The organism is Paraburkholderia sp. SIMBA_054 (assembly GCF_046534875.1).
In the GTDB taxonomy this organism is placed as follows: domain Bacteria; phylum Pseudomonadota; class Gammaproteobacteria; order Burkholderiales; family Burkholderiaceae; genus Paraburkholderia; species Paraburkholderia hospita.
Map to the genome: position 1 here is coordinate 1 of NZ_JAWRXV010000035.1, position 57671 is coordinate 57671.

Annotated in this window: 44 protein-coding genes and 4 pseudogenes (1 of these 48 running past the window's edge); 27 read left to right on the top strand and 21 right to left on the bottom strand. The window is 59.3% G+C overall.

The window, feature by feature from the left end; genetic code table 11:
• Window positions 1–62 precede the first annotated feature (62 nt).
• From SB822_RS33935 to SB822_RS33960, 6 genes and pseudogenes are all read right to left on the bottom strand, one after another.
• Window positions 63–2749, bottom strand: a pseudogene (locus SB822_RS33935) (CoA-binding protein).
• Between the two features lie 69 nt (window positions 2750–2818).
• Window positions 2819–4111 carry an ATP citrate lyase citrate-binding domain-containing protein gene (locus tag SB822_RS33940; RefSeq protein ID WP_410856604.1) on the bottom strand — a complete coding sequence of 431 codons (1293 nt, stop codon included), beginning with the start codon at window positions 4109–4111 and terminating at the stop codon, window positions 2819–2821.
• 430 nt (window positions 4112–4541) lie between these two features.
• Window positions 4542–5840, bottom strand: a complete 1299-nt coding sequence (locus tag SB822_RS33945; RefSeq protein WP_410856605.1) for an MFS transporter — start codon at window positions 5838–5840, stop codon at window positions 4542–4544.
• 215 nt (window positions 5841–6055) lie between these two features.
• Complete coding sequence (locus SB822_RS33950) at window positions 6056–6370, bottom strand: DUF4148 domain-containing protein (RefSeq protein ID WP_410856606.1); 315 nt, start codon at window positions 6368–6370, stop codon at window positions 6056–6058.
• A gap of 137 nt (window positions 6371–6507) precedes the next feature.
• Window positions 6508–7839 carry a sensor histidine kinase gene (locus tag SB822_RS33955; protein ID WP_410856679.1) on the bottom strand — a complete coding sequence of 444 codons (1332 nt, stop codon included), beginning with the start codon at window positions 7837–7839 and terminating at the stop codon, window positions 6508–6510.
• 34 nt (window positions 7840–7873) lie between these two features.
• Window positions 7874–8557 carry a response regulator transcription factor gene (locus SB822_RS33960; protein ID WP_410856607.1) on the bottom strand — a complete coding sequence of 228 codons (684 nt, stop codon included), beginning with the start codon at window positions 8555–8557 and terminating at the stop codon, window positions 7874–7876.
• Between the two features lie 114 nt (window positions 8558–8671).
• Here SB822_RS33960 and SB822_RS33965 point away from each other — a divergent pair, with 114 nt between their 5' ends.
• The 8 genes from SB822_RS33965 to SB822_RS34000 all read left to right on the top strand — a co-directional run bounded on the left by SB822_RS33965 (window position 8672) and on the right by SB822_RS34000 (window position 18888).
• Window positions 8672–9364 carry a response regulator transcription factor gene (locus SB822_RS33965; RefSeq protein WP_410856608.1) on the top strand — a complete coding sequence of 231 codons (693 nt, stop codon included), beginning with the start codon at window positions 8672–8674 and terminating at the stop codon, window positions 9362–9364.
• 96 nt (window positions 9365–9460) lie between these two features.
• Entirely contained in the window at window positions 9461–10948 is a 1488-nt protein-coding gene (locus tag SB822_RS33970) for an efflux transporter outer membrane subunit (RefSeq protein ID WP_410856609.1), read from the top strand.
• On the top strand, window positions 10945–12156 hold the full coding sequence (locus SB822_RS33975) for an efflux RND transporter periplasmic adaptor subunit (RefSeq protein ID WP_410856610.1): 1212 nt from the start codon (window positions 10945–10947) through the stop codon (window positions 12154–12156). The genes SB822_RS33970 and SB822_RS33975 overlap by 4 nt, the downstream gene beginning before the upstream one ends.
• Window positions 12153–15260, top strand: a complete 3108-nt coding sequence (locus SB822_RS33980; protein ID WP_410856611.1) for an efflux RND transporter permease subunit — start codon at window positions 12153–12155, stop codon at window positions 15258–15260. Before SB822_RS33975 ends, SB822_RS33980 begins: the two co-directional genes overlap by 4 nt.
• A gap of 122 nt (window positions 15261–15382) precedes the next feature.
• Window positions 15383–15757, top strand: a complete 375-nt coding sequence (locus tag SB822_RS33985; protein ID WP_410856612.1) for a hypothetical protein — start codon at window positions 15383–15385, stop codon at window positions 15755–15757.
• Between the two features lie 309 nt (window positions 15758–16066).
• Window positions 16067–16744, top strand: coding sequence for a response regulator transcription factor (locus tag SB822_RS33990; RefSeq protein WP_410856613.1), 678 nt, complete (start codon window positions 16067–16069; stop codon window positions 16742–16744).
• Between the two features lie 112 nt (window positions 16745–16856).
• The gene (locus SB822_RS33995; protein ID WP_410856680.1) at window positions 16857–18152 is read left to right on the top strand and encodes a sensor histidine kinase; all 1296 of its coding nucleotides are present in this window, start codon (window positions 16857–16859) and stop codon (window positions 18150–18152) included.
• A 34-nt stretch (window positions 18153–18186) separates the two neighbouring features.
• Window positions 18187–18888, top strand: coding sequence for a winged-helix domain-containing protein (locus SB822_RS34000; RefSeq protein WP_410856614.1), 702 nt, complete (start codon window positions 18187–18189; stop codon window positions 18886–18888).
• 10 nt (window positions 18889–18898) lie between these two features.
• On the opposite strand, the pseudogene SB822_RS34005 reads toward SB822_RS34000, so the two are convergent.
• Window positions 18899–19586 (bottom strand): annotated as a pseudogene (locus SB822_RS34005) (transposase).
• A 207-nt stretch (window positions 19587–19793) separates the two neighbouring features.
• On the opposite strand from SB822_RS34005, the pseudogene SB822_RS34010 reads away from it, so the two are divergent.
• Window positions 19794–20266: pseudogene (locus SB822_RS34010) on the top strand (transposase); the annotation flags it as partial.
• A 13-nt stretch (window positions 20267–20279) separates the two neighbouring features.
• Here SB822_RS34010 and SB822_RS34015 read toward each other — a convergent pair.
• A protein-coding gene (locus SB822_RS34015) for an IS5 family transposase (protein WP_410856615.1) occupies window positions 20280–21097 on the bottom strand; the annotation gives its coding sequence in 2 pieces (ribosomal slippage) (window positions 20280–20749 and window positions 20749–21097; 819 coding nt in all).
• Between the two features lie 87 nt (window positions 21098–21184).
• Here SB822_RS34015 and SB822_RS34020 point away from each other — a divergent pair.
• Window positions 21185–21275: pseudogene (locus SB822_RS34020) on the top strand (IS5/IS1182 family transposase); the annotation flags it as partial.
• A gap of 548 nt (window positions 21276–21823) precedes the next feature.
• Here SB822_RS34020 and SB822_RS34025 read toward each other — a convergent pair.
• Window positions 21824–22114 carry a DUF4148 domain-containing protein gene (locus SB822_RS34025; RefSeq protein ID WP_410856616.1) on the bottom strand — a complete coding sequence of 97 codons (291 nt, stop codon included), beginning with the start codon at window positions 22112–22114 and terminating at the stop codon, window positions 21824–21826.
• 441 nt (window positions 22115–22555) lie between these two features.
• On the opposite strand from SB822_RS34025, the gene SB822_RS34030 reads away from it, so the two are divergent.
• Complete coding sequence (locus SB822_RS34030) at window positions 22556–23704, top strand: porin (RefSeq protein ID WP_410856617.1); 1149 nt, start codon at window positions 22556–22558, stop codon at window positions 23702–23704.
• Window positions 23705–23812: 108 nt separating this feature from the next.
• Here SB822_RS34030 and SB822_RS34035 read toward each other — a convergent pair whose 3' ends face one another.
• From SB822_RS34035 to SB822_RS34055, 5 genes are all read right to left on the bottom strand, one after another.
• Window positions 23813–25300, bottom strand: a complete 1488-nt coding sequence (locus tag SB822_RS34035) for an efflux transporter outer membrane subunit (RefSeq protein WP_410856618.1) — start codon at window positions 25298–25300, stop codon at window positions 23813–23815.
• Entirely contained in the window at window positions 25293–26504 is a 1212-nt protein-coding gene (locus SB822_RS34040; RefSeq protein WP_410856619.1) for an efflux RND transporter periplasmic adaptor subunit, read from the bottom strand. The genes SB822_RS34035 and SB822_RS34040 overlap by 8 nt, the downstream gene beginning before the upstream one ends.
• Window positions 26494–29751, bottom strand: coding sequence for an efflux RND transporter permease subunit (locus SB822_RS34045; RefSeq protein WP_410856620.1), 3258 nt, complete (start codon window positions 29749–29751; stop codon window positions 26494–26496). The genes SB822_RS34040 and SB822_RS34045 overlap by 11 nt, the downstream gene beginning before the upstream one ends.
• Window positions 29752–30003: 252 nt before the next feature.
• The gene (locus SB822_RS34050; RefSeq protein WP_410856621.1) at window positions 30004–30678 is read right to left on the bottom strand and encodes a response regulator transcription factor; all 675 of its coding nucleotides are present in this window, start codon (window positions 30676–30678) and stop codon (window positions 30004–30006) included.
• A 22-nt stretch (window positions 30679–30700) separates the two neighbouring features.
• The gene (locus tag SB822_RS34055; protein WP_410856622.1) at window positions 30701–31624 is read right to left on the bottom strand and encodes a LysR family transcriptional regulator; all 924 of its coding nucleotides are present in this window, start codon (window positions 31622–31624) and stop codon (window positions 30701–30703) included.
• Window positions 31625–32012: 388 nt separating this feature from the next.
• On the opposite strand from SB822_RS34055, the gene SB822_RS34060 reads away from it, so the two are divergent.
• Window positions 32013–33164 carry a porin gene (locus tag SB822_RS34060; protein ID WP_410856681.1) on the top strand — a complete coding sequence of 384 codons (1152 nt, stop codon included), beginning with the start codon at window positions 32013–32015 and terminating at the stop codon, window positions 33162–33164.
• Between the two features lie 123 nt (window positions 33165–33287).
• Here the strand turns inward: SB822_RS34060 and SB822_RS34065 are convergent, their stop codons facing one another.
• From SB822_RS34065 to SB822_RS34080, 4 genes are all read right to left on the bottom strand, one after another.
• Window positions 33288–33539: a hypothetical protein gene (locus tag SB822_RS34065; RefSeq protein ID WP_410856623.1), complete on the bottom strand. Its 252-nt coding sequence runs from the start codon at window positions 33537–33539 to the stop codon at window positions 33288–33290.
• Between the two features lie 1031 nt (window positions 33540–34570).
• Window positions 34571–34942 (bottom strand): amidase family protein, encoded by a 372-nt coding sequence (locus SB822_RS34070; RefSeq protein ID WP_410856624.1) that lies wholly within the window; start codon window positions 34940–34942, stop codon window positions 34571–34573.
• A 397-nt stretch (window positions 34943–35339) separates the two neighbouring features.
• On the bottom strand, window positions 35340–35645 hold the full coding sequence (locus SB822_RS34075) for a disulfide bond formation protein B (protein WP_410856625.1): 306 nt from the start codon (window positions 35643–35645) through the stop codon (window positions 35340–35342).
• A gap of 33 nt (window positions 35646–35678) precedes the next feature.
• A complete protein-coding gene (locus tag SB822_RS34080; protein WP_410856626.1) occupies window positions 35679–36830 on the bottom strand; it encodes an aminotransferase class V-fold PLP-dependent enzyme in 1152 nt (383 codons plus the stop codon).
• 980 nt (window positions 36831–37810) lie between these two features.
• On the opposite strand from SB822_RS34080, the gene SB822_RS34085 reads away from it, so the two are divergent.
• The 3 genes from SB822_RS34085 (at window position 37811) to SB822_RS34095 (ending at window position 39387) form a co-directional block, all read left to right on the top strand.
• Window positions 37811–38233: an NUDIX hydrolase gene (locus SB822_RS34085; protein WP_408318604.1), complete on the top strand. Its 423-nt coding sequence runs from the start codon at window positions 37811–37813 to the stop codon at window positions 38231–38233.
• A complete protein-coding gene (locus tag SB822_RS34090) occupies window positions 38230–38493 on the top strand; it encodes a hypothetical protein (RefSeq protein WP_408318606.1) in 264 nt (87 codons plus the stop codon). The genes SB822_RS34085 and SB822_RS34090 overlap by 4 nt, the downstream gene beginning before the upstream one ends.
• 459 nt (window positions 38494–38952) lie before the next feature.
• Complete coding sequence (locus SB822_RS34095) at window positions 38953–39387, top strand: YybH family protein (protein ID WP_410856627.1); 435 nt, start codon at window positions 38953–38955, stop codon at window positions 39385–39387.
• A gap of 347 nt (window positions 39388–39734) precedes the next feature.
• Here SB822_RS34095 and SB822_RS34100 read toward each other — a convergent pair whose 3' ends face one another.
• Window positions 39735–40208, bottom strand: a complete 474-nt coding sequence (locus SB822_RS34100; protein WP_410856682.1) for a YbhB/YbcL family Raf kinase inhibitor-like protein — start codon at window positions 40206–40208, stop codon at window positions 39735–39737.
• Window positions 40209–40787: 579 nt separating this feature from the next.
• On the opposite strand from SB822_RS34100, the gene SB822_RS34105 reads away from it, so the two are divergent.
• The 5 genes from SB822_RS34105 to SB822_RS34125 all read left to right on the top strand — a co-directional run bounded on the left by SB822_RS34105 (window position 40788) and on the right by SB822_RS34125 (window position 46564).
• Complete coding sequence (locus SB822_RS34105; protein WP_410856628.1) at window positions 40788–41522, top strand: hypothetical protein; 735 nt, start codon at window positions 40788–40790, stop codon at window positions 41520–41522.
• Window positions 41523–42367: 845 nt separating this feature from the next.
• Window positions 42368–42865, top strand: a complete 498-nt coding sequence (locus tag SB822_RS34110) for a hypothetical protein (protein ID WP_318271128.1) — start codon at window positions 42368–42370, stop codon at window positions 42863–42865.
• Window positions 42862–44838: an integrase gene (locus SB822_RS34115; RefSeq protein WP_410856629.1), complete on the top strand. Its 1977-nt coding sequence runs from the start codon at window positions 42862–42864 to the stop codon at window positions 44836–44838. Before SB822_RS34110 ends, SB822_RS34115 begins: the two co-directional genes overlap by 4 nt.
• A 27-nt stretch (window positions 44839–44865) precedes the next feature.
• A complete protein-coding gene (locus SB822_RS34120; RefSeq protein ID WP_410856630.1) occupies window positions 44866–45843 on the top strand; it encodes an AAA family ATPase in 978 nt (325 codons plus the stop codon).
• Window positions 45844–45847: 4 nt separating this feature from the next.
• Entirely contained in the window at window positions 45848–46564 is a 717-nt protein-coding gene (locus tag SB822_RS34125; protein WP_410856631.1) for a hypothetical protein, read from the top strand.
• A gap of 402 nt (window positions 46565–46966) precedes the next feature.
• Here SB822_RS34125 and SB822_RS34130 read toward each other — a convergent pair whose 3' ends face one another.
• Window positions 46967–47278, bottom strand: coding sequence for a DUF4148 domain-containing protein (locus SB822_RS34130; protein WP_410856632.1), 312 nt, complete (start codon window positions 47276–47278; stop codon window positions 46967–46969).
• Window positions 47279–47602: 324 nt separating this feature from the next.
• Here SB822_RS34130 and SB822_RS34135 point away from each other — a divergent pair, with 324 nt between their 5' ends.
• The gene (locus SB822_RS34135) at window positions 47603–48508 is read left to right on the top strand and encodes a LysR substrate-binding domain-containing protein (RefSeq protein ID WP_410856633.1); all 906 of its coding nucleotides are present in this window, start codon (window positions 47603–47605) and stop codon (window positions 48506–48508) included.
• Between the two features lie 35 nt (window positions 48509–48543).
• On the opposite strand, the gene SB822_RS34140 is transcribed toward SB822_RS34135, so the two are convergent.
• The gene (locus SB822_RS34140) at window positions 48544–49434 is read right to left on the bottom strand and encodes an AraC family transcriptional regulator N-terminal domain-containing protein (RefSeq protein ID WP_410856683.1); all 891 of its coding nucleotides are present in this window, start codon (window positions 49432–49434) and stop codon (window positions 48544–48546) included.
• A 495-nt stretch (window positions 49435–49929) separates the two neighbouring features.
• Here SB822_RS34140 and SB822_RS34145 point away from each other — a divergent pair, with 495 nt between their 5' ends.
• The 6 genes from SB822_RS34145 to SB822_RS34170 form a co-directional block, all read left to right on the top strand.
• The gene (locus SB822_RS34145; protein WP_410856634.1) at window positions 49930–50955 is read left to right on the top strand and encodes an alpha/beta hydrolase; all 1026 of its coding nucleotides are present in this window, start codon (window positions 49930–49932) and stop codon (window positions 50953–50955) included.
• Window positions 50956–51333: 378 nt separating this feature from the next.
• Entirely contained in the window at window positions 51334–51945 is a 612-nt protein-coding gene (locus tag SB822_RS34150; protein ID WP_410856635.1) for a (2Fe-2S)-binding protein, read from the top strand.
• Complete coding sequence (locus tag SB822_RS34155; protein WP_410856636.1) at window positions 51945–54206, top strand: molybdopterin cofactor-binding domain-containing protein; 2262 nt, start codon at window positions 51945–51947, stop codon at window positions 54204–54206. Before SB822_RS34150 ends, SB822_RS34155 begins: the two co-directional genes overlap by 1 nt.
• A 47-nt stretch (window positions 54207–54253) precedes the next feature.
• Window positions 54254–55609, top strand: coding sequence for a c-type cytochrome (locus SB822_RS34160; protein WP_410856637.1), 1356 nt, complete (start codon window positions 54254–54256; stop codon window positions 55607–55609).
• A 315-nt stretch (window positions 55610–55924) separates the two neighbouring features.
• Complete coding sequence (locus SB822_RS34165; protein ID WP_410856638.1) at window positions 55925–56974, top strand: NAD(P)-dependent alcohol dehydrogenase; 1050 nt, start codon at window positions 55925–55927, stop codon at window positions 56972–56974.
• A gap of 168 nt (window positions 56975–57142) precedes the next feature.
• A protein-coding gene (locus tag SB822_RS34170) for an MFS transporter (protein WP_410856639.1) crosses the window boundary here: on the top strand, window positions 57143–57671 show its 5' portion. It continues 710 nt past the right edge of the window; the window shows 529 of its 1239 coding nt (coding positions 1–529); its start codon is at window positions 57143–57145; its stop codon lies off the right edge, out of view.

Here is a 57671-nt window from a genome sequence, read left to right on the forward strand (position 1 = left end):
TTAACAGGGGTGCCGTCACTACCGTTGCGCGTAAACGTCAGATCGGCGCGCGGTACACCGATTTATGCAACAACGCCAGTGCGCGTGTCGAGGTTGCGGCCGCGATTCAGATGGTCGTCGATTTCGGCCGCACAGCCGATCATCCGGCCATACAGGAACACGGTGAACGCAGCCGTTTCGAGGGCCTTTTCCGGGAGCGCACCCGCCCGATAGCGGGCCCACAACATCTTCAGCAACACCGAGGCGATGACCGCGTCGACGTTGACGGCGAACACGTTACGCGTGACCTGTTCGTCGTAAAGCGCCTGGACCAGCGCGCGATAGTAGTTGTGGAACACGTTGTATTCGCCGCGCGCCTCGAACCGCTGCCGCACGAATGCCTCGCGCGGATCGATGTTGACGGGCTTACCCTTGAACACAGGATGGTTGATGCACGGGAGCGCTGCCAGGGGCACGCCCAGTTCCTTGCGTTGCGCCCGCACGTCGCCGTAGGCGCGCGCGAAATCCGACGCCATCGCCTTCAGGTCGAGACCGTGCGACGGGTCACCCGGATCGATGATGGGTGCATCGCGGAAACGCTCCAACAGGAACGACACGCCCTCGAAGCCGTTGCCGCCATGCGCGTAGCCGGCATGAGTCAGGAACCCGACCATCGCCTTGTTCAACTGCACGCGTTCCGGCGTCTCTGGACCGTCCGCGGACACCGCGCCCTTCGCTCCTTGCGCGGATATCGCGCCCGGCCCGTTCGTGAGCAGCAGGCCCACAAGTGTCTGGAAACCAAACAGGTCCGTGTCATCGGGCATGTCTCCGAGCAAAGCGGTACAAGCGACCTCCGTCAGCGAGCGCTGTCCGAGAATCTGTTCCATTGGAACGCCGCAAAAACGCTCCGCTTCGTGCCGACTCGCCTCAACCGATGCGCCAATCAACGTGCCGAACAGATGCATCCACCACGGCAGCGCTTCGACCGTGAGCCGTGACACGCGCTTGCGCATGAGCGGCCCCCACGCAAGCGTCGCGGCGATCGCGGCGAGCACCGCGTCGGCTGTCGGCGGTCTGTCGAGCGATTGCAGATAACGGATGAAGACGGACTTCGCGCCTCTTTGGACAAGACCGGCCAACATCGCCTCGGCCTGTGCATCTGGTTCCGCGCAGGTGAGCGACGCCCGCATCCCGTAATCGGCGCACAGCGTGGCAGGGTCGAACGCTTCGTCGAGCGCGTCGCGCAGTTCTGCAGACGTGCCGAGATCGACGAGCATTCGCAAGGCGACGCACGCACCCGCCACACGACGCGGCCCGACGATGCTCGCGGCAGCAGCAAGCACGCTGTTCGGCGCGTTGCCTGCTTCGCGCGCCGCCTGCGCAGCGGTGAGCGTCGCGTCGCCATGCAGATTGACGAGGGCGCCGACCGCGACGCTGACAAGCTTCGCGTCGTTTTCGCCGCCGGGCTCGTGAAGCAGCGCGAGGCACAGGTTCGACTCCAGCGAGTTCTGCGCGGCCTGCAGTACCGGCAGGCCATGCAGGCTCGTCACCTGGCTGCCAGGGTCCATCGGGAGGCGCCTGACGCGTCCTTCATGTTCTGACGCGGCAGCACGATACCGACTTGCTGGTTCAGCGCGGCAATCTGCGTGTCATACGGCGGCATCGCCGTGACCACCGGCAAGTCGAGTGTCACGGGCAACGCAAGTCCCCGCGACGAGCGGAACCACGGTTTCAGCGCGAGATCACCCTCGGGTGCGAAGTCGGGCCGGGTGCCGTTCTCGCGCATCACTGCCGTGAGCGCCGCTGGAATGTGGGCGATGTTCGTCACAAGCGCACCCTTTGCGCTGCATACAGGATCATCCGGCATGAACGGGCGATCGACGCCGAACTTGTCGAGGAACCAGCGCTCCTTGCCGGCGGCATCGTCATGCCCGCCGGCCAGTGCACCCGCGTGGCCGACCGCGCGCGTCAGCTTCTGCTTCCAGCGGCCGACGACGCACGCCACCACCGGCTTGCCGAACTGCGCATCGAGTTCGTAGTAGCCACCCGGTTCCGAATACAGCACGGCCGCCTTGCTGCGCGCGTCGTTGGCCAGCGCGAACGCAAACTCCGGCGCTGCGAAGTGGATGTAGACGTCCTTGCCACTCGACATCAGCGTGGTCGTGCCCCAGCCGGCCATACGCAGGTAGGTGGCAATCGTCGTCGTGAAGTTGCCCGAATTTGAGAAGATGGCTATCGAGCCTTTCTTCAGTGCCTCGTCGGGACTGTCGCCGCCAAGCGCGCCGCCAATGCGCACGCGATTCCACGAATCGGCGACACCCAGGCTATTGCCGCCGAAGATGTCGATCCCGTTCTGCTGCCCCATCGCGCGAATTTCGCGCGAATCGTGCACGGACAGCTTCTCCGTGACGATGAAGATCTTCTTGAGGTCCGGGTTGACGCGAATCAGTTCCGCGACACCATCGCGTGCCGCAGACGGAGGCAGATACACGACGCCGCAGTTGAAGCGGTGCCCGTCCTGCAGACCCTCCAGTACATTGTTGTACACGGGAATATCGCCAACCCGCGTCTCTAGCACCTGCCCGCGGCGTCCAGGCGACGTGCCGAACACCACGTTCCCGCCGGAATACGCGTGGCCGACGGGCGTCACCTGCCGCGATTCGCCGCCGAGTATGTTCAGTACGCAAACCCGATCCTCGCGGCTCGCCGCCTGCGCGAGCGAACTGATGCCGACGTAGTAGCGGAAATCGCCTACACCCTGATTGAACATGTTTGCCTCCAGATTTGTCTGTGCGTCCAGACGTGTTGTGATGTGTCGAGACGCGTTGCGCTCGCCGCGTCAAGCCGGCGCGCTTTCGTCCCGCACCGCATTCAACGTCGCAGCGATCTGCTCGCGGCCGCCCGCTTTCATCCATGCGTCCGCCGCTCTCGCGTACTGGATCACCTCGCTGATGTCCGAGTCGAAGCCGAAAATGCTGTACGGCAAGCCCAGCGCATCGCAGGTATCGCGCATCGCGCCCATGCCACGCACGAGGTTCGGGCCGCCGCGTCCGATCACCACGTACAGCGGCGTCGGCCCGTTCTGGCTGAAGTGCTCGCGCAATGCGTCGGCCATGGCGCGCAAGGTCTCGAAGATGTCGGTGTTGTTCGACTTGCCGCCAACGATGAAAAGCACGTTGGTCTGCTTCAGCCAATGCCGAAAGCAGATTCGCGCTACTTCCTTCATCTTTTCGTACGGCGGATTGCCGCCGAAGTCAGATGAAATGATCGCGTCGTCGCCGAGCATTTCCGACACCAGCGAATTGGCGCCGCCGCCGAAGGTCGGCGCGAGGATCGTGCCGCGCTCGTTGATCACGTAGACGTCGCTTTGCCCCTGGTAAGTCCGCAACTGGTTGATCTCCGATTCGAAATCCGAGTAATCAACCGAGAACAGATGCGCGGGCAGGTTAAGCCGTTGCCAGCGGACGTCGTCGCGATCGAAACCGCATTTGAAATCGCATGCGACCGGCATGACGCGGCCATCGCGGCCGGGCTGCATGCGGATCGGGTTGAGTTCGAGCGTAGTCATGCCGAAGTTGTGATACAGCTCCCACAGCTTCGGCAGGTGTTGAATCAGAGGCGAAATAATTTCCCTCGGTGCATTGAGACGCGACAGCGCGTTGGCAACCACGAACGCCTTGAGACCCGTCAGCGGATCGAAGGGCACATGCGCGATCATGTCCGCGTCGAGTTCTTCGATGTCAACACCGCCGTGATGCGTAAGCGTCATTGTCGGAGCACGGAAGTGGGTCGAATCCGTGATCGAGAAGTACACTTCGTGCTCTGCCGGAACCGCGCCCTCAAAGGTCACGCCATTCGCTTTGGCTGTCTGGTGGCCATGCGTGTGTTCGACGAAATAGAGCCGCTCCTTTTCCTTGAGCGCCGTTCGCAGGTCACTGGCGCGCCCGACCAGTCCAGCCTTCCCTTTCTTGCCCACGCCGCCCTTGAATACCGGCTTGACGAACACCGAGCCGTGACGATCGATCAACGCCTTGATTTGCTCTTCGCTGGCGTCGGGCCCCAGCACCTCCGAAGCGGGAAAACCGCCGAACTCCAACAACTGTGAGCCATACAACATACCGGTGACTTGCATGTCGTCTCCTTGCGAGTTGTTTCGTGGATGGCTTGCGAGCCAATATTGCCCAGGCAGTACTGCACGTTCGATGCGGCCATCAAAGGGCCTACGCGTCCAGGCCCGCGCAACACGGTCACGGGAGTGACCAAAGGCTGGGGGCTAGAGGTGTCTGTTAACTACGAGGCGGAAAGGCAAACATCATCAGGTGTCGTCTCCGAAGTGGCGGCTTCGTGGCCGCTTGAAGGAAGGCCGGTAAGCGTGTATAGGGCAAGTCCTATGCCATTGCGCCGTCTGCCAATGAATTTCTCAAGCGATTGATTTAATGAGTTGTTTCTCTCGAGACAGAGTCGCGATATGCCGCTGGATTCGGAAAACTCAGAAAACAGTCGTCTGCGCAGGCTGAGATTTCAGTCATGCGTGTGCGATGAAAACGCAAACCCTGCCGAGCTTATGGGCCGAGCCCGAACGGTTCGCGCAGGGCGTTTCTGCGATAAAGCACAAGTGTCGCGACCAGTCCGCACGCGGCGGCGGCGGATAGCCACAGACCCGGCGCCGCTTTGTTGCCCGTAGCGTCGACCAGATAGGTCGAAATCGCCGGCGTAAAGCCGCCGATGGTCGTTGCAAGACTGTAGGCGAACGAGAAGCCTGCGGTACGCGCGGCCGGCGGCATCAGTTCGGTCAGCGCCGCCACCATCGCGCCGTTGTAGGACGCGTAGATGAACGACAGCGACAATTCGACCGCAAGCAGCCGGCTGAACGCCGTTGCGTGGGTCAGCCATTGCATGGCCGGATAGACGGTTATGATCGCCAGCGCAGTGGATGCGATCAGCACCGGGCGCCGCCCTATTCGATCGGACAATGCGCCGCTAAGTGGCAGCCAGAATAGATTTGAGACGCCGACGCAAAGCGTGACAACAAAGGTATCCGCCGACGAAAGTCCGAGCACGTCCTTGCCGAAAGTCGGCGTATAGGCGGTGATGAGATAAAACGCGACGGTCGTCATCATGACGAGGCCCATGCCGGCAATCAGCACACGCCAGTTGCTGAACATCGACGTAACGATGGTCGTCATCGGCGGGTGGCTTTTACGCGCAAGGAAGTCGTCGGTCTCGTGGATGGAGCGGCGGATGATAACCAGAAAGGGCACGAAAGCGCAGCCGATCAGGAATGGCACGCGCCAGCCCCACGCGCTCATCTGGTCGGGGAGCAGGAGGCGCGGCAGCAACACGCCGATCAGCGAGGCAACGACGACAGCAAGTTGCTGACTACCCGATTGCCACGAACAGTAGAAACCTTTATGCCCGGCAGGCGCGATCTCCGACAGGTACACCGAAACACCACCGGGCTCCGCACCAGCCGAAAAACCTTGCAGCAGCCGGCCGAACAATACCAGCATGGGAGCGGTGAGACCGATTTGCGCGTAGCCCGGCGTGAATGCAACCGTTGCCGTCCCGACCGCCATCATGAGAACCGTGAGGATAAGCCCCTCGCGTCTTCCGTAACGATCGATGTACGCGCCGAGCACGATAGCGCCGACTGGCCGCATAAGGAAACCGGCGCCGAAAACCGATAACGAAAGCATCAACGACGCAAAATCGCTGTCTGCTGGGAAATACGTTCTGGCGATGGCCGACGCGTAGTAGCCATAGACCATGAAATCGTACATCTCAAGAAAGTTGCCACTGGTGACCCGCAAGACGGAGCGGAGTCTTGACTCTCGAGGCGAAGCTGACATTAATACACTCATGTGAATGACGTGACCGTGCGAGGCGAGCGCGGCGCACAGCGTGTCCGTGCCGGCGCTTCAGCCGGACATCGACGGGCAGATACTCGCGCCGTTCCTGAATCGGCGCAAAGAACGCACATGAGCCTCGCGACGCCGGCGCCTGCACTGCCTCGTCCGATATCTGGCCGTTTGCGATAACCTGGCCAATGGACCCTCTTTGTGGCAGACAGGACCGCTTACGAACCACCGCCGACAGATTGTGTCCCCGCTGTTTGCGTCGTCGCGCCGCAATCGGCGACAAATTTCGCATGCAGTGCTTTCTCCGCGCGCGTAATATCCCGCGGATATTCTTGATCGTTTCTCGCCGGCTGATAACCGACCGATTCAAGTTCAGATAGCTCTCGCATCAGATCGCGATGAGTGACCTCGCCTGTGACAGGCGCGAACGGGTATGCGTGACATTCCGCTGCCGAAAGTTTTCCCATTGCGCTTGCGGACGCACTTATCAGCATCAATGCAACAATTGAGGCGAGTTTCAACTTGCTATTCATTCCAGACTCCCGTTCGTGACAAATGGCGCAGTCCCATCGTCATCGAGCGCATGCAAATGAACGCTTGACGACGTGAGTGCGCAATCACGATAGCGCTTCACTTCGTGCGATCGGAGGTCTTAAAGATGAAAGTTAATTCACGCTAGCCGCTCGCGATCCGCGGTCCGGCGTATCAATTGAACGGTGCAACCCAGGGGAACATCGAGGATATCGACGGACATGTCGTGCATGGCGGCAATCGCGTAGGTAAGGCTCAATCCCAAGCCACTGCCTGGCTTGTTCCGGCTCTCTTCCGCGCGATAGAAGCGACGGAAGACAGATTGCCGGTCCGCGGCAGGAATGCCCGGTCCCGTATCGGCAATGCGAATGCCGAAAGCGGCTCCTTCGCGAAACGGCTCGATCCGTACATGACCGCCGTGCGGCGTAAACTTGATCGCGTTCTCCAACAGGTTGCCAAGCGCCTCGAACAGGAGGTTCGGTTCACCACGCATCGAAAGCCGTCCGCAATCTCCACGGCGATAGTCGAACGTCACGGACTTTTCGTCGGCCATCGGTTCGTACAATTCGACCACGTCGTCCATGACCGCCGCGAGGTCGATATCGACGAACGACGCAGCGCGAGCGCCGCTTTCGATCTCCGAGATACGCAGCAACGCGTTGAAGGTGCGCAAGAGTCCGTGCAGTTCGTCGATCGCATCGTCGATCACCGCGCGGTAGTCCGCCGGATCGTGCGCGCGGCGCTGCGCCCGCTCGAGGCTCGCCAGCAGTCTTGTCAACGGCGTGCGAAGGTCGTGCGCGATGGCATCGCAAACGCCTTTGACTTCGTGCATGAGTCGCTCGATATCGTCGAGCATCCGGTTGACGACCATCACGAGCCGGCCCACTTCGTCGCTCTCGGTGGCAAGCGGAAGCCGCCCCGTCAAGTCGCCTTCCATCACTATCTTGATCGACGCCGTCAGCTTGTCGAGCCGGCGCACGGCAGCCGTACCGAACGCGATCGCGCTCGCCATGCCGATCGCAAGCATCGCGACTCCAGCGATTACCAGGGCGTGCAGCAATTCTTCATCGAAGTGGTCAATATCGCGCGTCACCTGGCATTGCAGCGCGACACGGCCGGCATCCAGGCGTTCGGCGATGCAGCGCGCAGGCGATCCGCTCACGCTCTCCGTGGACAGGATACGCATCGAGAAAGGCTTGCCGAACTGGGGAATCGGCGGCCGATCACCGGTGTAGGCACCGGCGATGCGCCGGCCTTGCGCGTCGAAAAGCGCGAATGGAAACTGGCCGCGCGGATCGATAGTGGTATGGTGCTCAATGGCTGCGGCGACGTTTTGCGGCGGCTGGCGCAGCAATGCTGCGTGCTCGCGCATGAGCCAGTCGTCAACGCGCTCCAGGTCGAAGCCTGTGATCTGGATGTAAAGGTAGCCGAACAGCAGCACCTGGACGACGCCAAAGGCGGTCACGAACATTGCCGCAAGACGAAAACCGGTCGTGCGGCTAAGCTCAATCAGGCGCACGGAACCGGTATCCCGAACCGCGAACGGTTTCAATCAGATTCATCGTACCTTCCGGGTCCAGCTTTTTTCTAAGCCGGCTGATATGCACATCGATGACGTTGGTTCTTTCTTCCAGCCGGTAATCCCAGACCGCTTCAAAGAGCATCGTGCGGCTAACGATCTGCCCGGCGTGCCGCATCATGAATTCGAGCAGCCGGTATTCGCGCGGCAGGAGGCTTACCTGGCGCCCTGCGCAGGTCACCTCACGTGCGAGCAAATCGACATTCAGTGCGCCCACGCGGTAATGGTGGACCGCCTTAGGCGCATCGTGGCGTCGTGTCAACGCATCGAGCCGCGCCGTGAGTTCGATGAATTCGAACGGCTTGGTCAGGTAGTCGTCGCCGCCCGAGCGCAGTCCGCGCACGCGCTCGTCCACTGCCGACAGCGCGCTTAGTATCAGCACAGGCGTCCTGATGCCAGCGCCGCGTAAGACCTTCAGGACCGCCAGCCCGTCAAGATCGCCGCCGAGCATCCGGTCGAGCACGATCGCATCGAACCGCTCGGCGGCCGCGAGCAGCAGTCCTTCGTTGCCCGTTTGCGCGGTGCGGATTGAATAGCCGTGATCTGACAGCGCGCCGACAATTTCGTCGAGCGTCTGCCGGTCATCCTCGACAATGAGTATGTTTGTCATGTAGCAGATCAGGAAACGTTGCCGTGGAAGCGCCGCCGGCAACATGCACGCGCCGCGGCCAGCAATTGTCAGCCAGTAGAATAACGCGCTGTCGACAGAGTCTATATTTGAGCCATGCGCATACTTATCGCCGAAGACGACGCGCGCACGAGCCGCATTCTCGCGCGCGGCCTCACAGAAAGCGGTCATATCGTCGATACGACGGGTGACGGCGCGACCGCCCTCGCCCTCGTGCTCGAAGGCATTTATACGGTAGTGGTGACGGATCGGCGTCTTCCATCGCTTGACGGCCTCGAATGGGTTCGCCGCCTGCGCGCCGAACGCAACGCGACACCCGTACTGATGCTGTCGGCCCTCGCGAGCGCAAACGATCACACTGATGGCCTGCGCGCCGGCTGCGATGATTACCTTGCGAAGCCCTATGTGTTTGCCGAGCTGCTCGCTCGCGTCGAGGCGCTGGCCCGGCGACGCGACGCGTTGTATGCCCACGACACGCTGCGCATCGGCGATCTGACAATCGCGGTCCAGGAACGCACCGCAACGCGCGGCGGGCGCGATCTGAACTTGCAGCGTCGCGAATTCCTGTTGCTCGAATGCCTTGCGCGCAATGCGAGGCACGTCGTAACCCGCAGCATGTTGCTCGAAGCGGCCTGGCCATACGAATTCGAGCCGCGTGCGAATGTGATCGACATGCACATCAATCGTCTGCGTAACAAAGTCGATAAAGGCTTTCCGGTCGCGCTGATTCATACCGTCGTCGGGGCGGGCTACGTACTCAAACCCGATAATGGTACGCGCGCCCCTTGATCCGATGCCACATTAAATTTATTTAATGTTCGGGCGACATTGTCGAAAGCAGGTCGCCATTAGGCTAGCGAAGTTTCTGTCTCCTAGAGCATTCAGATGCTTCGTTTCCGGCTTGCCATCGCATGGCTGCTTCTCCTGACTGCGTTGGCCGGGTGCTCACTCGTTCCCGCATACCATCGTCCCGCGACGCCTACGCCCACGCAATGGGACGGAGCGGACGCGTCGTCGCTCGCTGGCACGCTGCCCGTCGAAAGCGGCTGGTGGCGCGCGTATGACGACACGACGCTCGATGCACTCGTCGGGCGCTGCCTCGCGCATAACTTCACGCTGGCCAATGCCGTCGCGACGGTGGACGAGGCTCGCGCGAACGCCGAGCGCGCGGGCGCCCCACTCTTCCCCGCACTGACGCTGAATGGCACATTCCAGCGTGGCCATAACCCCACTAGCAATTCGAGTGCGGGAAAGCAGAATCTCTTTGCGCAAGCAAGCTACGAAGTGGACTTCTGGGGCCTGAATCGTGCGAATGCGAGTGCCGCGGACATGATTGCGCGTGCGTCCGGCTTCGACCGCGACACCGTCGCGCTGACGTTAACTGCATCGGTCGCCGACACGTATTTTCAGGTGCAATCGTTGCGGCGGCGCGTTGCACTCGCGCAAGCGGTAGCCGACGACGCCAGCAAACTGCTCACACTCGTGCTCGCGCAGCAAGCGGTGGGCGTCGCTACGGAGCTGCAGGTCCAACAGCAGCGCAATGCGCTTTCAACATTCAACGCAGCCGTACCGGTTCTTCAACAACAGCTCGAACAGAACATGCATCTGCTTGCGACGCTTGTGGGTGAAGCGCCAGAGCAATTCAAGGTCCCGGACGTTGCACTCGGAGGGATCACGATTCCCGAACCGCGCCCAAACCTGCCCGCGACGCTGCTCGAAATTCGCCCCGACATCCGCGCGCAAGAAGCGAGGCTCGAGGCCGCCAACTTCGATGTCGGCGCCGCGCGTGCCGCCTTCTTTCCGAATCTCGTCCTGACAGCCGCGGGCGGCTTCGGTACGAACTCGCTATCGAACTTTCTCTCGAACCCGCTCGGCGCTGTGGGCGCATCGCTCATTGCACCGTTGTTCGAGGGCGGTGCATTGACCGGACAGCTTCACATGAATCAGGCCGCCGTACGGCAGGCCGTGGCCAACTACCGGCAGACGGTCATCGCGGCTTTCCAGGACGTCGAGGATTCGCTCTCCGCAGCGGCGGGCCAACGCCAGGCAGAAGGCGCAGATACCGATGCTGCCGACGCCGCGCGCAAGGCCGCGTTGCTCGCACGACAGCAATACACGGCGGGCACCGTCGATTTCCTCACCGTGCTCGATGCCGAGCGCACCCGCTACCAGTCCGAAGACACGCTTGCGCAAGCGCGGCTCGCGCGGCTGCAAGCGTCGGTGAGCCTGTTTCGCGCGTTCGGCGGCGGCTATGGTGCGAGCGAGACCGAGCCGCTTAACGCGAACACCGGCGGCAGTCCTCAACACCCGCAAACACCCGAACTGGCGGCACGCACACCGCCTGGTCCGTTGATGGAGCCCAGTGCACAATGAATGAAGTCGTCGATGAGATTTGTCTGGAACGAGATACGCGCAAGCGCCGGCGTGCCGCTATTATCGCCCTGCTGCTTCTTGGCCTCGTCATCGCACTTGCCTGGCGGCTCTGGCCGCGGCATCCGGTGGCTGCCCCAGTGGCCGCGATCCCCGTCGATGCCGGCACGGCGATCGTCGCCGATTTTCCAATCCGCGTGGTCGCCGTCGGCACCGTCGTGCCACTGAATATGACCGATGTGAAAGTGCGTGTCGATGGCCAGTTGCAACGCATTGCGTTTCGCGAGGGTCAGGATGTGAAGGCCGGCGAGTTACTCGCGCAACTCGATCAAGGCCCGCTCACAGCGCAACTGGAGCAGGCGGAAGCCACGCTTCGCAAGGACAGCGCGACGCTCGACAATGCGCGGCTCGATTACCAGCGCTATACGAAGCTCGCGCCGATCGGCGCTGCGACGACGCAAATGGTGGATAGCGCGAAGGCGAAAGTCGATGAGTTGCAAGCGACCGTTGCCGCCGATGCGGCCATCGTGCGCAACGACCGCCTGCAACTCGGCTTCACGAAGCTCGTTGCCCCGTTCGACGGACGCGTCGGCGCACGGGAGGCGGACGTGGGCGCAATCGTGCATACGACCGACACGACAGGGATCGTCGCGGTTACGCAGATGGCGCCGATCCAGGTGCAGTTCTCGGTTCCCCAGGACGTGCTGCCGCAATTAGTCTCGAGAGACAAGAGGGGCGCGCTGCCCGTCACAGTCACCGCGCGTTCGGGCGGCCCCGCGCTCGCCCAGGGCTCGCTTGTTTTCATCGATAGCCGCGTCGATCCCGCCAGCGGGCAGGTCATGCTGAAAGCCTCATTCCCGAATGCCGACCGCACGCTGTGGCCCGGCCAGTTCGTCGATGCGCGCCTTCTGCTGCGGACCGAAACAAACCGCATCGCCTTGCCGAGCCGCGCAATTATGAACACGCAAGACGGATCACAGGTTTATGTGGTGGCGGCGAACGGCACGGCGCAGCTTCGTCCCGTCAAGACGGGCGTTACTGTCGACGGCATGACGGAAGTGACGCATGGCGTGCAGGCCGGCGACACGGTCGTGTTCGACGGACAGAGCCGGCTGAACCCGGGTGTGCATGTTATGGTCAAGACCGTCGATGCGAAAGCCGCCGCCGGAACCGGCGCAAGCGCACCGGCGAATACGGAACTGCCTTCATGAAGCTGCTCGAGTTGCTCATTCAACGGCGTGTCGCCACGTCCTTTCTCGCCATCGCCGTGGTGCTGGTCGGTCTAGTCGCGTATTTTCAGCTGCCGGTCGCGCCTTTGCCGCAGGTCGATTTTCCGACCATTCAGGTAACGGCGCAGTTGCCCGGCGCCAGCGCGGAAACGATGGCGACCGCGGTAGCGACGCCGCTCGAGCGGCAACTGTCGAACATCTCGGGCGTCACGCAGATGACCTCGTCCAGTTCGCTCGGCACGACGAGTATCGTCATTCAGTTCGATCTGTCGCGCGATATCAACGGCGCGGCGCAAGACGTGCAGACTGCGATCAACGCGGCTGGCGGCATGCTGCCCAAGGACTTGCCGAATCCGCCTACCTACCAGAAAGTCAATCCCGCCGACTTCACGATCATGTCGATCGCGCTGACGTCGCCTACCCTGCCCTTGACGCAGCTCGACAGCTACGCCGAAGATTTCCTCGCGCAGCAGATTTCCCAGATGCCTGGTGTCGGCCTAGTCGATTACCACGGGCAGCAGCGTCCGGCGCTGCGCATCCGGCTCGACCCCGACAGGCTTGCTGCGCGCGGGCTCACACTCGAAGACGTGCGCTCGTTGGTCGGCGTCGAAACCGTCAATGCGCCCAAAGGCACGCTGAACGGACCGGACCGCTCGGTCGTGCTCAATGCGACCGACCAGTTGATGGCGGCAAAACAATACGCTGCGATGGTCGTCGCATACAAGAACGGCGCAGCGATACGCGTCAGCGATCTTGGGGACGTCATCGACGGCCCGGAAGACATGCACCAGGCCGCGTGGCTGCAGCGCGAGCCGGCTATCGTTCTGGATATCCACAAGCAACCGGGCTTCAACGTCGTGCAGACGATCCGCAATATCGAGGCGCGCCTGCCCGCGCTCGAAGCGGGGCTGCCTGCGGCGGCCCACGTGCATGTCGTCGGTGACCGCACGCAGACGATCGATGCCTCCGTCCATGACGTGCAATTCACGCTGATGCTGACCATCGCGCTCGTCGTGATGGTGATCTTCGTCTTTCTGCGCAACGTGTGGGCGACCGTCATTCCGAGCCTGACGATCCCGCTGTCGATCATTGCGACATTCGGCGCAATGCATCTTCTCGGCTACAGCCTCGACAATCTGTCGCTGATGGGGCTAACCATTGCGGTGGGGTTCGTCGTCGACGATGCCATCGTCGTTATCGAAAACGTGATGCGCCATGTGGAGGAAGGCGTCCCGCCGATGCGCGCAGCGCTCCTGGGCGTGATGGAAGTGCGCTTTACGATCGTCTCGATGACGATCTCGCTGATCGCGGTGTTCATCCCGATCCTGCTGATGGGCGGCATCGTCGGCCGGCTGTTTCGCGAGTTCGCCGTGACGATCAGCGTGGCGATAGTGATGTCGGCTTTCGTGTCGCTGATGGTCACACCGATGCTGTGCGGCTGGCTGGTTCGCGCGCCCGCCGAGGGCAACCCGAATGGCCGCATGCGATGCCTCGAAAGATGGCTCGAGGCCGGTTTTCGCCGGACCGAACAGCGCTATGAGCGCGCGCTAGACTGGGTGCTCAGGCGCCAACGCCTGATGCTCGTGGTGATGATCGTGACGGTCGCTGCGACGGGCGTGCTGTTCGTCCAGATCCCAAAGGGCTTCTTTCCGCAGGAGGACTCGGGGCTGATCATGGGCATCGCTCAGGCGACGCCCGATATTTCTCCCACCGCAATGTCGGCAAAAATGCGGCGGCTCGGCGACATCATCATGACCGATCCCGCAGTGGACAACGTGTACTACTGGATCGGGCCGACACCGACGATCAGCCAGGGTCGCCTGATGATCAACCTGAAGCCGTTCGGCCAGCGCACCGCGAACGCGACACAGGTTCTTGCGCGTCTGAAGCGGCAGACGACGGGTGTGCAAGGCATCGCCTTGTCGATGCAGGTGCGCCAGGACATCCAGGTAGGCGGCCGGATGAGCGCCGCACAATACCAGTACACGTTGCAGGATTCGAACCTCGCTGAACTCGCGCATTGGTCGCAGGTGCTGACGAAACGCTTCGCGACGCTGCCGCAACTCACCGATGTGTCGTCTGACCTGCAGGCCTCGGCGACCAGCGCAACGCTCGTCATCGATCGCGATACGGCATCACGTCTCGGCATCACCGCGCAGATGATCGACGACACGCTCTATGACGCTTTCGGCCAGCGGCAGGTCGCAACGATGTTCACGCAGCTGAACCAGTATCACGTCGTCGAGGAAGTGGACCCGAAGTTTCAGCTCACGACTGACGCGCTCTCGCGACTCTATATCCGCTCGCCCACGACGCAAGGGCTTGTGCCGCTTAACCTGATTGCGCGGGTTTCGAATGAGGTCGCGCCGATTTCCGTCAACCACCAGGGGCTGTTTCCGTCCGTGACGATCACCTACAACCTCGCTCCGGGTGAGTCGCTCGGCAACGCCGTCGCGGCCATCCGCCAAGCCGAGGCAGCGGCCGGCGCACCCGATACACTGACGGGGACGTTCCAGGGCACCGCGCAAGCATTCCAGGCTTCGCTCGCCAGCGAGCCATATCTGATCGCCGCCGCGCTTGTGGTCGTGTATCTGATTCTGGGCGTGCTTTATGAAAGCCCGATCCATCCGCTGACCATCATTTCGACGCTGCCGTCGGCTGGACTCGGCGCACTGCTCGCACTGATGCTGTGCGGGCAGGACCTGTCGATCATGGGACTCATAGGCATCATCCTGCTGATCGGTATCGTGAAGAAGAACGCCATCATGATGATCGACTTCGCCGTCGTTGCCGAGCGCGAGCAGGGCCTGTCACCGTTAAAGGCCATCCGGCAGGCGTGCGTCCTGCGTTTCAGGCCGATCATGATGACCACGCTGGCCGCGCTGTTCGGCGCGGTGCCGCTTGCACTCGGCCATGGCGCGGGCGCCGAACTGCGCGTGCCGCTTGGCATCTCAATCGTCGGCGGGCTGATTGTTTCGCAGATGCTGACGCTCTTCACCACCCCCGTCATCTATCTCTGCTTCCATCGTCTGACGGGTCGCTGGCGGACCGCGCGCAATGCGCGCTTCTCACCGTCGGCGGAATGAGCTTATGGCGGAACTGGCGCCTGTATTTGTAAAGAAAGTTTCATCGGCGCATCGCGCTATTTCAGAATGCGACGGATCGTGCAGTCCATAATCTTCTTGTCCTAACGTTCGAGGAGCCCACGATGCAGCGCCCAATGAGCGTCGAAGTCATCGACGAGTATGGAGAACAGGCGGTCCGAATTGCGATCGATGATGCCGTGGCATTGCTCGGCGCTGAAGACATCGATGCACTGATCCAGCATTTGAGCTACATTCGCGCCGGGATGCAGCCCGAAGTGCAGAAAGTGCCCTCTCGCGCGCAGCAATACGTGCTCGAGATGGACCCATGCTGGCACTCCGAAAAGCATCCGTTGTATGACGGCGCTGTAGTGATGCTTCGGCATAGCGGACTAGGGTGGTCAGCCTTCGCATTGCCCACGCACAGCCTGCAGAAGCTGCGCGACACTTTGACGCAGCACCTCGCCGCCCTCGAAGCAGAGCATTGCATGCCAAATTAGTCGCGTCTACAGCAGGCGCGCTGCGTACGGCCATTCGCATCTAACCTAGCGCTCGCGCGGGAACGCCCACGCGGCAGCGACTCATGAAAATTAAAATAATTTTCATGAAACTGATATCCGATCGAGATGACGGTTCCGTTAAGCTTTTATCATGGTCCCAACTCCACCCTGGCTTCAGCATTAAAAGGCCTCTGGCCATGCTTCGAGTGGGGACCGATAAATCTGAGTATGGCATCATGTAACCTCCTCGCTAACCTGCCGCGTCACGCGTCCACCCTGGCCGGGTCGCTGCGGCGTACGGAACGACCAATGTCGCGCGTGCTGACTATCGAAGATGACGAAATCACCGCTAAAGAAATTGTCGGTGAGCTTAAAGAGCGTGGCTTCGCCGTCGATTGGGTTGCCAACGGCCGTGAAGGGATGGCGCGCGCGTTCAGTGAAGACTACGACGTGATTACGTTGGACCGGATGCTGCCCGGGGTTGACGGCCTCACCATACTCACGACCATGCGCAGCATCGGGGTTCAAACGCCCGTGCTGATGCTGAGTGCGCTCGGCGACGTCGACGAACGCATTCGCGGCTTGCGCGCCGGCGGCGACGACTATCTGACGAAGCCTTTTGACCCCGATGAAATGACCGCGCGCATCGAGGTACTGCTGCGTCGCCGGCAGGCGCGGCCGCCACAATCGGAACCGACGCTGACAGTCGGACCTCTCGAACTCGATCTGATCGCACGCACCGTCAAACGCGACGGCGAAGAGATTCCGCTGCTGCCTACGGAATATCGCGTGCTCGAATACATGATGCGCCACGCTGGTCAGACGATTACACGGACTATGCTGTTCGAAGCGGTGTGGGGGTACCATTTCGATCCCGGCACGAACCTCATCGACGTCCATATGGGCCGCCTGCGCAAGAAAATCGACCCGCCGGGCGTTAAACTGATGATTCAGACGGTGCGGGGATCGGGTTACCTGTTAGGATAGCGAGACTTTGACGGACGTTTCTTCCTCCGCCCAGCCGGCGATCGGCGGCCGCTGGCATTCCAGCATCGTTCGCCTGCTCACGATCTACGCGGTGATCTTTTCCATCCTGGTAATGCTGCTGCTCGGTCTGGTTGGCCGCGCGGTCACTTCTGCGATGGAGCGTGACATCGATGCCGTGCTGCACTGGCAGTTGATCTATTTCGACTCCTTTCCAGTCAGCGAACTGGCCGAAGCAGTTCGTCGGCGCAGCGAGCATGAGCGCATGCATCCGAACTACTACGGGTTGTTCGCCGCGGACGGCCGAACGCTCGCTGGCGACATACTCGTGCGCCCGCAATCCGTCCCCGTGAGTCGCGACGGCGTGACGCTCACATTGAGACTGGATGCGTCGGGTAGCGACTCCAGTCCCATGGTGCGCGCGATGGCCGAGCGCCGCGCCAACGGCGAGACACTCGTAGTGGCGCGCGACCTCACGAGCATCTTGCGCATGCGCCACACGATCATCAACGCGCTGATTGCCGGCGGCATCCTGTGCATGACCGCGGGCGTGCTAGGTGCGTTTGCCCTGAGCGTCAAACAGGTCAGGCGGCTTAAGGCTGTCCGGCGCGTGACGCAACGGATCGCACAAGGCGATCTTGGACAACGTCTGCCTATCGGCGGGCGCGATGAGATCGACATGCTCGCGCATCTTGTCAACCACATGCTCGCCGAAGTCGAGCGGCTGATGAACGAGGTGAAAGGCGCGTGCGATGGCATCGCGCATGACCTGCGCACACCGCTTGCGCGTGTGCGCACTTTGTTGATACGAATCGACGAGCGCACTCACAGCGTGCAAGACGAAGCGCTTGAACAATTGATCGACAAGGCGCGCCGTGAAACGGACGCCCTGCTGGAGCGCTTTCGCGCGATGCTGCGCATTTCCGAAATCGGCACACTGCAACGGCGCGGCGGCTTCGGCGAAATGCAACTCGATACGCTGGTGCAGGAAGTTGGTGAACTGTTCGAGCCGCTTGCCGAAAGCAGGTCCATTGGATTCGTCGTAAAAACTGCGCCTGTCGGCCCCACGCATGCCGATCGTGCGCTCATGTTCGAGGCGCTGAGCAATCTGCTGGACAATGCGATCAAGTTCACACCTGATGGCGGCACGGTAAGGCTCCAGCTCATCCACACTGCATCAGGGCCGCAGATCGACGTTATCGACAATGGCCCGGGCATTCCCGATGATGAAAGGGACGCCGTCCTGCAACGTTTTTATCGCGGTGAACAAACGCGTCACCTGGCGGGCTCTGGCCTCGGACTGAGCATCGTGTCCGCGGTCGTCAACGTACACGACTTTGCAATGCACATTCGCAACGCAAATCCCGGTACGTGCGTGTCGATCGAATGCTGGACCAGGACGCTCGCCTGATTGTTTCATTCCACTAAATGCTCTACCCAAGCCTATGCGTGTGCTGTTAATTTCCGGATCGCATCCAGAGTCCGCCTGGCTGTTCAAGGCTCTGCATGAGAGCGCGCACAGTCTTCAGCGTGTCGACGAACTGCGCGACGGGATCTTTCTTGCCGGCCAGGAGATCTTCGACGCAGTGATCGTCATGTCCTCGGAAGCCGCGCCGCATCGCGGTCTGCTCGATGCGCTGCCGAAGCTCACGCGCGCGGCGCGCGGCGCGCCGATAATCATTACCCTGGGAACGGATGCCCGCGCTAACGACAGGACCCGAGTGCTTCGCGCAGGCGCCGACGCCTGCTTCTGTCATCCGCTATCGTTTATCGAAATGCATGAACGATTGCACGCACTCTGCCGCGCGATCCCTTCAGCCGCCCATGTGGACGCAACGTCCGGTACAACCCTCGCGCTGGATTCGGCCACGCGTGAACTGGTCTGCGGCGAACAGCGCCTCGATGTGACGCGTCGGGAATACATGCTGCTCGAGTGCATGCTGCGCCAACCAAATGTGCCCGTCGCGCGCAATCAGCTGATCCGCTACGCGTGGCCCGAACATGAAGACGTCGATCCCACGAGCGTCAACCTTGTCGTATCGAGGTTGCGACGCAAACTCGCGCAGCATGCCTCGAACGTCCACATCGATACCGTCAGCCGGTATGGCTATCAGATCACCGTGGCGCGCCACTTGAGGCTACGCTGATTAGACCGTGTTAGGAACATCGAAATGCAGGGATTGCATGAATGAGCATAAGTATGGCGAAGACGACAAAATGAAGCCCAGCGAGTGTTTCGGGGCAAGCATTCGTGGTCATGTGCCAGGCGTCGAAGGCGGTTAAGTTAAGCTATCCGAAGCTGCGCCAGTCGTCGCGGCAATAGCAGGAAGCCCTTTTTCGCTTCATCCAGCTTGATCACCCGGAGATCGATGTCCTGATCGCGTGCGGCCTGCGCGGGATCTTTGGCCCCGTTGCCTGATGCACCTGGCGCGCAAGCTCTGCCACCTGCGCGCGCTCCTGCTCATGATGGCCGGTGTCACGTGTACGGCGAGCAACTGAACCAGTGTGAATATGGCGACGTGCACCTTGCTACCGCGCTTGCGTTTGTAGCCGTCATAGCCCGCGCGCGGACCGCTTCCGCATGTCGATTGCAACATACGGCCAAAAAGGATCGCCGCGCTGGACTCCTGCCGCCCCTGCGCCACATGGTTGATCGAACGAAGATCAATCACCATGCTCTCGAAACAGCCTGCCGCCAGCCATCGTTGCGTCTGCTGGTACACGAGCTCCCACGGCGGAAAGTTCGTCGGCAGCATTCTCCGCGCGGCCCCGCGGGAGCCATCCAGGGCAACGCATCGAACATCTCGCGCAACTCGTATTTGCGCTAGGGTACGCTCTCATCCATCAACGTCAGATACGCGGCCACGAAGCTTCATTCTTCGTCTGACACGTCTGTCCGGTACGTATGCGTTTTTCTCTTCTCATACCTCCGGGGTACCAGGGTTGACTCCAGGTTTCTAACACCGCCCAAGTCCACCATCCGCGTGCTTCAAGCGTTAAAGCGCACGTGCAACGGGAACGACAAGAAACGACGAAGCAGCAAACACTCGCGATGACAGCAGATCAAGGTGCGGGATTTGAGACGCGACGCAAACGTACGCGGCGCGAGTGTTTCTCGACACGTCGTATGTGCGCGGTGGTCGAGCCGTTTATCCAAAACGCGGCAATGGGCGTCCGCCGATTGGCCTGGAGCGCATGTTGCGGATTCACTTCACCCGGCACTGGTTCAACTTGCGGACTTTGTCTACGATGATGCGTTGTATGACAGTACGAGCCTGCGTCGCTTTGTAGGCATTGATCTGGGATGAGAAGCCGTGCCCGACACGACAACCTGCGCAAATTCCGACGCCTGATCGAGGAGAACAAACTGGGCGAAAAGCTGTCCGCAGAAGTTGGCCGCGTATTGCAGGCCAGCGGAATGAAGCTCAACAGCGGCACCGTCGTGGACGCAACGTTGATCTCGGCACCAAGCCCGACAAAGAATGGCAGAAGGTGCCGGACCCTGAAATGCACCAGACACTTAAATTAAGAGGCCAGTTCAAAAATGCTGCTCCGTACGCCTGAAGATGTTCCAGCAGACGAGGGCGCAGCCGAATTTCAAGAATGCTTCGTGAATGTCAGCTCGACGATCGAAGCGTATGCGCAGACGACGGAAGTTGTGGAGCCACGAGTGAGTCCGTTCAACGACCCAACGGAATTTGCCCAGACCACTGCCATGTTCAGTGCGGCGCCTTGCGATCACCGGTTTGATGCCGCGTTCGCGCAATCGTTGACGATGCGGATCGGAATCGTAGCCACGATCGGCATAGATGACCTTGGGTCTCTGAAGTGGTCGGCCGCGCGCGCCACGGATCGGCGCAATCGCGTCGACGAGCGGCAGCAACTGGGTGACGTCGTTGCGGTTCGCGCCGGTCAGGATGGCGCTGATGGGAACGCCATTGGCGTCTACGAGGATGTGGTGCTTGGAACCGGGTCGCGAGCGATCCGTGGGGTTCGGGCCAGTTTTTCGCCCGCCCCAACGGCTCGTACCGACGAGGAATCGACTGCGACGTATGAAAGATCGATCTGCCCGGCCTCGCGCAACTTGTCGAGCAGCAGTTCGTGCAGTCGATCCCATACCCCTGCTTTGCGCCAGTCGTTCAGTCGTCGCCAGCAGGTCGCGCCGGAGCCAAAGCCCAATACGGTCGGCAGGTGGTTCCATCGCAGACCGGTGTTCAACACGAACAGGATGCCATTCAACGCCGCCCGATCCGATACGCGTGGGCGACCAGGATGCTCTTTGCGCCGGGGCTTGGGCGGCGGCAGTAACGGTTCGATCAGTGTCCAAAATTCGTCATCAATGATCGGCGCTTCCATCCCTTGGATTCCGTTGTTCAGACATCCAAGGTTAACAGCTTGCCGAGAAAGTAAACAGCCCCCTCAGGGTTTTTTGAACTGGCCTCTAAGGGAAAACAGTGGCATTTCGGCACGAAGTTGCACGTCGGAGTAGGTAGTCAGAGCGGCCGGGCCCAGTGCGGTGGTTACGGCGGCGAACGAAGCACATGTTTGCCGTCGCGAAGCGGTTGTGGGGCTATACAAAGGGCACTATCGCGGACTCGCGAAGAACGCCAACCGCGCTTTCCGTATGTAGAGTCTGCAATGGCTAAAAGTACTAAATGAAATTCGCTTTCACGACGAAATAACCATTGAAGTACTGGTCGAACTGTAATTGAGTGACTTGATCAGCGTAGCCATAACGCCTGACAGCCATGAACGGTGGTCTTAGTCAGCATTGCCTTAATTTTCCTTCATCGGACAAAGCGCGCTTCCCGGCTATGGGAAGCGCGCTGTTCACGATCCAAAATAAACGTTGCAGTAGCTGGGCGGCCCCACGCACTGATTGGCCGCACTCGTATGAGTCGTTGCACAACCTGACAACAGCACTCCGAGCGCGACCGCGCCCAGCAGCCAGGCAGCACGGGTTTTCATGAATTTGCAAGCTCTCATCGCGTAATCAACTGGTCCTGTCCGGTGAAGCAAGGTCAAGGGACGGCATCCGCTCATGCGCACCGACGCCGCTGCCGATCGAACTTGGCTGCGAGTTCACGGGTGAGCGTAGACAGTTGAGTTCAGATACGCGAGTTGCCCGTCCTGCTCGGCGTGTACAAGTTCCTGATAGACCTGCGCACGTGTCTTACCCGCTACGGGCTGACCGTACGGCCCGGCCAATCCCCCGGACGTAGACGCGGGCGACATCGCACTGGTCCCCACCTGCGCCACCTGGTTGGCCGGCTGTGCGTTAGCCGTCGAATTCGACGGGGCCGACTGTGCAAAAGCGGTTGCCGCGGACATGAGCGTTCCAGCAAGAACAATAGCGATAGTCATCCGATTCATTTTCGATATCCTCAACGTATTCAAATAGACCTGACCGATTCCTCAAGCATTGAGCTATTAATGAACCGGTTGACGACAAGCATAAACAGCCGCCACTAGCGGATCGATCTTGAAACGATGAAAAGATATTCATGTACGCGGAAATCTTAAACGGTTGCGGTCGATGTAGCGCATTCGTATCACGAGAATGAACGAAGTTTTATTTAATCAACTGTATTCGTCATTCTTCGGTAAACGGGTATCACCTATAGTCGCGCTGCCCGCGCTGTCTGCGGGATCACTTGCTGAAGGTCCCACTGACTCCCCTTGCAAGCGTTACCCAAGCCTCTCTCTCGTTGGCAAACACGTGATCTGGCATCAGGTGTTGCACACCACGCGCTGACAGGAATAACGGCACTCGCTTTAAAGAGCGCCACCAACTTTATAACGGAGAATTGATTGATGAAATACCGGAATCTGGCCCTTGCTGGAGCGATGGCATTTGCCAGCGCCGCTGCCCACGCGCAAAGCAGCGTGACGCTGTTTGGGCTTATCGATGACAGCATGGTCTACTCGAGCAACCAGAAGGGTTCGAGCAATTACCAGATCAACAACGGCACCCTTTCGACTTCGCGCTGGGGTCTGCGCGGCAAGGAAGACCTGGGCGGCGGCCTGTCTGCCGTGTTCTGGCTGGAGAATGGTTTTGACGTCAACAGCGGCGGCTTCAAGAACGGTGGTGACCTGTTCGGCCGGCAAGCCTATGTCGGCCTGAGCAATCCGTATGGCACGTTGACATTCGGCCGGCAATACGATTTCGTCGTCGATTACATCGCACCGTTAACGGCAGTGGGGCAAGGGTTCGGCGGCAATTTCGCGGCGCATCCGTACGAGAACGACAATCTCGCGAACGACATGCGCCTGAACAATGCGGTCAAATTCGGTAGCGTATCGTTCAACGGCTTCAAGGCGGGCGCCATGTATGCGTTCTCCAACCAGGCCGGCGCCTTTGCCAACGACAGCGCGTACAGCGCGGGTGTCAGCTATACGCACGGCCCCGTCAGCGTCGCGGCCGCGTACCTGCAGGTGAACAATCCTGGCATGGGCGCGGGCGGAGCCGGCGCCGTCAGTGCGACGGACAAGGATCAGCTGACCACGGGCAGCCGCCAGCAGATCTACGGTATTGCAGCCAAGTACGCGTTCACCAACGCCGCTGTCGGCGTGTCGTGGACGCATTCATCCACCGACGACGTCACCGCCATCTGGCCATCCGGCCCGAATGTGACGTTCGGCACGCCGGCATCCAACGTGAAGTTCGATAATTTCGAGGTCAACGGCCGCTATTTCGTCACGCCCGCACTGAGCCTGGGCGCGTCCTACACCTATACGGTGGCGCAACTGACGCATACAACCGGAAATCTCGATCCGCACTGGCACCAGGTGGTGGCCCAGGCTGATTATCAACTGTCGCGCCGCACGGACATATATCTCCAGGGCGTCTATCAGCGCATCTCCGGCGGCGGCGGCGTATTCAGCGCACAGGTTTATAACCTGAGTCCCTCTTCGTCCGACTCTCAGACCGTTGTCGCCCTTGGACTGCGGCATCGTTTTTAATAGGGGTTGCTGCCGTTGACTTGCGGCAGCATGAATCAAACGCTTGCGGCACGCATCGCAGACAATCGCCCGCGATGCGTGCCGCTATGCACTGGCGCCGCGTCGGTTTCAGTTCGTCCTGACAGGTTTCACTGTCTGTTGCCAAGGCGTCGAGGTCAGCACGACGGGCGCAGTTGGCGCCTGAGACGCGCTCGGAGACCATCCACCACCCAGCGCCTCGATCAGACCGACGGATGCGATCAGTCGGCGCGTACGCAGCATCAGCACAGCCGTCTGACTTTGCAGTTCCGTTGTCTGCGCGGTGACCACGTCGAGGTAGCTGACCACTCCGTCGCGATACCGCGACATCGACAGATTGAGGGTGCGCCGCGCTGCGGCTAGCGCGTTGTCTTGTCTTGCCGCTTCATTGCCGAGGTAGTGCAGTTGCGCGAGATTATCTTCTACCTGCTGGAACGCTTGCAGGACAGTGGCCTTGTATTTCTCGCCGTTCTCCGCGAGCTTTGCGCGCGCCTCGCGAGTCATCGCCTCGCGGCGACCGCCATCGAACAGCGTCATCAACAGACTCGGGCCAATCGACCACATTTCGTTTGGCGCCGCGAGCCACGGCGATAGCGTATCGCTCTGGTATCCGCCGTCAAGGCCCAATGAAATGTCCGGGAAAAACGCCGCTTTCGCCACGCCGATCTGTGCATTGGCCTGTGCAACCCGGCGCTCGGCCGCCGCAATGTCGGGGCGACGCTGCAGCAGGGCCGAAGGCAGTCCCGTCGGAATCGACGGCAGGTAGCTGTCGCCGTTCACGGGAGCAAACGCAAACCGCGAAGCAGATGTGCCAGTCAGTGTCGCGATTGCATGCTCATACAGCGCACGACGCGCCGATACATCCTCGGCAGAAGCTCGCGCCGACTCCAACTGGGTCTGCGCGCGCGAGACATCGAGGTCCGACGCAATGCCTCCAGCATGGCGGCTTTGCGTCAACGTCAGCGCCCGCTTGTACGTGTGGATCGTATCGGTTAGCAGTTGTTGCTGCTCGTCGAGCCCGCGCAGATTGAAGTAGGCATCGGCGAGGCTTGCCTGCAGACTGAGCCGCAACGATTCGAGGTCGTCCTCACTCGCCTGCGCTGCTGCGGTCCCCGCCGCGACCTGGTTGCGCACCCTTCCCCACAGATCGAGGTCGTAGCTGATGCCGACGTCAAGCGTAGCGGAGTTGTAGACCGCCGGCTGGTTGACCCCTCGCAGTGGACGGTTGTCCGATTGGCGCGAGCGCGACACCTGCGCGTACGCACCAACCGTCGGAAACAGCCCCGAGCGCGCCTGATCCAGATACGCCACGGCTTCGTCATGGCGCGCAACCGCGGCGGATACGTCCGGGTTAGCGGCGGCGACCTTCATTTCCAGAGCGTCGAGCACGGGATCGCGGTAGACCTGCCACCACGCACCGTGCGGCACCTGATCGGCCGGTTGAGCCTGCTGCCACGGCCCGCTTTCCTTGAACGCCGTCGGGACGGCCGACGGCGGAACCTGGTACGGCGGCGCAAACGAGCAGCCGCTGATCAGCGCCACACCCGCGAGAGCGGCGCATAGCCGACGCTTAACCATGACCGCGCTCCGCGTTGCCCTGTTGAGCGAGCGCGCCCGTCCCCGCGGCGGACGGCGACCCAAGCCGGACCGCATCGCCCGACGCAAGCGAATCGGGCGGATTGTCGATCACACGGTCGGTTGCGTTCAAGCCCGAAGCGATCACGACCTTCGTACCGAGATCGGTCGCGATCGTAACAGGCTTGAGCACCGCGCGGTTATCCCCTCCGACGATCGCGACTCGCAGGCCATCTTCACGGAACATCAGCGCGCTCGCTGGAATCGTCATTGCGTGGCTGTCCGTGGGGAGGTCGAAATGCACTTCGGTGTACTCGCCCGGGATCAGCAGACCGTTCGGATTATCCACTTCGAGCTGCACGAGCAGCGTGCCGGACGCCGGCGTGATGGCATCGTCCGTATCGACGAGCTTCGCGCCAAACTGTACGCCCGGCCGCTCGGGAACGGTCAGCGTCGCGGTCAGCCCCGCCTTGATCGCGGCGGCTTCGTTTTGCGGCACGCTGACATAGACACGCAGCCGGTGCGCATCCGATACGGCGAACAGTTCCGGTCCGTTGCCGCTCCCTGCGTTGATCAGCGCGCCCACATCGGTCTTGCGCGCGGTGACGATGCCGTCAAAGGGCGCTGTAATGCGCTTGAACGATTCGAGGGCTTCGAGCCGCCCCACGTTCGCTTCGCTTGCAGAAACGATTGCCTGTTTGGCTGCCAGATCGCTTGTCTTCTCGTCCGCCTCCTGCTGCGATACCGAATCTTGCTGCAGCATCTGGGTCCAGCGCCGGGCCGTCGACGCGGCGAGCGTTTCGTTCGCCTGCGAATTGCGCAGGTCTGCGCGAGCCTGCGCGAGCTGCTGGTCGAGATCGGGCGTATCGATTTCGGCCAGCACCTGGCCCGCCTTCACATGCGTGCCGATGTCGACGTGCCACGCACGCAGGTAGCCTGAAACGCGTGCGTAAATCGGCGCGTTGACGAATGCGGACAATCGGCCTGGCAAGGTGAGCGCCTGCACGGCACTGTCATGCGACGGCATGTTGACAACAACGGTCGGGATTGCCTGCGCGGCGGACCATTCCGTCAGTTGCCGCTTAGCATGCACGCGGCTCCAGACGCCGTTCGTTACGATGCCTGCTGCGATGAGCAGTGCGACGATTCCAGCGAGCTTCATATGTCGCAGCCGTCTCGGCGCGTTGATGTCGATCTCAGTGGACATGAACAACTCCAGGTTCGGAAGAAAAATTGTCTGGCGAGCCGTCGGGCGATGGGCTCGAATCAGGGTATTGCCGCGCAGCGTCGCGCCGATGCACGAGACTGAACACGACAGGGACGAAAAATAGCGTCGCGCAGGTCGCGCATATCAGGCCACCGATCACCGCGCGGCCCAGCGGCGCATTCTGCTCGCCGCCGTCGCCCATGCCGAGCGCCATCGGCGCCATACCGATGATCATCGCGAGCGCCGTCATCAACACGGGGCGAAAGCGCGTGAAGCCGGCTTCCATCGCGGCACGGAATGCGTCGTTCGTGACAGCGAGCCGTTCGCGCGCAAAGCTGACCACCAGCACGCTGTTGGCGGTCGCCACGCCCATGCACAGGATCGCGCCTGTCAACGCAGGCACCGAGAGCGGCGTATGGGTGGTGAAGAGCATCCACACGATGCCCGCCAGTGCCGCCGGCAATGCAGAAACGATCACGAACGCGTCGCCCCACGAATGAAAGTTGACGACGATCAGCAGATAGATCAGCACAATGGCGCCAACGAGGCCCAGCGACAGTCCCGTAAATGCGCTGTCCATCGTCTGCACCTGGCCGCGAAGCGTGACCGTCGAACCCTTCGGCACGTCCTTCGATGTCGCGCTCACGATATCGTCGATGTCCCTGGCGACTGCACCGAGATCGCGGCCCTGCGTGGTTGCATAGATGTCGAAGAGAGGCTCGATGTTGTAGTGTGAGACGACCGCGTTGCCCACGCCGCGGGTAATGCTCGCCACGCCGCCGAGCAGTTGCGAGTGGCCGCCCGGATTCGTCACTGGCAGATTCTGGAGACTCGATAGCGACGACATCCGGTACTCGGGCGCCTGCGCGACGATCGGATACGACACGCCGTTCTTCGGGTTGAGCCAATAGGTGGGCGCAACCTGACTCGTCCCCGCCAGCGTTGCGACCACCGAGTTGGTCACATCCGCTTCCGTGATGCCGAGTTGACCTGCATGTGAGCGGTTCACCGATATCGTGAACTGCGGATAGGTCGTCGCCTGTTGAATCCGCGTATCGGCAATGCCGGGGATCATCCTCATCTGGCGCAGGAGTTCGCTCGCATAGCGCTCGTTGCCTGCCCGGTTCGGCCCGGCAACCTGAAGATCGACAGGAGCAGGCGCACCGAAGTTGAGGATCTGGCTCACGATATCGGCAGGCAAGAACGAGAACGTGGTGCCCGGAAACGCGTGCGGCAGCACTTCCCTAAGCTTGCGCACATAGTCCGCCGTCGGCGCGTGGTCCGCTTTCAGCGAGATCATGATATCGCCGTCCTGCGGACCGATCGTGCCGCTATTGTTGTAGGTCAGGTTGATGCCGCTAACCGGCAAGCCTATGTTGTCGACCACGCTCGCAAGCTGTGCCGGCGGAATAACCTGACGCACGGTGTTCTCGACGTGATCGAAAAGGCTAGCCGTATTTTCAATGCGTGTACCGATCGGTGCGCGGACATGCAGCGCTATCTCGCCCGCATCGATATCCGGAAAGAAGTTTCGTCCAAGCCACGGGGCAAGAAGAAACGACGCACCGACCACGAGCAGAAAGCCGCCGACAAAGCGCTTGCGATGTGTGAGTGCAAGTCCGAGCAGGACGCGATAGCCGGCCCGAATGCGCTCGAAACGATGCTCAAAGCCTCGCTGGAAATGCACGAGCGGATTTCGCGACGGCGTGTTGCCGTGCGGGTTCATGACGGCGGCCAGTTCGCCGCTCGCATGGCCACCCGACGCATGTGGCTTGAGCAGGTACTGCGCCATCATCGGCACGAAAGTACGCGACAGAATAAAGGAGGAGACCATTGCGAAGATGACGGCCTCGGCCATCGGCACGAACAGGAAACGCGCGATGCCATTGAGCAGCAGCATAGGCACAAACACGATGCAGATACACAGCAACGAGACGAGCGCGGGCATGACAATCTGCTGCGCGCCTTCGATAATCGCGCGCTTCACGTCCTTGCCCTGTTCGAGGTGCCAGTTAATGTTCTCAATCGTTACGGTCGCGTCATCGACAAGAATACCGACTGCTAGCGCAAGGCCGCCGAGCGTCATCACATTCAACGTTTCGCCCATTGCTGACAGCGCAGCGATGGCGGCCAGCACGGCAAGCGGGATGGATGCCGCGATGATGAGCGTCGAGCGCCAACTGCCCAGGAACAACAGGATCATCGCCGACGTCAGCGCGGCCGCGATGATGCCTTCGCGCGCAACACCGCTGACCGCGCCCTTGACGAACGTCGACTGGTCGCCCATCGTCACGAGTTTGAGCGTGGGGGGCAATGTAGCTTCGACCCGCGGCAGCTTGGCCTTGACCCCTGCGATGATGTCGAGCGTCGACGCTGAACCATTCTTCAGAATGCTCATCAGCACCGCACGACGCCCGTCCACGCGCACCACATTGGTCTGCGGCGGATAGCCATCACGCACATGCGCGACATCGCGGATATAGATCGTCGCACCGTCGACAACCTTCACGGGCAGATCGTTCAACGCCTGCAACGCCAGCGGACTGTTGTTCAGTTTGATGTTGTACTGGAACGGGCCGATTTTTTGCGTACCGGCCGGAATGATCTGGTTCTGCTGCGCGAGCGCCGTCGCGACATCTTCGGCCGACAGTTTCCTAGCCTGCAACGCTTGCGGGTCAAGGTCGATTTGCACCTCGCGCGTCTTGCCGCCATACGGTGTGGGAATCGCAACGCCCGGCACGCTCAGCAGTTGGGGGCGGATGGCGTTAGTCGCATAGTCGGCGATCTGCTGCTCATCGAGCGTATCGCTTGTCAATGCGAGCTGCAAGACAGGCACAGTCGACGCGTTGTAGTTCAGGATCTGCGGCGGCGTAGTGCCGGGCGGCATCTGCTTGAGCACCGTTTGCGAGATCGACGTGACCTGCGCAGTCGCCGTACGAATATCGACGGTCGGCTGGAAGAAAATTTTGACAATGCCATAGCCCGTAAACGACTGTGACTCGATATGTTCGACATCGTTGACGGTCGTGCCCAGCGTGCGTTCGTAGTATGTGACGATGCGGCCCGCCATATCGTCCGGCTCGAGCCCGTTGTAATTCCATACGACACTGATCACCGGAATGCGGATATCCGGAAAGATATCCGTCGGTGTGCGCAATGCGGACAGCGAGCCCAGCAGCAGGATGAGCATGGCCAGCACGATAAAGGTATAGGGCCGCGTCAACGCCAGCCTGACAAGTTTCAACATCGGAATGGCTCCGTTCAGGAAAGCGCGATGAACATCACAGACAAGGATCGGGGCGCGCCTGCGGAATCGCGCGTCTTTGCAATGGGATCATTCTGGACAGTGGACGCTAACATCGTGCTACCTAAAATATGAAAAAAAATTCAGCGATTCGCCTATCGACACCCTGCGCAGGGCGACAGGGCGCAAAAGCTCGAGGTTGCAACGCAAGCAAAGCAACCTCCACAGCACTGAAAAGAGCAATGCCGACCGAGACTAGCCGAGCAGATAGCCGGCGCCGCGTATTGTGCGTATGAGGGGCGGCTCGCCTGGCAGTTCGACTTTCTTGCGCAGCCGCCCGACGTGTACGTCGATGAGGTTTGTACCGGGATCAAAGCGGCAACCCCATACTGCTTCAAAGATCATCGTGCGCGTGAGCACCTGACCGGGGTGACGCAACATGAACTCAAGAACACGGAATTCGGTCGGTTTAAGCGTGAGTTCGCGCTCGTGGCGCGAGACCTTGCGGCGCACCAGATCGAGTTCCAGCGACCGGAAGCGCAAGATGGCCTCCTGCTTTGCAGTGCGCGGCCGGCGGCGCAACAGCACCTCGATGCGGGCGGACATTTCCTCTGGCGAGAACGGCTTGACCAGATAGTCGTCGCCACCTGCGCGCAGCCCTTTGATGCGGTCGTCGACGCTGGACAGCGCGCTCATTACGAGGACGGGCGTATCCACGCCGATGCCGCGCATCGTCGCGAGAATGGTGAGTCCGTCCAGGTCTGGCAGCACCCGGTCCAGCGTGACAACGTCATACTCGCCGACCATCACCTTCGCCATGCCTTCGCGGCCCGTGTTCGCAATGTCGACCGAGAATCCTCGCGATTGCATCATATAGGCGATGTCGTTTGCAATCAGCCTGTCGTCTTCGATTGTCAGGATTCGCGGCATGTTTCTCGACTATCCTCGACACTCACGCAACCGCCCTCAGCGCAGCCGGCTGGTCGGAAGTCCGATACTGGGTCACTGCAAAATCCACGAAGCTTCGTACTTTCAGCGATGACTGTCCGGGCGACGAATACAGGATGCTCAGATGACGCGCACTCCCACTTACATCGAATTCTTTCAGCACCTGTATGAGCCCACCACGCTGCATTTCGGGTTCCACCAGCGGGCGCGGCAGTAACGCGATTCCCATGTCGTGCAGTGCGGCTGCTTTCAACATCGCGTAGCTAGGTGACCTCACCGCACCGGAAACGGTGACGCGATGCGCCCCCTTCCGATCAACGAATTCCCAGTAGCGCGCGCCGTTGTCAGAGCGACATAGCAGCGTGTGCCGCGCAAGGCTCGAAGGCGAACGCGGCCTGTCGTGTGTCGACAGATAAGTTGGCGATGCAACCAGCACCCGAGGGACGCGAAACAGCGGCCTGCATACGAGCGTCGAGCCGAACGACGTCGGATCGTCGGAGAAACAGACGTCGAAGCCGCCTTCTACCATGTCGATATGCACGTCGAAGGGCGTCACATCGAACGACACCCCTTCGTGCAGCGCGCGGTACCTCGCGAGCAGCGGCGCAAGTCCGGTCTGCGCAAAGGTCGTGACGCTCGCAACACGCAGTGTGCCGCGTAGTTCGCGCGTTGACTGCACGAGATTCGTTTCCATTTCATCGAGCTGCTCGATGATCGTGCGGCAACCGATGAGATATGCTCTCCCCGCTTCCGTTAATGACAGCGTGCGTGTGGTGCGGTTGAGCAGCCGCGTGTTCAGGTGCGCTTCGAGCATACCGATGCTGCGCGTCGCCGCCGCCGGCGAAATGCCCAGTTGCCGGGCCGCCACGTTGAAGCTCGAAAGTTCGACGACCCGCGCGAAAACACGCATTGCTTGAAGTTGGTTCATGACAGTGCAAAGGTGATTCAACGATGTCGGCATCATCCCCCAGCTACAGTGAATCCCCGATTCCACGTTTATGAAGTGTTTTTTAATTTCGAAGACCAGATAAAAATCGACGGTCAAGCTCGCGTCAGTCAAATGCAACGAATCGCCGCCCGTTAACACTATGGGGCAGCGCGCTCTCGCGCTTGCGCAAAGGCTCCATCGCTTTATTCCGATTGTCGAAAGCATCAATTTCATTTCATGCAGACAGTCACGAATTGTTGCTGACTAAACTTTGCCCGTCCTTCAAGCCACGAAAGCGAGGACCTTGATCGTCACGTGGCATGCGCTCATACGCATTCGGACTGTTTCCGCACACGCAAATTTCTTCAGGAACATGCAGATGAAAAAGATGAAACTGGCCTGGTCGGCTATGGCCTCGTTGCTGGTGTTTTCCGGCGGGGCACACGCGCAGTCGAGCGTGTCGCTCTACGGGGTCATCGACGAAGGACTAAACTACACCAGCAACGCAAACGACCATAGCGCGTGGCAAATGAAAAGCGGTGATACATACGGTAGCCGCTGGGGCCTCAAAGGCACAGAAGATCTCGGTGGTGGTTATAAGGCGATCTTCAAGCTGGAAAGCGGGTTCGACGTGAACAGCGGCCAGTCCGGCCAGGGCAGCCGCTTGTTCGGCCGCCAGGCGTATGTCGGACTGTCGTCCGATCAATACGGCACGGTGACCTTCGGACGTCAATACGACACGAGCGTGGACGATTACGGCTTTGGCGCACTGACTGCACCCGGCAACTACGGTGGCGACGTCAACGCCCATCCATTCGACAACGACAACACGGACTGGGACTTCCGCGTAAATAACGCGGTCAAGTATGTGAGCCCTACCTATCGCGGCCTGACCGCGGAAGCGATGTACGGCTTCAGCAACCAGCCCGGTGGGTTCTCCAACAACAGGGTATGGGGCGCGACGTTGAACTACCAGAACGGCGGGCTAACCGCAGCCGCGTCGTATCTGAAGCTGAACAACGCGGGCGCGACCTCAGCTGGTGCAGTGGCGACCGACGTGCTGTTCGAAGGCTCCTCGCAGCAGGACATCGGCGTGGCCGCGACCTACCGCTTTACCAACACGCTGGTCGGGCTCGCGTATTCGCATGTTGACGTGTACGATCCGACCTTCAATGCGTACTTCACGTCGCAGGCGGGACCCGCTGGGGGCACATGGAACGCCTGGAAGTTTGATAACTTCGAGGTCAACGATCAGTATTTCTTCCGACCCGATCTCTGGCTCGGAGCGGCGTATACGTTCACGATCGCTCACCTGCACGCAACAACCGGTTCATACACGCCAAAGTGGCATCAGGTCGGACTTACCCTCAATTATGATCTGAGCAAGAGCACGTCGATCTACGCACAAGGCACGTACCAGCATGTCATGAGCGCGCATACCGGCACCGATTTCGACTTCGCCCAGAATCCTGCTGCCGCCGGCATTTCGACCAGTCAGAATCAAATGGTCTACCGCGTCGCAATGATTCACCGTTTCTAAGATTGCGCGCCGCTCGAGCGAGCGGCGCGACACCTGCGAAGAATGGACCTGGCTTCCTGGGCTCTTACGGGCACTTTGGACGCCGCGTCCGTCTCGTTCGTTTCGGTCGGCAACGCCTAAAGTTCATTCAGACCGTAATTTTTCGTGCCTATCAGATGCCTGATGCTTTTGCTCATTAATTGGTTTGCCAAGGTGCGTTGAACTGGCGATACTGCCTGCACGATTGTCTGCCCGTCGGAAATCAGTATTTTGATCGATCTTCGCTTCGGAGATGATCGGATAAGCAGCACCGGCCCAAATCAGCAAAAAGGCGAGGTTCTTTATACTGATGACGGGTTGCATTGTGGATCGAGCAGCGTGGTGAGCGATTTTCATTGTGATATTTTCCGTTGGTCAAAGCAGAACGACCAAGCGTATGCGAAATCGCATGTGGGGACGCTACCAAATCCATGAAAGTTTTTTCACGTGGTAAGCCTGTCGCGGTAATCGGGCGGACACTCACGTCTTCAATCTTCGAAGCAGTGCATGACCACGCGCCGTGAGTACGAAACGGCTACTTTGGCCAGACGCGAATACTTTTACCAATTCACAGCTTTCCAGCGCGGCAATGTCAGGGCTCGCAGTAGCCACCTCGACTGAAGCGTGGGCTAATAAAAGAAACGCAGCAACTTCGTGTGCGCTTAGCAAGCGGGCAAACGAATGCCGCGAAGCGGAGGCCGACGGGCTGGCAACGTCGAGCGTGTGGCAGGCACATCGGCCCGCGCGTTCGTCCACTTCCGTCGGAAAGGCGTAATAGTGTTTGCAGCCCTAATAGAGGTTTTAACAAACACCGACTCACGTCGTATCTTTCGATTGAGTCTACAGTCCAATATATTTGGTAGTGGCCGATTTCGATATCGCTTGGTGAATGGCTGAGCTCCGCTCCGTGAAGCGTCGGCATCCAATGTCTTTCGTTGCCGTCATCAAGAAATGGCAGTTGACGCGCGCTGCGGAGCGCCTCAGTAATCGGGCAGCCATCGCTGAGTTCTGCAAATGCAGCGTCTCGGGCGCGAAATGGGCGCGACGCTGACGAGCAGGATTTTGAGTTGTGAGGGAGGATATGGTAGTGCCGAGCGTCCGTCTGCCGCGCGATCCGGCGCGCCGGTATCGCTGTCGGGGCTCGTGCCGCGTTCGACATTCAAATACAGACCGATGAAGTTGGAACTTTGCCTATCGCGGGGCATGCGTCCCGAGCATCAACCCCGCATTACGTGACGACGCTATAAGCCGTCTCCGCTTGCGCGCGGTTTTTGGCGGCGACGCGTGAGATGGCGCACGTTTCCGACAAATAATCAGGCTGGGACATTTCAATTCCTCAAAGTAATTCGACCAATGAAGTCTGTGCAGCGAGGGCTTTTTCAGGCAGATCAGACCGTTGCTTGCAACGTACCTAGGACGTTTTCCACGCGGCGGGCGACATAGAGAAGCGCTCTGTCTCGGCCGAAGGGACCGTCCATCTCTAGTCCGACCGGCAAGCCCTTGTCGGACAACCCGATCGGGAGGCTGATACCCGGAAGACCTGCGGCACTGGCGGGGATTGTGTTATTTGCGAGGACGAGTTGGCTCGTCTCTTGGCCACCCAGTATGATTCTGTCTTCTTGCCCGATCATCGGTGCAGTGGACGGCGTAGTTGGCAACAGCAGTGCCTCCGCGCCAGTACTCAGAAAAGCCTTGACGTATTCGTCGATGCACTGCACGTGGCCGCGAAAGACGCTGACTAAGCCGGACGTTTCGCTCAAATATAGGCACGCAACCGGGTCGCGGACATTGACTCAGCGAAAAAAGGCTTTCGAGTCTCCAGGGCTCATGCATCAAAACGTCAATCTCAGGAACCGGTCGGCAGGTATTCCTGGAGGTAGACCGACAAGGGCGTTTGCAGCGGCTGTTACCTCCTGTCTTTTCCGAAGGATGTAAAGCCGAGCACAATCCGGTCAACAAGCGGCCGTTCGACTTCAAATGCGGTAGTCGGCGCCGCACGGGTTTGAGTGACCGACAGGGGTCGATCTGAGCCGACCGCGTCAGACTGAGACCGGCCACGAAGGGACGTTGACGTAGCCGTCTCCTGGACGCTCGTGCGACCGCTTCGCCTTCGTGAACCGCCGTTCGATCATACCGATCTGTCTTGCGTCGATGGCCCTAGTTCAAGGTTAAATGAACCACCGCAATGCCGCGCCAGCGATTGAGGCCAGCGCCGACAAATGCGAAGGAGGCCACAAGCAGAAAGAAGTACCGCCGCATGATGCACAGCGGGCAGGGATCTTCGCCAAAGAAGAACTGTAGATCCAGCGCACCGCCAAGGAGCCCAAGGCACATGAGGCCAAGCATCGCCAGAAGCCTTCGCTCGCGTTGCAGGAGGCGTTCATCTTCTGGCGTCATGTCGCGGTCGGGGCGGTTGTTCAGTGGATGGCTACAATTTTTGCTGCCTGACATCATGTCATCCATGCGATAACGTCAGCGCTGCCTGCACACCGCCCTCTAATATTTCTTCTGCAAGTGGTCCGCTTCGCTCATGTAGATATGCGGCGACACTCGCAACCCTTGCAGTTGACCAACGCGCCGGTATTTAACATGAATCGAGAACGATTGCCGTAATTTGCGCTCGAGGCGCGCGGCATCGATTCCGTCGATAGAAAAGAGGCTCACCGCACCCAGCGTCTCGGTGTCGAGCGGCGTGTGAATCCGCAAGCCGTCAATGTCCGCGGCGCGTGCGGTCCAGTAGCGGGTCAGCGCACTCAACCTTGCATGAATGTTCGCGACGCCGATCGCCTGATGAAAGCGAATCGCCGGTTCTATGCCGGCTTGCAACGCCGAGTTATAGGTGCCGAGATTCCAGTGATCGAATTTGTCCACTGTGTCGGGCGGGGCATCGAACGGAGCGAGCAACGGCCAGGTTTCGCCTATGCGTTGTCGATTAATAATCAGCATGCCGTTGCCGACGGGCGCGCCGAGCCATTTATGCAGGCTCGTGACGAAGAAATCGCAACCGAGCCTGCGAAAGCTGACGGGCATCTGCGCGAAGGATTGCGCTGCGTCGACGATGGTGATGATGCCGCGCTCCCGCGCGAGCGCGCACAGGCGGGCGACCGGCAGCACTCTCCCCGTCCAGTGAAGCATGTGCGTCAGATGGAGCACGCGCGTGTCGGGACGCATTGCGCACGAATAGGCGGCGACGATTTCGTCATCGCTTGCGAGCAGATCGAACGCGACCGTGTCGACGACAATATTTTCGCGCGCCTGACGCTGTTGCCAGCCGCCAAGTGCGCACGGATAGTCCCATGGAGACACTAGCACCCGCTCTCCGGCAGACAACGGGATGCCGAAAATCGCAACGCTAAGTCCTTCACTTGCATTCCGATTAAGTGCGATCTCCCCGGCGGAGCAATCTACGATCGTGGCTAACTGCCGCTTGATGTCCGGAAGTTTTGCGTCTAGTCCGGTCCACATGTTGACGTCGGGATTTTTGCTGACGAACCGGTAGGCGTCGATCACCGCCTGCTCGACGACGAGCGGCGGCGGACTCACAGCTGCGTTGTTCAGATTGAGCAGCGGGTGCTGCACGGGATACGATTCGCGCACGCGTGCCCAGTCCACGACGGCGTTTGTTGCGCAGGAAGTACATTCAAGCATGTTTCTCGTCCTGTTCTAGTTTCGGCGGGTCGCATCTGTAAAGCCGAAGTTAATTTATCCGGTAAAAGGCGGCCCGTGTAGTTGTTCAGGCAGAGGAAACCGCATGAATGTTAGGTTTTTGCCACCGTAAGCAGGATATTGTGCCGCGCTGCCACCAGCGACGCGCAGCCCGCTGTCGCGCGCCTGGTTCACTGTCTCGATCGGGGGCGAAGCAGCCGCTCGAACGTCACAGTGACGCACATCGCCAGCGGCCGCTCATGGCCGATTTTCGTCGGATGAGTACGGGAGCCAGCCCGGCGGAATTGCAGATTGCTGCTGTAAGTGGGGAAGTTTCGCGCGCTAAAGATTTGCTACAGCAAAGGGGAGCAACCCATATCTGACAGGTCTTGCGCCTGTCATTCCATCCCCTGAACTATCGCCGCTCGGACGGCTCGGCAAAGTCACTTTGTCCGGCACAGTTCGACCCGTGAGGGACTTTCAGCGAAGTCCCCCAACGTCTCAACTTCAGCGCACACCTGCCAGCGGCAAAGTCCGCGCGCTCCAGCATACCGCGTAGAGCGACTTAATCGAAACATCCATAGTGCTGACCGGCGATCTACCGACGTTTGCGGCAGAGTTCACGCCCGGCGTAGACGGCTAAAAACAGGCCAACGAGCGTGGCCGCTACGGCCAACGATTCATCTTGCCATCCGGGAGGAACCGACAACGTCGCATAAAACCACAGGCTCATTCCGAATGCTGTCATGAACAGGCCAAAGATAAGCCCCCAAACCGGTCCGGCCGTATCAGAGCTTCCTAATCTGTGAGACATTTTCATCGCTATACTCCCCGTTCCGCGCCGACGTTTCCTGATTGCCGCATCCTGCGAGTTCCGCATTCGCACGGTCTGAAGGTAGCGTACGCGTCCAAAATGACGCCTTCAACAACCTAAATTATCATCGAGGTCATTTAGAGTCTTGCGATCAAACAGACAGACACCAATGAAAGAGAGGGCAACCGTTTTGTGTGTCCGAGACAACCGTATTCTGCTGGTTGCCAGGGAAAGGTCGAGATGGGCGCTACCGGGCGGAAGAATCCGTCGGGACGAAGCGTCCCATGAAGCCGCGTTGCGGGAGCTGGAAGAAGAGACCACGCTCGTCGCAGATGAGCTAATGTATCTTTTTCAGTTTAACGGCTTCAACACGCAGCACCATGTCTTCTTCGCTGAGGTGGGGCCTCACCTGACCGCACAGCCCAGCAACGAAATTGCGAGGTGCAGGTGGTTCGCCCCGGTCAAAATCGCGACGCTTTCTTCCAGTGTGCCTACTCGTGGCATCGTGGAGCTTTTCTTCCGACACATCGGCATTCCGGATTTGGATGACGTACTGCGGACGTCGCAGCAGGTGGACCGGGTGACCCCATGAGCCGCACTTATCACTATCACGGATTCGATATTGAAGTGGCCGTTGAGACTGACTTCAGTTGGAAGGCCGGACCCAAGGGGACAACCAGCGTCGGATTTGTGGCGGTCGTGAGGATTAGCAAGGCCGGTGCATCTGTCGCCGTCTTCTCCCCGCTGCGTTTTGGCGAATCCCAAGGCAAGCCATTCCTCAGTGAGGCTGATGCGCTGATGGGCGGCTATAGTGCGGGACGACGTATTGTCGATGACTTGTTCAATTCGTAACCCCGTGCCCTGATGCCCATGCCGCGCAGGAAACCTGGCAGTCGTCCAACCAATTCTCCGAGGCTCTAGATGGCCGCCATGGCGCCATGACCGGCCATTCGGTAGCGCCGGACGACTGTCTCCTCGTGGCCGATACCCGACTGGCGTGACCTGCCCTTCGGCGTCGTTGACTACGTTGGCCTCGCGTCAACGGTGTCGTGGCAACGCGCGGTTATATCCAACTTTGCATTCTTTCCTCACCTGCTATGCTGGATTGGCGAACTGGACCACTCATGCGCTCGTGAGGTGTAGCGCAACTCTTCATGGGACTCGGGCCGTCATGTGATGGAGAGTTATCTCGCCCTTCGGGATCAATTGAGCGGAAAGCGTACTCAAGCCACGTCGGCATTTCAGTTGCCTGGATCGCGCAGCGGGCGTAACTCACCGCTGCAAATGCCTCACGAACGGAAAGGAGAAACCATGGCAACCGATGAATCTGACATTCGTGACCTCCTCACCAGACGGGATAATGCGCTTGCACGCGGCGACGCCGCAGCCGTAGTGGCGACGACCGACCCGGATATTGTTAGCTTTGACCTCCAACCGCCGCTGCGCCTCATCGGCGCAGCAGCCCGCGATCCGGCCGACCTCGACGCCTGGCTCGCTACATGGGACGGACCGATAACCAGTCGCTTCACCGACCCCGTGATCCACATGAGCGGCGACCTGGCGGTGGCTCATGGGCTGACGAACCTGCGAGGCGACAAGAAAGATCAGGGCTCGGTGGACGTCTGGTTCCGCAGCAGTTTCGTGCTTGTTCAACGTGCATCCGGTTGGCGCATTGTGCATGAGCATCACTCATTTCCGATGAAGATGGACGGCAGCAACCTCGTCGCCAGCGATCTCAAACCCTAAGGACTCAGCAAGTGCGACTCGCTGGACAACCCTGCCAGCTTCGATACGGCGGCGGACTTCGGTTCACCCGACACCTGGACCACGCCGGCGGGCGATGCATCCGTCGCTGGCCATTGGGGCGGCAGGCGCTGCGCAGCCCACAAGCACGTAGCGCGTCACCTGAATTTTCAGTACGCGCGTTCGGCACTCGAACGCCCGCTACCAAGGCGCAGGAGCCGTCCGTTCGTCGGTATGAGAATGCTATCCAGCGGCCGGAGATGGCCGAGTTCTGCCTGCCCCGCGTGTATAAGGTCGGCACCACAGGATTTACCTTGTCCTCAATCCCGATTCATGCATCGACGCATCGCTCATCGCTTCTGATAGGTGCCGATTAGTTCCGCGTGCGCTAGTACGTGCCCCTGCATGGCCTTTTCGAGCGCCGCCTTGCTGGGCCTTTTCAAATCGGGCAGTATAGTGTCGAGCGCATACAGCTTGTGGAAATAACGGTGGCGTCCCACGGGCGGGCACGGGCCGCCGTAACCGGCACGCTTGAAGTCATTGATGCCTTCGAGCGTACCGCCCGGCAAAGCCTGCGCAGCAGCGCCATCGGGCAGCCGAGTTGCCGTCGGCGGGATGTTGTAGAGCAACCAATGTACCCAGGTTATTTTCGGCGCGGCCGGGTCCGGCGCGTCAGGGTCGTCGACGATCAGCGCCAGGCTTTTTGTGTTCGCGGGCACACCGGACCACTCGAGCGGCGGCGATACATCGGCGCCCTGACAGGTATGCTGCGTGGGAATCTCGCCGTTCTGCGGGAAGGCTTGCGACGTTAGCGTCAGGGTCATCGTGCGCTCCTGGGCAACAACAATGGATTGCTGTCCCGGTGGGAAGATCAGCAAGGTGAGCGAGAGTGCCGGCAACGAACGCGGGGCCCATGCCCAGGCCGCTTTTGCAAAGCGCTTAAGGTGGGTGCCGGACACGTTGAAGTCACTCATCGTTACGTACTCTGCTCATCACGGCGGCCGGTGATTGGTGCGCGCCCTGCGCGAGTCGCGGCGGAAATCGAAGCGCGGCTCATCGTCACATAAGTGCCGCCCGATCAGAGATGGCTGTCGTTGATAACGATCGCGCGCGGGTCGCGGAAGTGCGACAAGCAGGAGAACCACTGCCGATGCTTGCAAGTTCCGACATATCGCACGAGTCCCCGCTGGATTGCGGCCATGCTTACATTGTAGGTCAAGGGGTACGAAGTGGCGTGCGGTGCAACCGCACCGCCGCGCGGAGCGTTGGCGTCCCAAGTCGACCCACAGGGGACAGTCGGCCCGCTTGAAAGCGGACGCTCAACGGGAACGGGCTTAGAACCCGAACCCGCGTCGGAATGATAGACTCAACGTGAGCTTATCGCATTATTATAAAAGGTCACCATGAGTGAGATCTATGCAAACGCCGTTGACTCGCTTCGCATCGGAATAGAGTTTTTCCCCAAAGAGCGCAGCTACTCCAGTAGAAAGCACGCAATTCTCACGCTCTTTCACTCTATTGAGTTATTCCTGAAAGAGCATCTTTATCGAACTAATCCAATCCTAATATATCGAAACATCGACGCAAAAATCACAGAAGATTCCCTAACCGTAGGAATCAAGGAGATTCTCACAAGGCTCGAAAACCTTAGTCTTGGTCTACCGAAGGCGCAGCAGTCGATGATCGAAAAGATTCAAAAGCGGCGAAACCGAATTGAGCATCATCGCTACGATCACCAGGAAGAAGACGAGCTTATCGTCGCCGAATCCCTTCAATTCATACTGTTCTTCGTTGATGATGTTTTGAAGAATAAGCTTGAGGCTGACATCCCCCCGGAAACGCTCCGAGAAATTCAGCATATTGTTTTTGAGCACGATCAACTGTACTGGATTTCGATGCACCGCCTTGAGCAGTGGATGCGAGAAACGTGGCCGGATTGGAATGAAGAGTTGGTTGATACACCAGATGAGTTCTCGGGTACGGAGGATTGTCCGATCTGTCGCCAAACGTTTTTAGTTATGGGTTATCACAACAGGCCATTTTGTTTCCATTGCAACACAACGGTCGATGCGGAACGTTGCGAGAATTGTGGCACAACCCATTTATCGGACAAAGGGTGCTCATGGTGTCGGGAGTGAGTGTCGAAGTGTCGATCACGGTTTTCGAAAGAGATGTGCGATTCCGCACATTACCCGATCGTTCGTGACAGTGTCACGCTGACGGCCCGGAGGCAAGCGATAGTCAGCTGTTGGCCCGCTGCTGCCCGTCGCGACGGTTGCATGTCGACCCGATTGGCTTAACCCGGGAATGGAACTCTATTAGAGGGAAGGCAGTTGCTGGATAGTCGTCGGGGCGCCTTGCCGATCTCCGATGACCGGACGCTTGCTCGCACTACTCTGCATCATTTGCAAGATGACGAGCGATGTCTTGCAGTTGAGGGACACTCAACGCAGGCGACGCTTGTATGATATCGACGTTACGACCGAGGAGGGCTTGCAGCTTCGATGCCACCACGCCGCGGACGCGCTTCCCGTAGCGATAGCGGATTGGTTCGCCGTCGTAAGCGGCATTTGCGTCTGCGGATATACGTCCGACGTTGACCTCCGGGCCACCCTTGTTGCGATCTCGTTGTGCCTCGTTATTCCAGTGGTTAATGCATCGTTCTACAGATACGTAAAACAAAATAAAGATGTCACTTCGCAATCCTTATGGCACGGTGATTCGCCGCCTGGAATAGACCACTTTACTCGCACTCCAAACGAAACAAATTTGTCAATTCGCATATGTCCGAATGAAAGTTGTCAATTCGCATCCTAGACTTCGAATCCCCTCGTAAGAGCTTGATCTTATGGACAATTCCGTGCATATGATGCGGCCGGCCGCCCTTGCGCGAACACGCGGCGCGCACCGTTTCGAGGTCTTCAGTCCGAAGCTCAAACGGCGACTTACATTCGACCGCCGCTGCGCTGTCGATGAATGGATCGTGCTCGAATCGGATCCTGCGGTGCAAGCCTTCTGCGAACGCCCCGGCTTTGTCCAGTTCGGCGGTGAGCGGTTTCGCGCCGATTTCCACGTCTGCTACGCTGACCGTCGAGACCTGCTACTCCTACCCGATCCGGTCGCCGTGAAAGACAGCAAGCCACACGCGGATCTCGATGTCAGCGCCATGAACGTGCGTCTGCTTGAGCCTGCCGACCTGGCCGCCTCGCGCATCTGGATCGACAACTGGCAACGTATGCTGCCCTGCCTGACGGCCACGCGCGGCCTTGTACCGACCTCGCTACTCGATGCGATCGAGCGCTTCGTTGCAACGGCTCAACCATTACTTGCCATCGAGCGGGAATTCTCGACGGGCGATCCCATCCTGGCACGCGCTGCGGTGTTCGCCCTGCTGCACGCAGGCCGCATCGGCGCACCCGAGTTGCGCACCACGCCCCTTTCGTGGCTCACGCGATTTACCTCTGCCGAGGCCCAGCCATGAGTCGTCGCAAACCCGAACTGCAAGCTCTCGATGTAACGACCTGGCCAACAGTAGCGTGGACCGAGCTCGATGCGGCCGCGCGTGAACGCTTCCGGTCCAGGATGCAGGCAATCGAGCGCTACGCTCTCGGCGAGCCCGTCAAGGACATCGAAGACGCTACCGGTGTGAATCGTCGGCAGTTGTATCGTTTACTTGGGCGCGCGCTCGAACAGCATCATGACGGGCGCATTTTTGGGTACCGCGCGCTTATTGCGCATGTCCGCGTAACGGAGTACGTCCGAGTGCGCCCCGTCACTTTGCCAGGCGAACGCGGCAACCGTGGCGCAGTGGGCGCCCTCTCACAATTGCTCGAACGTTATCCAACCCTTGCCGGCTGGCTCCGGCTTCAGCTCAGGCAGCATCGCTTCAAGCTCGATCAACTCGGCACCGACGATGGTCTCCGTACGCGTCTGCGCGGGCTGAAAGCGTTGCATGCCGAATTCCTTCAGCAGTGCAGACGAGCAGGTCTGACGGCGGTGGACTATCCGTTCTGTACGAAAAGCCGTGCCATTCGGTCCCTGTCGGCATGCGTCAAGGCGGAGTTGCTGCGCGGCTTCGGCACAGCTGCGCGCGCGGCCGGTGCCTCACACCTCAAAGGCTTGCCGCGCCCCGATGATGCAACCGGCGCACCAACGGCCAGCCGGCCTTATCAGGTCGTGGAGTTCGATGGACACAAGCTCGACATCCGGCTCAAGATCGTCGTGCCCGATCCGCTCGGCTTCGCGCACGAGTTCGAAATCGAGCGTGTCTGGCTGCTCGCGATCATCGACGTGTGTACGCGCGCGGTGCTCGGCTTCCATCTGGTGCTTGCTCGTGAATATAGCCGCTACGACGTCATCAAGACGATCGAGAAAGCGCTGGAGCCCCGCCGCGAGCGTGCCTTCGGGATCCCGGGTCTCGCGTATGGAGCACAGGACGGGTTTCCGTCCCAGCGCCTGCCCGAACTCGCGTACGTTACATGGGAGTGGATGAAACTCGACAACGCGAAGGCGAATCTTGCCGCCGACACACTTGCTGCGTTGTGCGAATTCGTTGGCTGCAGTGTCGACGCTGGACCCCACTACAGCCCTGACGACCGCCCTTACATAGAGCGGTTTTTCGGCACAGTCCAGTCGCGCCTGTCTTCGCGATTGCCGGGTTTTACGGGTTCACATCCGCGCGACCTTCGGCGGGCACTAGCCGATCCCAAGGGTAACCTGCGCCTTTACGTATCGCTCGACGAACTAGAGGAACTGATCGACTACTCGATCGCCAGCTACCACGGCACCCCGCATGCAGGTCTTAATAGCGTGACGCCTCTCGAAGCCATGACGTATTTCGTGCGGGTCCAACAGCAATTGCTCACATGGCTGCCCGAGCGATATCGTCGAACGTTGTGCCTGATGCAAACGGCGCGGCGTTGTCGCGTGCGCGCGTATCTCGAGCAGGGGGTACGACCACACATCAATCTGTACCGCGTTCGCTACACCAATGCGGTGCTCGCCTGCAGCACGCACCTGATCGGACAGCCTCTGCTCATCTATATGAATGCGGACGATCTGCGCTGCGTGCGTGCCTTTCTGGCAGATGGCACGGAACTCGGCGTGCTTGAGGCGCAAGGGGCGTGGGGCGTCAAGCCGCACAATTTGAAGCTGCGTCAGGAAATCCTGAAGCTGCATGGCAACAAAAGTACGCTCGGCACGAATCCGATCGAAGCCTACGTTCAGGCCAAGCTTGCCGAGGCCAGGAAGACCCGAAAGGCGGCCTCCGAACTCGCGCAGGCGATGCGCACGCTCGCTGCGGCGCCGATTGTGGGGATACCGCCAGGTCCCGTCGCTTCACCCACCGTCGTCGCCGCCGCTGCGACGACGATGACTCCAGATACTGGCAACGAGTCCCCACCTGTGAGCGTGCGCCCGCGCAAGCTCACCATTGGCACTGGCCAGGTTTTCTAACGTGTCATTTGCATGGGAGGAGGTTCCATGTCGCAGCAATTACCGCGTCCGATTGATCCGTCATTGCATCCACTCGTCACCGGCAATTACCGCCTTGCGACGCCTGCGATCGAAGCGCTCTATGAGCTGGTCACACGCTGTCTGCGCTATCGGATTCCGGGTGCGCTCATTTACGGACCGCCGCGCATCGGCAAAACCCGCGCGATCGAGTATGTGCGGCTCCTGCTCGCGCGTCAGTATCCCAGGATGTCGAGCTACCATGCGCAATGCGAGCACAAGCCGCGGCACGCCGAAGCCCCGTTCTTCGGCAATCTGCTGGAAGCCGTCGGTGATCATACTCCGCACGCGGGCACGAGTTCGGCCAAACGCACTCGCCTCTCGCTGCGCATTCGCGAGGCCGCCGCTCGGGCCGGAAGTGGCACGGTACTTCTCTTCTGTGACGAGAGCCAACGTTACAACGAGAATGAATATGAATGGTTGCGTGATGTGCATGACGCGCTCGATCGCCAGCAGATCAAGCTCTTCACGTTCCTCGTCGGTCAGCAGGAACTGCTCGCGCAGAAGACGGCCTTGCAGATGGCCGGTAAAACACAGATTGTCGCGCGTCTGATGGTCGAGGAGCTCCCGTTCTACGGCATCAGGAATGCCGAGGATGTCGCCACGTGCCTTAACGGCTACGATCAGACCGCGTATCCGGAGGGCTCTGCTTGGAGCTTCACGCGTTTCTATCTTCCGCAGACGTTTGACTCCGGCTATCGCCTGGTCGGCGACGCCGGTGCGCTCTGGCAAGCATTCGAGGCTGCACATCATAAGGCGAGCCTGCCGGGTAACCTCGAGATACCGATGGACTCGTTTGTACGCGCTGTCGAGATCGTGCTCAAGGAAAGCGAGCTCAGGGACGCGCCGGGCTACTGCCCTGATGCTGCCTTGTGGACTCACGCGGTTCAGCACTGCGGCTATGTTCAGTCCCGTCATGCGACGGGACGCGTGCTGGCAGCGGTGTGATTTCGTGGCGCTCAAACGGCCGCGCTTCCCGATTCTGGCGTTTGATGAATCGGAGCTTTCGCTTTCGCGAGGAAGCGCGTTCAACCCCAAGTGGCTTTTGCCGGGGGAGTCGCTTGTCTCTATTCTGTGGAAGTTCGCGTGCGCCAACGTACTGCCCGGCGACGTGCTCGTGCATCTGATCAGCCCGTGCGTTGATCCGTCGGAGGGCGTAGCACCTGTCCGCGACGACATCGAATTCACGCGCCTGTGCCGCATACTCCGGCTGCCAGAAGGGGTGTTGCGGGTGTCTTTGCTTGATGCAGCGCTTCCCGGTCGGCCTCACCCGGCTTTCCGCTATTGTAAACTGTGCGCCGCGCATGGCTACCAGAGCGTGCTACATCAGCTTGAGGATGAAGATCGCTGCCCCGCACATCATCAATCACTCGACACACGTTGTCCGCACTGCGGTGGCGAGACGCCGTACATCGTCAGCGCCAGCGTAATCGAGGCTCCGTTTCGATGCCTATCGTGCCGTTCCCATTTCAGTTATGGTCGACTTTCGCTCCTCTCGACCATCCCTGCGATGCGCAGGCAGGACCGCATTGCCATGAGACGTCGCTTGCTGCTGCGGTTGGAAAATACGGTCGACACCGTGGGCCCCAAGGTGGCAACGCCCGTCGTAATTGACACTTCGCAATGCCAGGCCAGTGACAACTTTACTTCGTTTCCTGCAAGTCGCTGATCTCACGTGATTTTATCGACTCGCCGGCACCGCGACGCCGCGAATTGACAACTTTATTAGCGAAGTTGTGACAACTTTGCTTCGGTCTACGGGTGGGTCAGTTTCACATCGGCGCTAACACTTAAGAACCAGCATGTGAAGATTGTCCACGTCAAAATCCTGTTACAGCAGCTACTCCGGTGACGAAGGATCCGCTATCCTGGAATCGGACGCGGGACTCGTATCGGATCCTTTGACAGGTGATTTGTCGTCGCGATGGACAGCGAATGAATGGGGCCGGCCCAAAGCCCAAAATCAGGATGAGCCGGACTGTGACGTTGACGAGATTTTCCTGTGCCCCCGTGTAGCGCGTCGGACGATGACATGGATAACTCCGCAATTTGGCACAAACCCGCGCGAACTTTAATCGCAATGACTTGTGTCATGCGATGCCAACTGATTTACGTGGCTTGATGTGCCTCGCTCTGCCACAACCTTAGCCGATGCAGATTGAGCGTCATCCACCCAGGTCCTCGGATTCTGGCGAGCCGGATTGAAGCCGGCAGATGAATATTGAGCCATCTCGTCTCGGACCTGTGCACGCGTCAAGGCATGCTCAGGTAGCGTCTGCGCGAACGTTGAAGCGGAAATTAACAATCCGACGGCCGAAATCAGACAATGCAGTTTATGTTTCAAAGTGACCTCTCCAGATACGTAGAGATCTTCGCCAGACAACCTTGTGGCCGACGTAAGACCAAATTAAGATGAGTGCCTCGGCAGAGCTGCTATCGCCTCCGGGCGAACTGATTGAAGACTCGCCTCTCTTGCGCTGAGGTGGAACGACAGACATCGGTAGCTACTGTACAGTCCAAGCAAGGTGCCGGTAAGCTTCGAATCTCGCTAACACCTATAGACAAAATTCATCAATCGAGCGCTACCGCCGAAGCGGCGGGCTGATGCCGCGGTACAGATTCCGCTGAGCCTTAAATGACGGGCACACGACGGATGTCGAGCTCTCGATGCTCGTATCAGAATTTTCCACACGAGGGCCCAGTAGGCATGTATGACAACACCCTTCGAGACTCGTTTAGCGGCCTAACTGCGTTTATCACGGTCGCGCGCGAAAAAAGCTTCACACGGGCTGCGGCTCAGTTAGGGCTTTCGCAGTCGGCTGTAAGTCACTCGGTTCGCGCACTGGAAAAAACTCTTGGCGTACGCCTGCTCGCTCGAAACTCCAGAAATGTGTCTGCAACTGAGGCCGGAGAACGGTTGCTTCGCACTGTGGCGCCCCAGTTCGAGGAAATCGACGCTGAACTGCAGGCGCTCTCGGAATTGCGAGACAGCCCATCTGGGACCATACGGATCACAGCTTCAGACCACCCTATCCGCTCGGTCCTTGCACCAAGATTGAAGAAATTCCTGCCACAGTTTCCAGGGATTAAGCTAGAGCTATCCGTCGACAACGGCCTTACCGACATCGTTGCAGCCCAGTATGATGCGGGCGTCCGGCTTGGAGAATCGGTTGCACAGGACATGATAGCCGTGCGCATCGGGCCCGATCTTCGCTTCACAGTCGTCGCTACAAGAAAGTACTTCAGCAATCGCGCAATGCCGCGGAAGCCCAATGATCTGATGGAGCACAACTGCGTGAATCTCCGATTGCCCACATACGGCGGTATTTGGGCATGGGAGTTCGAAAATCGAGGCCGACAGATAAATGTTCGGGTTAGCGGACAAGTCATGTACAACAGCATCTATGATTGCCTAGATGCAGCAGTCGCGGGACTTGGAGTCGCTTACGTGCCAGAGGACATGGCGCAGCCATATGTGAAAGCGGGGCACCTCATCCCGACGCTCGAAGAGTGGTGCCCGTTATGGGCTGGGTACCATCTTTACTATCCGAGTCGAAGACAACCGTCTGGCGCAATGTCGGCTCTGATCGCCGCCTTGCGACATACGCCATAACATCATCGGGCTTCGATGCACATCTTACAACGCGTTCACCTGCTCCGTTTCGACTGCGCGGTATTCCTTAACGCAGCGATGTCTCGCTTGGGCGGTGCGCCGTACAGGCGACTGTATTCTCGATTGAATTGGGACGGGCTTTCATAGCCGACCTGGAAAGCAGCACTTGCCGCGTCCAGATGCTCATTCAGCATAAGTCGCTTTGCCTCATTCAGTCTCAGCCACTTCTGATACTGCAAGGGGCTCATTGACGTCAGTTGCCGGAAATGATGATGGAATGTCGGCGTACTCATCTGTACCCGGGCCGCCAGTTCCTCAATTCGGAGCGGTACCGCATAGTTCGCCTTTAGCCAGGCAATCGCCTTCGCAACCCGATGGCCTTGAGCATCCACTGATGCGATTTGCCGAAGCAGTGCGGACTGATCGCTCATCAACAGGCGATAGTGAATTTCGCGCTGGAGTAGCGGCGAAAGCACAGGAATAGCATCCGGCTCGTCCAGAAGATCCAGCAAACGACCCAATGGGTTCAGGATAGCCGGCGTTACTGAACTGATTCCAACGCTCTTGCTTGCCGCGCGAGGTCGCGATAGTGGCAGCCCGCACTGCGCAATTAACTCAGCGAGAACCCGCAAGTCAAGCATTAAGGTTAGTCCCAAACAGGGCCGCTCTGGGCTGGCCGCGACCACTTCAGACGTTGCTGGCAGGTCCAGTGAGGCAATCAGGAACCGCGAGGCGTCGTAGGGATACGCTTCGCCGCCTACAAGCATCTGCTTAACTCCTTGTACAACCAGAACAATGCTGGGCTCGATGATGCACGGCGATGGTTGAGCCGGCGCTTCCCGTCGAAAGAACGTGAGATTCGGGATCGGTGTCGCGCAATCTCCTGCAGGGTCCATCGCCCACTTGCCGATGACGCGAGCCGGCATACCTTGCTCCTCCGCAAGCGGCGCAGCGTCGCTACGCTTGACCTTGTGATTTGACATCCCAGCAAAAACCTCCTTGACTCGACTGTACTCCAGCGACGGATGTTTTGTACCTGCTGCATCGAGACTCATCGGATTAGGCAACAAAACGAGCGGATTGCTATATCAGTTCTCGGTGAGCGACAGGAGAATGTCTTCTATTCGGGATACCGTGACAAGCAACGAGCGTCGGTTCACTCCTGTGGCCGGACAACAACCGGACGACGCTCGACTACGACTCACCCGTGCACTGATGCATGGACGTCGGCAGCGAAACTCGAAAGTCAGAAGCACATCTGTGATTTTTCCGGGGAGTTGCATCACCACATGCCATAACTCAGCCGTGACGACAGGCTTGATGCCAGCCTTGATCGGCGTTTGGAGAAAGGACATCGCGTAGCGTTACGTTTTCTTCGTCTCGAGCGTTGCCCAATTTTTTGTTCACGTAAGAAGATGTCTATGAGAAAGCTTCTACTGTTTTTTACGCTCCTGGTGAGCTCATTTACTGCGATGGCTCAAGATATGTCGAATGGCGCGGACAATTTCTACAAGAGCAACAAGCTGACTGTTGAGAAAGTCACTTTCAAAAACCAGTATCAAATGAAGGTTGTTGCGAATCTCTTCATTCCGAAAGGTTTGGATCGCAGCAAGAAGTATCCGGCGATTGTCGTCGGCCATCCCAACGGTGCTGTGAAGGAGCAAAGCGCGAACCTCTATGCACAGAAGCTTGCCGAGCAAGGGTTCGTGACTTTGGCCCCCGATCTCTCGTTCTGGGGCGAAAGTGAAGGTCAACCGCGTAATGGCGTCTCGTCCGACATATATACCGAAGTATTCATGGCCTCGGTTGATTTCCTCGGCACCCGACCTTTCGTCGATAGGAGCAGGATTGGCGCTCTCGGCATCTGCGGGAGCGGCAGCTATGTCGTCAGCGCGGCGAAGATCGACCCAAGGATGAAAGCCATTGCTACGGTCAGTATGTACGACATGGGTGGCGTGAACCGCAACGGGCTAAATCATTCCCAGTCGCTTGAACAGCGAAAGCAGTTTATTGCTGCGGCTGCGGAGCAACGTTACGTGGAGTTTCAGGGCGGCAAGAAAAAATACGTTGATGGAATGCTCGAAACGCTGAGGCCGGACGCTAGTCCTATCGAGCGGGAGTTCTTCGATTTTTACCGTACTCCCCGAGGCGAAGTTGTTCCTAAGGGATCGTCGCTCTACCTCACTACCAATCGCCCGATTACTGCGGAGGTGAAGCAGATGAACTTCTACCCGTTCAACGACATTGTGACCATTTCGCCCCGCCCGATGCTGTTTATTGCCGGCGAGAAGGCGCATTCCCGAGAATTTAGCGAGGAAGCGTACAAACTTGCTGGTCAGCCCAAGGAACTGGTCATCATTCCTGGTGCCGGTCACGTAGACCTGTATGACCGGACAGATCTGATTCCGTTCGCCAAGTTGACCGACTTCTTCCAAAAGAACCTTTGAAAACCGACTTCGTTAGCGAATTTTGACTGATCGCGCGACATCGTTCCCGGTGTCGCGCCATTCTCATTCACAGCTTGAAAGATGCGAAAAACCAAGGCGGATCCGTTGCAGCGCGACCGCCAGCGCCGCCTCCGCAGGGTTTTTTATTTATCGACTGGGTTCATAGAGCCTAGTGAAACTGAAGTGATGTCGTTGCGTTCTGGCGTGTTACGTTTCGTGCGCATGGATCATGCGTCGATCCCGGATATAGGAATGGCGCACACCTAAGTCTTGTGTGGCCGCTGATGAGTCTTATCGAAGCAGTCATATCGCGCGAGCGGCACACTCTGCGGACAGGTTACGGCGTCAATCTCTCGAAGCAATTAGTTTTCGAAAATCATGGAACTTCAAATCAACGATACGTCCTGCCATGTCGAGGCAGATAGCGACACTCCACTTCTATGGGTGCTTCGTGATGAACTAAGACTAACAGGCACGAAGTATGGTTGCGGCCTCGCTCAGTGCGGAGCCTGTTCTGTATTGATCGATGGCGCGGTGGTGCGCTCTTGCGTTACACCCATTGACGGCCTGACGGGCCGCAAGATAACGACGATCGAGGCGGTCGAGGCCGACACCGTCGGCAAACGTGTCGTCGCGGCTTGGGTCAAGCATCAAGTCCCGCAATGCGGCTACTGCCAGTCCGGCCAGGTCATGGCCGCAACTGCCCTCCTGAAGCAGACACCGCGCCCCACCGACGAAGAGATTGCGGGGGCCATGCTCAACCTATGTCGTTGCGGAACATATAACGCGATCCGTGCAGCGGTCCGCGATCTGGCGGGCGTCGAGGTCAGTGCTCCTGCACCACCAACACATGCCTCCATTGAAACGATATCGCCCCTCGGAGACGGCGTGCGCGTTGCTGCATCCGCTGCTGTTCTTCTCGGCATTGGTGCCGTAACTCTAACGAGTGCGTCGGGTAACCCTGGTGACAACGAACGGGGAGAAGATTGATGTCGAAAATGGTATTCGAGCCCGTGAGCGACGAAACGTTCCCGACCACGGAGACCCCGGTCAATATATCGCGGCGGCGCTTTCTGCTGGCGTCGGCAGGCATTGCGGGAGGCGCTCTCGTTCTCGGTTTTGGTCTTCCCGTCCGAGACGCGCGCGCTCAGGCGGCTACTAATCTACCAATAAAGCGAGTTGCGGCATTCCTGGAGATACGTCCCGACAATACGATCCGCTTCCAAAGCCCATTCATCGAAGGAGGTCAAGGCATTTTCACCGCCATGGCGCAAATCATCGGCGAGGAACTTGACGCGGATCCCGCAACGTTCGTGGTGGAAAACGCGCCCCCTGGAAAGGACTATCAGATCATGGATAGCGGCGGACGGTACACTGGCGGGAGTTCCTCAGTCCGCTCGAGCCATCAGACGATGCGCCGACTGGGCGCACTGACACGCGGGATGCTCCTTCAAGCGGCCGCCCGTAAATTGCACGTTCCCGTCAGCCAACTTACTACGCAGCCGGGGCGAGTCGTCCATAGCGGTTCAAATCGCTCGCTCAGCTACGGGCAATTGACTTCGTCAGCTATCAGCCTGCCGGTTCCTGACCCGGATAGCGTAAAGCTGAAGGACCCAACTCAGTTCCGCTGGATCGGCAAGCCTATCGAACGCCTGGACGTACACGAGAAATCAACGGGTAGAGCGATCTACACTATCGATACTCGCGTTGACGGCATGTTGCATGCATCCGTGCAACACGCACCTAGACTCGGGTTGACGGTCGGCTCGCTCCGTAACGAGAGTCAGGTCAAAGCAATGAAAGGCGTCCATTCCGTCCATCGACTGGATGGCGCGGTGGCAGTCGTTGCTGAACGGTGGTGGGTTGCAAAACGCGCGGCGGAAGCCTTACAGGTTGATTGGCGCGAGCCGGGGCCAGACTCAACGCTCCGGTACATGCCGGCCGATTTCTCGACGAACGCGTTCCGTGAACAGCTTGCAAGTGCATCGGGCTCAGGTGATACGGCAGAGACCGCTGGCGACGTTGGGAGCGCGATGAAACATGCGCACGCGACCGTCAGTGCGACTTACCATAGTCAGTACCTCAACCATGCGCAGCTGGAGCCGCCGTCATCCCTGGCGCGGTTCAATCCCGACGGTACGCTCGAGGTATGGCTGCCTAACCAGGCGCCAGACCTCTTTCTGGCGGACATGGCTAAACGAACCGGACTCGATCCGCAGAAAATCATCATCCATTCGCCAATTCTTGGCGGCTTCTTTGGGCGGCACTTCATCTACAACACTGCGAGCCCATATCCTCAAGCAGTCCAGCTGGCGAAAGAAACCGGCCGCCCTGTCAAGGTCATCTGGAGCCGTGAAGAAGAGTTTCTTCGTGACATCTTGCGTCCCATGGCCGTCGTCCAGTTTCGTGCAGGGCTCGATGCGAACGGCATGCCTGTCGCCCTTGAAGCGGTCAGCGCGACCGAGGGTCCTACGGAGGGTATCAACAACAAACGAGATACCATGCTTGACCCGACTGCTCTGGAGGGCTTGACTGGCAAGGCCTACGCAATCCCGAACCGGCGCATTGCTCAACTGTATGTTAAGACGCCCGTCATGCTTGGCTACTGGCGCTCCGTTGGAAATTCCCATAACGACTTTTTTTACGAGACGTTTCTCGACGAGATGGCCGACAAAGGCGAACAAGATCCCTACGATCTTCGACTCAGACTCTTGCAGGGTAATCGCAGGTTGACCAACCTTTTGCGCGCGGTCAGCGAGCTTGCTGGCGGATGGCAACGTGGTCCGTTCACAGCGAAAGATGGGACGCGACGTGCACGCGGCATTGCCATGGCTTCCCCGTTCGGTTCGCAGACGGCCGCGATCGCAGAAGTTTCTATCATGGACGGCCAAGTCGTAGTACACGATATATGGCAAGCAATCGACCCGGGGAATATCGTTAATCCTGCCATCGTCGAGGCGCAAGTAAGTGGCGGAGTTGCGCTCGGACTGTCGCAAATTCTCGTCGAAGAAGCTGGATACGAGAACGGCATGCCGGTCGCGAGAAACTATGACATGTATCCCATCCTGCCACCTGGGCGGATGGCACGTGTACACGTCCGCGTTGTTGAGAGCGGAGAAAAGATGGGAGGCATCGGCGAACCACCGGTTCCAGCCGTTGCGCCAGCCGTCGCCAACGCAGTCTCCCGATTGACAGGTCAGCGAGTTCGAAGCATGCCGCTCTCCCGGTACTCCTTCAAAAGCCAAGCCTAGCCGCACATCCGATACTTTTGTGACAACAAATGACTAAACGCCGGTCAATGAAACTTTTGGCCGCGCTGCTGGTGTGCTGCCTCATGGTAGCGGCCGGTGTAGCGCGATTCGTGACTTTGACTCCCGCCTCCCCCTTCGATGGCGTTAGAAGCATTCAAACACCAGCGTCCGCGCTCATTCGACACGGCGAGTACGTCGCCAGACTTAGCGATTGTATCGCATGCGACAGCACGCCACGCAGCGCGCCGTTCGCCGGCGGCCTGGAAATGGCAACGCCAATGGGATCCATTTTCGCTACGAACATCACGCCCGACAAGGAAACTGGCATCGGCGAATACAGCCTGGCAGACTTTGACAGGGCCGTTCGACATGGTGTGGCACGGGATGGACATCGACTTTATCCGGCGATGCCTTATCCATCGTATGCGAAGCTCAGCGACGACGATATGCGCGGTCTTTATGCCTATTTCACACAGGAGGTCACTCCCGTTAGGCAAAAGAACAGGGCGACGGAGATACCCTGGCCATTGAACATGCGTTGGCCACTAGCACTCTGGACCGCCGCTTTTACGGAGTCCGGTGCATATCGACCGAAGACGCATCCAGACGCGGACCAGCATCTCTGGAATCGTGGCGCCTATCTTGTCCAGGGAGCTGGTCACTGCGGGAGTTGTCATACGCCGCGAGGCTTCCCGATAAACGAAAAGGCCTTGGACGACGGCGATCCTCTTTATCTGTCGGGCGCGCTTCTCGACGGCTGGTATGCCCCGAGCCTCAGAGGCGACGTCAACACGGGGCTTGGCCGGTGGAGCGAAGTGGACATTTACAGATTTCTGAAGCTTGGGCGCAACCCTCATGCGGTGGTATTCGGCTCAATGACTGAAGCTTTCAATAACTCTACTCAGTTCATGACAGATGGAGACCTTAAGGCCATTGCACATTATCTTAAATCACTTCCTGGGGATTCCGGGCGGGACGGATTGCCATGGTCATACGACCCGACGATGAAGGACGCCCTGACCGTTGGAGTACGGCTTAAAAAGCCGGGTGCGCAGACGTTCATCGCTAAATGCAGTGCCTGTCACGGCCAAGACGGCCGCGGTCAGGGTGAATGGATTCCGGGACTTGCTGGGAGCGCGTCGTCTATGGCCAAAGAAAATGCGTCTAGCATTAACGTGATCTTGAACGGATCGGGACGAGCCGTTGCAAATGGCGTCCCAGACGCCTACCGCATGCCGCCTTTCCGAAATCAACTCTCGGATCAAGAGATTGCCGATGTCCTCACCTTTGTGCGGACGTCCTGGGGCAACAGGGGCGGCGCAGTGGCGTCAGATGAGGTGAGAGACCTTCGACGACGGACCACTTCGGCAAGCAGCAACGTCGTCGTCCTGCAGATGCGTTGATCCGGCGCAACCAAGCTTGAATCCGGACCAAGAGTGGCTCGCGGTTCGGATAGTTGTTGGTCATGCGCCCGAGAACAACGCGGGCGCCGCTAGTGCTGCCAGGACGGATAAATGCTCGCGAACACAGCGAACGACGCACCTCGATCGACCGTTGTCCGCACCGAGCGATGTAATCGCTGCTCCAGGCCGCGATCTCGATTTATCAATCCTGCACATAGCCGCATTCGGCGTATGCGTCTTATCAGATGGAGCGAGGAAGCTTACATTATCGGCAATGGTCTTTGAAACGTACCGTGTTGTTAGAGGAGAAGATTCATGGATGTTAAAGCATATGGCGCTTACGCCGGGGACGAGCCACTGCAACCGCTTGAGATCAGGCGACGTGTGCCAGGCGCTCATGACGTCCAGATTGAAATCGCGTTTTGCGGCATCTGCCATTCAGACCTTCACCAGGTCCGCGCAGAATGGGCCGGGACGCAGTTTCCTTGTGTACCGGGTCACGAAATCGTCGGGCGCGTATCAGCTATTGGCGAACACGTGTCGGGACTGAAGGTTGGCGACCTTGTCGGCGTCGGTTGCATCGTTGATAGCTGTAAGCACTGTGACGAATGCGATACCGGACTCGAGAATTACTGTGATGGCCTCGTCGGAACCTACAACTTCCCGACCTCCGACGAACCTGGCTGGACACTTGGCGGATATTCTGAGCGAATCGTCGTTCATGAACGGTACGTGCTCCGAATCCGCCACCCGGAAGAACAGTTAGCGGCCGTCGCACCATTGCTTTGCGCCGGGATCACAACGTACTCACCGCTGCGTCACTGGGAGGCCGGGCCGGGAAAGAAGGTCGGCATCGTCGGTATCGGTGGCTTAGGGCACATGGGTATCAAGATCGCCCACGCGATGGGCGCACACGTGGTGGCATTCACCACGTCTGAGTCGAAGTGCGAAGACGCGAAAGCCTTGGGTGCAGACGAAGTCGTAGTCTCACGCAATCCCGATGAGATGGCAGTTCACCTGAAGAGCTTTGACCTGATTCTTAATACGGTAGCGGCACCGCACAGTCTCGACGACTACCTGACGCTTCTAAAGAGAGACGGTACGTTGACGCTGGTAGGCGCCCCGGCCACCCCGCACCCTTCTCCCGAGATTTTTAATCTGATCATGAAGCGACGATCGGTGGCAGGCTCGATGATTGGCGGAATTCCAGAAACTCAGGAGATGCTGGATTTCTGCGCAAGACATAACATCGTCGCCGATATTGAGATTATCAATGCTGCTGAAATCAACACCGCCTACGAGCGGATGTTGAAGGGCGACGTCAAGTACCGCTTCGTGATCGACAATTCAACCCTGCTTGTCTAGAACACGAACTCGTCGGCGGGTCTCCGGTAATCCTACCTAACGGCGCCCGTCCGACTTAATCAGATACTACCCGCCCCATCTGCACGCGATTTCGAGCAGCCCGACGACTTACTTTTCTCGAGTTCGGCCTTCCGGACCATCGAAAAAATACTACCTTGTTTGTGACGTATGACCAAGTCTGAAGTTCGTCCGTGTGATCCTGAATTGTTCAACGGCACGCCGGCATGGGGCGCAGTGCTGGCAATGTCACTTGGCGCGTTCGCCCTAGTCGCGTCTGAATTCATGCCAGTCAGCCTCCTGACTCCCATCGCCACCGATCTCCACATCAGCGAAGGGCAAGCCGGGCAAGCGATCTCCGTTTCAGGGGCGTTTGCATTATTCACGAGCCTCTTCATCTCTTCGCTGGCAGGACGCCTCGACCGGAAAGTACTTCTGCTTTCGCTGACGCTTCTGATGATCGTATCGGGAACGGTCGTGGCGTTCTCCCTAAATTATGAAGCATTCTTGATTGGACGCGCGCTTATTGGTGTTGCGATTGGTGGCTTCTGGTCGATGTCGGCAGCAACGGCCATGCGGCTTGTGCCGAGTCACCAGGTTCCCCGCGCCTTGGCAATCCTCAACGGAGGAAACGCGCTTGCAACCGTGATTGCCGCGCCCCTCGGAAGCTTCCTCGGCGCCCTCATTGGTTGGCGCTGGA

Coding starts and splice junctions, on each gene's coding strand:
- SB822_RS34080 (WP_410856626.1), bottom strand. CDS start 36,830: ATGCTTGAATGTACTTCCTGCGCAACAAACGCCGTCGTGGACTGGGCA.
- SB822_RS33995 (WP_410856680.1), top strand. CDS start 16,857: ATGCTGCTGCTCGGTCTGGTTGGCCGCGCGGTCACTTCTGCGATGGAG.
- SB822_RS33950 (WP_410856606.1), bottom strand. CDS start 6,370: ATGAATAGCAAGTTGAAACTCGCCTCAATTGTTGCATTGATGCTGATA.
- SB822_RS34065 (WP_410856623.1), bottom strand. CDS start 33,539: ATGAAAATCGCTCACCACGCTGCTCGATCCACAATGCAACCCGTCATC.
- SB822_RS34150 (WP_410856635.1), top strand. CDS start 51,334: ATGGAACTTCAAATCAACGATACGTCCTGCCATGTCGAGGCAGATAGC.
- SB822_RS34025 (WP_410856616.1), bottom strand. CDS start 22,114: ATGAATCGGATGACTATCGCTATTGTTCTTGCTGGAACGCTCATGTCC.
- SB822_RS34030 (WP_410856617.1), top strand. CDS start 22,556: ATGAAATACCGGAATCTGGCCCTTGCTGGAGCGATGGCATTTGCCAGC.
- SB822_RS34115 (WP_410856629.1), top strand. CDS start 42,862: ATGAGTCGTCGCAAACCCGAACTGCAAGCTCTCGATGTAACGACCTGG.
- SB822_RS34105 (WP_410856628.1), top strand. CDS start 40,788: ATGAGTGAGATCTATGCAAACGCCGTTGACTCGCTTCGCATCGGAATA.
- SB822_RS33985 (WP_410856612.1), top strand. CDS start 15,383: ATGCAGCGCCCAATGAGCGTCGAAGTCATCGACGAGTATGGAGAACAG.
- SB822_RS34085 (WP_408318604.1), top strand. CDS start 37,811: ATGAAAGAGAGGGCAACCGTTTTGTGTGTCCGAGACAACCGTATTCTG.
- SB822_RS34075 (WP_410856625.1), bottom strand. CDS start 35,645: ATGGATGACATGATGTCAGGCAGCAAAAATTGTAGCCATCCACTGAAC.
- SB822_RS34045 (WP_410856620.1), bottom strand. CDS start 29,751: ATGTTGAAACTTGTCAGGCTGGCGTTGACGCGGCCCTATACCTTTATC.
- SB822_RS34090 (WP_408318606.1), top strand. CDS start 38,230: ATGAGCCGCACTTATCACTATCACGGATTCGATATTGAAGTGGCCGTT.
- SB822_RS33945 (WP_410856605.1), bottom strand. CDS start 5,840: ATGAGTGTATTAATGTCAGCTTCGCCTCGAGAGTCAAGACTCCGCTCC.
- SB822_RS34155 (WP_410856636.1), top strand. CDS start 51,945: ATGTCGAAAATGGTATTCGAGCCCGTGAGCGACGAAACGTTCCCGACC.
- SB822_RS34060 (WP_410856681.1), top strand. CDS start 32,013: ATGAAACTGGCCTGGTCGGCTATGGCCTCGTTGCTGGTGTTTTCCGGC.
- SB822_RS34160 (WP_410856637.1), top strand. CDS start 54,254: ATGAAACTTTTGGCCGCGCTGCTGGTGTGCTGCCTCATGGTAGCGGCC.
- SB822_RS33965 (WP_410856608.1), top strand. CDS start 8,672: ATGCGCATACTTATCGCCGAAGACGACGCGCGCACGAGCCGCATTCTC.
- SB822_RS34145 (WP_410856634.1), top strand. CDS start 49,930: ATGAGAAAGCTTCTACTGTTTTTTACGCTCCTGGTGAGCTCATTTACT.
- SB822_RS33970 (WP_410856609.1), top strand. CDS start 9,461: ATGCTTCGTTTCCGGCTTGCCATCGCATGGCTGCTTCTCCTGACTGCG.
- SB822_RS33960 (WP_410856607.1), bottom strand. CDS start 8,557: ATGACAAACATACTCATTGTCGAGGATGACCGGCAGACGCTCGACGAA.
- SB822_RS34055 (WP_410856622.1), bottom strand. CDS start 31,624: ATGAACCAACTTCAAGCAATGCGTGTTTTCGCGCGGGTCGTCGAACTT.
- SB822_RS34100 (WP_410856682.1), bottom strand. CDS start 40,208: ATGACCCTGACGCTAACGTCGCAAGCCTTCCCGCAGAACGGCGAGATT.
- SB822_RS33975 (WP_410856610.1), top strand. CDS start 10,945: ATGAATGAAGTCGTCGATGAGATTTGTCTGGAACGAGATACGCGCAAG.
- SB822_RS34120 (WP_410856630.1), top strand. CDS start 44,866: ATGTCGCAGCAATTACCGCGTCCGATTGATCCGTCATTGCATCCACTC.
- SB822_RS34000 (WP_410856614.1), top strand. CDS start 18,187: ATGCGTGTGCTGTTAATTTCCGGATCGCATCCAGAGTCCGCCTGGCTG.
- SB822_RS34135 (WP_410856633.1), top strand. CDS start 47,603: ATGTATGACAACACCCTTCGAGACTCGTTTAGCGGCCTAACTGCGTTT.
- SB822_RS33980 (WP_410856611.1), top strand. CDS start 12,153: ATGAAGCTGCTCGAGTTGCTCATTCAACGGCGTGTCGCCACGTCCTTT.
- SB822_RS34095 (WP_410856627.1), top strand. CDS start 38,953: ATGGCAACCGATGAATCTGACATTCGTGACCTCCTCACCAGACGGGAT.
- SB822_RS34040 (WP_410856619.1), bottom strand. CDS start 26,504: ATGTCCACTGAGATCGACATCAACGCGCCGAGACGGCTGCGACATATG.
- SB822_RS33990 (WP_410856613.1), top strand. CDS start 16,067: ATGTCGCGCGTGCTGACTATCGAAGATGACGAAATCACCGCTAAAGAA.
- SB822_RS33940 (WP_410856604.1), bottom strand. CDS start 4,111: ATGCAAGTCACCGGTATGTTGTATGGCTCACAGTTGTTGGAGTTCGGC.
- SB822_RS33955 (WP_410856679.1), bottom strand. CDS start 7,839: ATGTTCGTGACCGCCTTTGGCGTCGTCCAGGTGCTGCTGTTCGGCTAC.
- SB822_RS34050 (WP_410856621.1), bottom strand. CDS start 30,678: ATGCCGCGAATCCTGACAATCGAAGACGACAGGCTGATTGCAAACGAC.
- SB822_RS34140 (WP_410856683.1), bottom strand. CDS start 49,434: ATGCCGGCTCGCGTCATCGGCAAGTGGGCGATGGACCCTGCAGGAGAT.
- SB822_RS34165 (WP_410856638.1), top strand. CDS start 55,925: ATGGATGTTAAAGCATATGGCGCTTACGCCGGGGACGAGCCACTGCAA.
- SB822_RS34035 (WP_410856618.1), bottom strand. CDS start 25,300: ATGGTTAAGCGTCGGCTATGCGCCGCTCTCGCGGGTGTGGCGCTGATC.